Here is a 57,671-nt window from a genome sequence, read left to right as displayed (position 1 = left end):
CGCAATATCCCCGCCGCTCCTCGATCTCCATCTAATCCCTGTAGTGCTGGAAACAACGTCTTCGAGAACAAAGCCGGGGGCATAGCCGACCCATTACTGACGCTAGCGACATAATCTATCTCCGGAGATTGTTCAAACGTTTGTATTAGACGGTTCACTAATGCTGTAGTAATAAATGGCTGATCCGCAAGCGCCACAACTACTGCATCGGGCTGTAAAGGTAATACCGCATTAAGGCCGCAGCGCAATGAAAAAGACAATCCTAGATGTGCGGTTAAGCAAGTTTCGGTACGTCTGGAGCCTTGCGGCTCAATCGCGGGTGGCAGCCATTCCAAGTTGTCATCCGCACGCACTACCACGATTAGCGGTTCTAGATTGCAACGATCCAATTCACTAAGCGCGACGCTCCCGAGGGAGACCTCCTGCGACAATTTCAGCGAAACCTTGGACACGCCCATCCGCCTGCTCTGCCCCGCTGCCAAATATATTCCTGCTACCTTCAATACTATCCGCTCCTTTGGGCAGCTCTCGTGAGCCCACCCTTCTAATTTGAATAATTTCTGCTATAATACTGACCGCAATCTCCTCCGGACCTTCTCCTCCAATCGGCAACCCTACAGGTGCATGCAAAGATGCAGGAGCCTCAAACCCTTCCAGTAAAAGAGATATTCGCGCCTTCGAACCGATAATCCCTATATATAGAGGAGCAAGCGGAATCACACTCTCCAGGAACTGTCTATCCCGCCCAAGTTGATGACTGCAAATCAATACATAATCCTCTCGAGCTACGCCCAATCGCTGAACAACCTCCATGGGGGAACAAATTACTTGTTCAGCTCGAGGAAACTTATTGTGCAAGCTTCCTTCACGCCAATCCGCAACCGCTACCCGAAAGCCAACTCTGTCAGCAAGTTCCGCAATAGGAACCACATCACGTCCCCCGCCAAAAATCACAAGCCGCGGTTTAGGCACGAAAGACGTATGGAATGCTGTCAATTCTGCTGGAGCGGCCATAAAGCGACCTGTCGCCAGGCTTTCTTTTTCCGAGTGGGATAATTTCGGATGTTTCTTGCTCTGCGGCAGTACAAGGTCTGGATCCAGCTCCAGCTTATAGGCAAAACCGTTCTCCACTGCTTCGCGGAACAGAATTAGCTTCTCTCCCCTAGCCAATCTGTCACTCGCCTGCACTAAAAGCTTGTAGAGCTGACCCTGCACGGGTTCAAGCACTACTTTGATTTTGCCTCCACAGCCGACAACCTCACCCCAGGACAGATCATCCGGAGACAGCATGTTGTATTCCACAATTTCGGGCAGCCCTCGTTCCCAGATCTCAGAAGTTCGCAGCTGCAGATCGTTTTCCAGACAACCTGGACTCAGGCTCCCAATCGTACCTCCTCCAAAAAACAACATCACCGCTCCGGGTTTACGATACGAGTGTCCCTCCACCTCTATCAGCGTTGCCAGCACCGCAGGCGCCTGATGGGTTTGAATATGCATTGCGATCTCATGTGTATTCACGAGGTTCCCCTCCTCCGTGTTTGCATTTCAATCCAGAACTTAGAACTTAGAACTTAGACCTTAGACTTTAAACCTTAGACCTTAGAACTCAGACCTTAGTCCCGTCCGAGCATCCTCCGAAACATGAATACTAACTTCAACCTCATGAGATCATTTATTTTTTTAAAATCCACGTCCAGCAGCTCACTAAGCTTCTCAATCCGGTAGGTAGCCGTGTTTCGATGAATAAACAGTTTCTTAGCCGTCTCATTAACATGACCATCGTTCTCTAGATAAACTTCCAGCGTCCGCAGCATTTCCCTGACATACTCCGGTTCTCGGCTAAGCAACCCTCTTAGACTTCCATTACAATATTTCTCCATAACCTCTGCCGGAATTTGCCCGAGCAGCAGGTTAAGCTCAAGCTGCCGGTAATGCACAACATTCTCTTTTACTCCCCCGCCCTGAAGCATTCCCATACAATCCTTCACCTCCGCAAAAGCCTCCTTCAGCCCCTCCGGCTTCGCTTTACAACTGCTTATCGCAGCTCGCGGATAATATCCCTTATCAAACTTCATGTTGTCAAAACAAACCTGGATTAGATCCCGAAATTGTTCAGGACGCTGACGATCTCCCGGATATAAAGACAAAAGTCCTTGATCTATAATCACATGAATTCCCTTTACTTCCCGCAGCCCGGGATGTTCAAGATATTCTTCTTTTAGCCTGAGCAGCTCCCCTTGGCGTTCTTCCCCAGTCGCAGCTGTATCGGTCAATAAGAGACAAAATGGTGATTGAAGCAGCTCAATCTCCAAGTCGAGAGCAGCCTGCGCCAAATCTGTGTAAGATAAATTACCACTCAAACAACGTCTCAGCAACCCGCTAAACTCCCTGTGTTCTGCCTGTTCAAAATAATCTTCGTATCCTGAATGAATATGATATGAAATAAGTTCAGCTCCCTGAACGAACAAACTTTCTTCCATTGGGAGCAATAAAGGGTCGATGGCACAAAACAATAGATATCCGGAACACTTCTCTCCTTGCAAAAGTGGCGTACGGTAGCTCACATGATCTCCCACACGAAAGCGCTGATTCCGTTTCTGCCATGGCCACCCCTCCAGCAGCTCTGAAGGATGGTATTCAGAGTTGTTGTAGATCACATCCCCCCGTGCGCTAACCACCACAAGTGAATGGCCAATCACTTCAGACACCGAGTCAAATAATGGACGGCTGCGGACAGATCTTAAGGCGAATTGCATCAGCTTTTTCTGCTTCTCCATAATGCTCTGCAGAACGTGAGTGCTGCGGCTAAGCTCGGCGCGAAACAGACCATTCATCTGATCCGAAAAAGTAAACTCGAACGGCAGCTGGATTAGAGGGAAGTTAAGACTCTCCGCTTCTGCGACCAGTTGCTCTGGTACTTCATCCCAAAACCGCCCCAGCTTAATGCCCAAGGCCGAAGATCCCCGGCGATTTAAAGTCTGCAGCAAGGCAGAGGCTTCCTCCATATTGTCCTTTATCAAGTAGGCTGTCGTTAGCAGCATCTCGCCTTCTTTGATCCAATCCGAGATATCGGGGGCATCCATCACATTAATTGACTTCACAATTCGATGTTTCCCTTTAGATCCAGCGATAAGCTTCGCCTCGGACAAAGGATAAATGGACAACGCTTCTTCAACCGTAAGATGCATGCCACCCCTCCTTATTAGGATCAATAGAACCATTTCTGATTTATAATGTTATTTTATGTAACATTATAATTAAAATGAACCGTGTTGAATAGAGGAAAGTTAAAATTTCATGATTGTATGTAAATAAAATTAACACAAAATGAACATGGATGATGAATTATGAATGATGAATTATTGAACTTTAGCTCATATCGTTCATGTGAACTGTATAAGGGGATTGGAAAATAGTAGGTGGAGTTGAGGGAGGGCTTTCGAGTAAAAACAAGTTTTTACGGGTTCAACATGGGAGTTGATGGGAGGGTATTCTCGGGCCATTCGCATTGGCCATCGGATCGAAGTCGCAGGCACACCAGCTCTGCAAGACGGGGAATTGAGCGGTGTAGGAGATCCGTACGAGTAGAGATAATACCACCCCACTGTAGCTGTGGCGGAGGTACAAGCGCTTATAGATCTACTGCTGCTGGTAGAAGTGGAGGGCTTTTTTGCCCTTCTTTTTGGCTGTTTGGCCGAAATCGCCGAGATGAAGGGCACTGTTGCCCTTCTTTTTGGCTATTCGGCCGGAATTGCCGAGGTGTGAGGCATTTTTGCCCTTCTTTTCAGCTATTCGGCCGGAACTGTCGAGATGAAGGGCACTTTTGCCCTTTTTTTCAGCTATTCGGCCGGAATTGCCGAGGTGGAGGGCACTTTTGCCCTTTTTTTCAGCTTTCCAGCCGGAATTGCCGAGGTGAAGGGCACTTTTGCCCTTCTTTTTGCCTATTCAGCCGGAATTGCCGAGATGAAGGGCACTTTTGCCCTTTTTTTCAGCTATTCGGCCGGAATTGCCGAGGTGGAGGGCACTTTTGCCCTTTTTTTCAGCTTTCCAGCCGGAATTGCCGAGGTGAAGGGCACTTTTGCCCTTCTTTTTGCCTATTCAGCCGGAATTGCCGAGGTGGAGGGCACTTTTGCCCTTTTTTTGGCTACATAGGCGTCTTTGCCACATTCTACGGGATTTATACCGTTCTTTTCATTTACTCGAGCCAATTCCCCGACTTCTACGGGATTTATACCGTTCTTTTCATTTACTTGAGCCAATTCCCCGACTTCTGCGGGATTTATACCGTTCTTTTCAGTTACTTGAGCCAATTCCCCGACTTCTGCGGGATTTATACCGTTCTTTTTAGCTTCTTTAGCCATTTCTCCGATTTCTGCGGGATTTATACCGTTCTTTTCTCTCCAGCGACGTATTCACTTAATTCCACTGGTCTTACACCACACAATCGAGCGCTGAATTTATCTTTTTCACACTACTGCCCCACTATTGAGCTAACTCCAACTACCTTAGTATTAAAAGCAACTCCACTAGGCTCCCCGGTGTCAATAAAACTAAAAGCAGGAGGGAATAACATGTGCATTTCGTTAATTTGTGAATGAATAAGTGAGTGTGGCGTTAGAGTGTATTGCTAGAATGTAATCCAAGAGTGTATTCCTAGAGTGTATTCCTAAAGTGTATTCCAAGAGTGTACTCCAAGAGTGTATTCCTAGAGTGTATTCCAAGAGTGTACTCCAAGAGTGTACTCCAAGAGTGTACTCCAAGAGTATATTCTTAGAGTGTATTCCAAGAGTGTACTCCTAGAGTGTATTTCTAGAGTGTATTCCTAGAGGGTAATGGAGGAGTACCGGTTAACAGTAACTAGAAAAGTATCATCAAGATATGTTGTTCAGTACCTTCAGTCTGTTTAGTATCGCTTTTTCAAGGCCGCTATACCCAGCTTCTCAGGACTGCTGCCACACTTCATTTACCCAAGAGAGTAACCGGAGATCCTGACCATGTCCGGCAATAACGGATAATCCCAGTGGCAATCCACTTGTGGAGAGCATAGGTATTGTTACCTGAGGCAAACCCGCCAACCCTGCTATGCAACTCAACATCATCGCACCGCTACGATTCTCCTCCAATTGGCGCAAATCCCCTCCACGCAGCGGCGCTGGTCCCGGAACTGTCGGAATCACAAGACAATTGTCCTCACCTAGCAGCAAGCGCATCTGATTAGAAATCTCTTTTTGCTTACATTTCGCAACACTATGATCCTCTTCCGCCAAACTAGCAGCCCACGAGAATCGCGCTGCAATATCAGGTCCAAAGACTGGTTTCTCGTTCTCAATCCAAGCGCCATGAGTTTCCCAAATTTCATTCCCCTGCAATTCTCTAAAAACATCCATCCAGACCTTTAAACCCTCCAAAGCAATCTCTATCTCCATGAGATGATCTGCCCCGGATCGCAAACACCTTAATCCCTCCGATAATATAGCTGCATCCTCCAGATTAACCAAAGCCCAGCAGTCAGTAGCAACAAATAAAGTACCCATTTTGTTTTTGTCTTCTATTATCTTTTTTACCTTGTTCTCCGGGCCGATCTCTAAAATTTTATCCGTACTCTTCTCAATACGCTTCTCCAAAATCGTTTCTAAACTTTCTTTCTGGCTCATTTCTAAATTATTTTCATCAGTCTTCACCATGTCTACCTCTAGGTTGTTCTCTAAATTTTTAATTACATTCTTCTCTATGCTCTTCCCTACAGTTTCCTCTATACTACTTTCTAATTTCTTCGCCATCTTCACAGATGTACTCCCAGCCACAAGCAACACTTCCCCTACCTGCTGGAGCACATCCAAACGATCTGACATCCAGCCAATGGTATCAAAAGCCGGAGATAATGGAATAACACCTTGAAAATCCACAGCTCCATGCGTTGGTCGAAAGCCATATACTCCGCAATAGGAGGAAGGTACTCGAATTGAGCCACCGGTGTCCGTACCGAGCGCAAAATCAACACTACCAGAAGCTACCGCTACTGCCGAACCACTTGAAGATCCGCCCGGGATACGACCTACAGCACGCGGATTAATCGGCGTTCCAAAATGATGGTTCTCGCCGCCCAGACTATACATCAGCTCATCCGTATGGGCAGCACCACGAAGTGTAGCACCCGACAACAGTAAACGATGTACAGCCACCGCATGCTCCGTGGACGGATGGTGGCTATGCAGCCAATCAGGATTACCTGCAGAAGAGCTGTGTCCAGCTACAGCGAATACATCTTTTACTGCAAAGGTCAGTCCATCCAATATCCCGCTACCTAAACTCTCAACCGTAAGCTCAGGATCTATAAACGCACCATACCGATTATCCAAAACCATAATTACTCCTCCTCCCTTCACCATTACTATCACAATCCCTCTAACAGCCTTTCGAATCCGTCACCTTTTCTCCTACGATTCCTTCAGAGTTCTTCCGGCCGCTCCATCATTCCTATACCTACCACCCAATCGCCGCACCATCGCAGCGCGGGTCCGTTCCCCCACTCCGGTATCCATTGTCATCTATCGAAATCACGTGAGCGTGACCCATAACCCCATCATAGTCATCTACTTTCCGGACAATATGACCGGCTGCGGCCAATTCTGCCAGCACCTCATCAGCTACCCTACTCTCCACCTTCAGTTCTTGCGTAGGCTCTCCCCACGTTCTCCCCCACACAAAACGTGGCTCATTCACAGCTTTTTGTGGATTCATGCCATAATGCAGCATCCTTGTGAGCAGCAGAGTTTGAGTCTGTGGTTGACCTTCGCCACCTTGCGTCCCATACAAAATCACAGGTTTGCCCTCGCGGCAGGCCATCGCTGGCATCAGTGTGTGGAAGCTGCGCTTATGCGGCTCAAGCGTATTGATATGCCCGGGATCCAGCGAAAAAAACGAACCTCGATTCTGCAGCAAAATCCCCGTATCCCCAGCGATCACGCCCGAACCAAATTCAAAATACAGACTCTGAATAAAAGAGACCACATTCCCGTCTTCATCCACAACTGCAGCATAAGCTGTATCACTGCCGATAGGCTGACTTGTCAGTTGTGTAGCTTTTTGCATCGAAATCGCAGATGCTAATTGTCCTGCATAACGTTTTTCCAGCAGCTGCTCCAAAGGTATAGCACTAAAATCCGGATCCGTAAGCACCCTATCCCGATCGTGGAAGCTTAACTTCAACGCTTCAACAAGCAGGTGATAATATTCATACGATCCATGCTCGATTGCTTCAAAATTGAAATACTCCAACATATTAAGACTCATTAGTCCTGTGAAACCTTGAGAGTTAGGCGGCACTTGGTACACCGTATGCCCGTGATAATCCGTATGAAGCGGCTCGCCCCACTCGCCCTGATGATCCGCAAAGTCATCCCGAGTCAGATACCCGCCAGATGCCAGCATAAAGTCACAGATGTCCTCCGCAATCTTCCCCTTATAAAAAGCATCCCGCCCACCCGCCGCCAATGTCCGCAGGGTGGCCGCCAGCTGTTTTTGCTGGAATCGCGATCCAGCACAAGGAATCACGCCGCCTGGCGTGTAAATCGCTGCCGCCTCCGGCGACAGCGCAGAGCCCGCAACAGCCGTGTTATTCCGCTGATCCGGCGACAGCGGAAACCCCTCCAAAGCGTAACCAACGGCAGGCTCCAGTACTTCCGCCAGCGTAAAGCGGCCATACTTACTCAGTATGGCATCCCAACTGTCCGCCATCCCCGGCACCGTAATGGCGCTGCGAATCCCCCGCCGCGGGATGAAAGCTTCCCCGGCATAGCTGCTTCTGCCGACTCTGTACCCGGAGCGCCCGCTTCCGTTATAGGCCCGAACACGCGCCTCTTGCGTGTTATAGGTCAACCAAAAGGAATCTCCGCCTAGCCCCGTCATATGCGGATATACTACAGCTAATGTCGCACTGATCGCCACCGCTGCATCAAAGGCATTCCCCCCTTTTTCCAGCATACGTGCACCAGCAGCCGAAGCTAAATAATGGGGACTAACTACCATAGTTTTTGTGCCTATTACGGGTTTTTCCGCCATATCCCATCCCCCTATGTTTTACGGGTTTCACCGCCATGCCTATCCCTCTACGTTTTACGGGTTTCTCCCCTCCACCATGCCCATCCCCCTATGTTTTACGGGTTTTTCCGCCATGTCCCAACTCCTTATTTTTTGCGGCGGGATTCTTCAACATATTCAATCTCCTATATTCTGCGGCAGGTTCCTCTGCGAGCCCCCTATAACTTCTGGTTTAATTAGTGTCATTTAACATTACACGAAAATCCTTTGTCAATCGGTTACGCTGAAACGCAAAATAAACCTCTTCTTTTTGTGAGCTATGCACAAATAAGAGGTCATCTTTGTTTAACCTTGTAGATTCACGCCTACGAATATTATAAGATCATTTTAATTACAGGGAGCCGCATACTACCATGGCGTACTACCGTGACCTTTTGCCACCAAATCGCTACCTATCTCGAATATATATAGTCACCTTTTGCCACCAAATCGCTACCTATCTCGAATATGTCTAGTCACCTTTTGCCGCTATATAGCTACCTATCTCGGTTATGTATTGTGGCTCTGCCTATCTCAGATATGTCTAACTGCATCTAACCTTAGTAATCTTAGCCACTTTTACTTAGAGGGGGGCTTGTGCTTTGGAACACCGAATAAACAATTTATTTTAAAATATATTGCGATAACACGGCCTGCACCTCGTAAATATTTACGGATTTATTGAAGGTCTTCTTCACCGGAAGCGTGCTGCTGGAAATGTAGATACATAGCTCCGCATCCAGATCAAAATGCCCTGCCGTCTCCACGGAATAATGCGAGATGCTTTTGTAAGGGATCGAATGATATTCTGTTTTTTTGCCCGTCAGACCTTGTTTATCCACCAAAATAAGCCGCTTGTCCGTAAAAATGAACATATCTCTAATCAGCTTATAGGCGCGTTCAATTTTCTCCTGAGGGGCAAGAATTTGTGCGTATTCCCGCTGGACCTCCGTAAGATTCACTTGCGATGCATTGCCCATTAATCCGTCAAAAAGTGCCATATCTCTTCCTCTTTTCATCCGTTAAATTTAGCCACTTGCCCCCCACTACAGAACCATATTATTCTATTTTTCATATTCTATGCTGTGTAAAAATACTCTCTGACATCTTTTTACTTGCTTATTTTTTGATTTTTGATTACACTGTCATTAAATTTACTAAGAGAGGGGTGTGGAAGGAATGGATCACAATTGGACCAACAGTGTTATGAGTCGGCTACCTAAAGCGATAGCTGGCATTGCTCATGTAAATGGCGATAACGGGAGAAGTCTGTCCATTTGTATGAATTTAATAACACTACACAATTGTGAAATGCCTTTCCTGCCATCACCCGGACGGATCAGTTAACCGGAGAATGATAAGGCCGTGGGGAAATTTCCCTACGGTCTTTTTTTATGGTTTTTCACAGGATTTCGGAGCCATTTAGGGTACTGGCGGTGCGAAGGGCATTCTTAAAGGAGAATATATATGATCATCCAATGCCAAAATGTTCAAAAATACCACGGGGCACAACTCGTGCTGAATAGCATTACCTTCGATATCCGCCAAGGGGAAAAAATTGGCCTGATCGGCCGCAACGGTTGTGGCAAAACGACACTATTCCACCTGCTGAACGGGGAAGAACGTCCCGATGAAGGGCAAATCTCAATACGCAAAGGTAGCGTAGTAGGCCTGCTGGCTCAAATACAAGAAGTTAGCGAAAAAGAAACCGTATATGATGTTCTACAGCGCAGCTTTGCTGAACCTTTGCAATGGCAGCACCGCCTGCGGGAGCTTGAGCTGGAAATGTCCAGCTTTAACAGCGGAACGGATGAAACCCTCTGGAATCGGCTGTTAAAAGAATATGGCAGCTTGCAGGATAAGTTCGAGGCCGCCGGAGGTTACGAGATCGAATCCTCTATTCAGCGCGTAGCCTCGGGTCTCGGGATCGGAACCGGACAATACAGCCGACTGTTCGCCTCTCTTTCAGGAGGAGAAAAAACAAAAGTCGGACTTGCGGAGCTGCTACTGCGCCGTCCAGACATCCTTCTACTGGATGAACCAACCAATCATCTCGATATGAATGCCATCGAATGGTTGGAGCAATTTTTACAGAGTTATGATGGAACAGTGCTGGCGATCTCCCATGACCGCTACTTTCTGGACGCTGTAGTCAAGAAAGTCATCGAGATTGAAGATGGCGAGGCTTTTACCTTCCACACCAACTACAGCGGCTATCAAGTGGAGAAGGAAACACGACTTCTTCAACAATTTGCTGATTATCAAGAGCAGCAGAAAAAAATAAAACAAATGCAGGAAAGCATCAAACGTCTCATTGAATTTGGCAATCGCGGGACTCCTCCTAACCCTTCCTTTTACCGGAGAGCAGCATCCATGCAAAAAGCACTGGATCGTATGGTGAAGGTTAAACGTCCCATTCTGGAGCGCAAATCAATGGATTTGCAGCTACAGCAAAATGACCGTTCCGGTAATCAGGTTGTCATTTTGGAGGATATCGGAAAAGCATATGGTCAGCGAAGCCTTTTCACAGAGGCAAACGAAGTGCTTCGCTACGGAGAGACTACGGCACTCATCGGCGGTAACGGGGCAGGTAAAAGTACACTTTTAAGAATTATTTTAGGGCAGGAAACCCCGGACAGCGGAAGCTGTACACTCGGTTCAAGAACTGTGGTCGGCTACCTCGCACAAGAGGCTGTTCCGGAAAATAACAAACAGTCTGTACTCCGCTACTTTCGCGAAGAAGCTGGACTTGAAGAAGGTGAAGCTCGCGGGCAGCTTGCACGTTTCCTATTCTATGGTCCCGATGTATTCAAAGACATTACGAATCTGTCCGGTGGTGAATGGACCCGCCTGCGTTTCGCTGTACTAATGCATCGCAAGCCAAACCTGCTGATTCTCGATGAGCCGACCAATCATCTGGACATAGATTCTCGTGAAGCACTCGAAGAAGCATTAGAGGAGTTTCCAGGCACAGTTCTGGCGGTATCTCATGACCGTTATTTCATCAATCGTCTATTTCACAAACTATGGTCCATTGAAGACGGGCGGTTTGGAGTGTTCAACGGAAACTATGAATATTACAAGGAAAAACAAGCTGAAAAAGCATTATTAGCTCCCTCTTTTGCGGATCAAGCTAAACCTTTCTCTGCAGAACGAACAAGTTCAGGCTCTGATAAGCCTCAATCTAACAATTCAGGGAAAGAAACCAACGCTAAATCCTCCAGTTCCCGTAGGAAAAACACCACCTTCGACTGGGAAACGGCCATTGCAGAGGTAGAGAAACGCCTTGGCGTGATCGATGCCAAGATGTTAGAGCCCCTGATCAGCAGCGATGCAGTTGAACTTGCTGAACTGCAACAAGAACGTGATGCGATACAGGAACAGTTGGATGAGCTCTATACAGGATGGATGGAGACAACTGATCTATAAATTGATCTATAAGGAGATGAGCATATGAGCAACAAAGAGAAAATTAAGTTGTTATGGAAAGAATATACCCACCTTCATCCACAAACAGCGGATAAATATGACGCCTGGGCCTTTGGTGACAGTCCCCAGATGGCCGATAAACTGCTCGATCTGGTGATTCGTGGGATCAAGACAGGAACTGCTTCAAATTATGATATATTTGAAACTTGTGACGAGACGTTTCCGCAAGTTGGCAGGCACAGTATCGTGCTGGATGGTTCTGGTGATCCGCAGGCAATAATTATTACTGCAGAGGTACAAATTATACCTTTTGATGAGGTTAGCGCTGAGTTTGCCTATACTGAAGGAGAGGGTGACCGGACGCTTAAGTCATGGCGTCATGATCATGAGCAGTTCTTCACCCGAGAATCCTTAAAATTCTTAAACAAACCCTTTGATCCAAAGATGAAAGTTGTTTGTGAGAATTTTAAAGTGGTATATACAAAAGGCTAAGATCTTCAGAAAACGCAAAAGGCTGTCTCTTCCACAAGGAAGGGACAGCCTTTTGTGTATACTATAAATTCAACAGAATTAGATCCTCATTAATTTATGGTTTAGTGCCAAAATCCCAAAATCCAGCCAATAACAGAGATCCATAACGGAATGCTGATTAAGATACCCCAAACCAGCCCAGTGGCAATATTGCCTTCTGCAGGACGCACCACATTTTCCTGTTTCAATGGAATGCTCAATTCTTCTTGTTCCATGCGATCCCCTCCTAAAATATCTTATCGTCACAGTAGAGGAAAAAATGTAGACCGCTCGACCCAAAAAATTAAAATTTTGAATTTTGGTAGATATAAAGGCTCAGCGGCCAAACCGTTGTAAGTGCTTACATATTAGATATTAACCAAATTTTGAATAATTAAAAACTTAAATTTGCGGAAGTCATACAGTATATGCAGATTCTTAGTCCAATATTACTACTTTTTCCGGATTTCGTAAATATTCAAACATCGTCCGAATCTGCGCCTCTGTATTCCGCTCTGCTGAGAGCTCAGGCAGCTTATCTTCTGCAAAAAAAGAAACTTCGCTTGTCTCTACCCCTTCCATTGCCTCTCCGCCCACAATGCGGCATAAAATAAAGAACTTATACACGTGATAAGGCTCCGGTGGATGGTTATGAAATTTCTTATCTAATACAGCCAGTAAGCGAACTGCTTCTGCCTCAAAACCCGATTCCTCTTTGATTTCTTTCACAACAACCTCACTCGGGGACAGTCCAATGTCTCCCCAGCCACCAGGAAGCGCCCAATTCCCGTCCAACTTCTCGCGAACAAGTAGAATTTCATCCTCCCGGAATACAACACCACGGACATCAACTTTTGGAGTAGCATAACCCCCTTCACCCGCAAAGGAGAGTCTAATTCTCTCCTTGCTTTCGAAGGTATAATTAGCGAGGATATCTACACTGAGCTCCCGCAAAGCTTGATACCGTTCTATATCATAAACATCCTTAGCATAAGTTAATCCAGTCTGTGCGATGGCCTGAATTTCTTTGGCCCACGTTAACCATTTCTGCTCCATTGCTGCACCCCTTTTTCGGTACCTTGATTAGGATTACTGGCAAAGCATTAAATGACGCGAGAAGGCTCCTTTTTTAGCTTCACAACGGTCTATGATTGTAAATCCAGCTTCAGTGATCATCTCGTCCATCGGTTCAATCGCAACGATAACCACCCGATCTGCAATCCGGCGCGCATTCACTAGAATCGCGAACTGCTCCTCAGGTGTAATACTAGAATATAGATTATATGGCATATCTACAATGGCTACATCGTAATGATCAGTGATATCCGCAATATCCCCAAGCGTTACCTCACTGGTGAATCCAAAATGGGCAATATTTGTTCTCGCACCGGTAGCAATCATAGGGTTAATATCACGTCCAACCATGTCGATTCCCATTGACAAGGCTTCTACCATTACAGTTCCAATACCACAGCAAGGATCTATAGCACGTATACCTTCAGGATTCGGAATAGCCATATTAACCGCGGCACGGGCAACACGTGTACTAAGCGCGATAGAATAGCTGCGTGGCTTCTTCATTTGGCGGAACCAAGTTGCCTTGTTTTTATGATAAGATCCGAAGTACCAGCGTCCACCCAGCGTAACAATGCCGTATACCAGCTCCGGATGGTTAACATCCGCTTCTCCTTCAATCCGCAACCCAATTTCCCGCTCGATCACTCTGCGCTCATCATACTCTATTTTGTATGCAGGGCCCAGATCATTGGTCTTCACAAAAATAACCTTAAACGTCTTGCCGTCAAGCTCCACCTGCTCCGTTTGATCATAAATCTCAGGCAGACTATCCCCTTCATACATTACATCAATCCGCTCTTTAATGAAGGGACTGCGGCTGACATCCACTTCAACCTCACTCTTAAAAATAGCAGTCGGCACCTGCTCGCCAAAAAGACATCGCAGCTCCATCTGACACAGCGATAACTCGTCCTCTGAACAGGTGTAAGTATAAATAAATGTGTTTGTTCCACTTTCCTTATGCAATATAATCCATCCTCTATCCCAGTGAATTGTTCTGCTGTCTTGTTACTCCTGTGTGTCGTGCTGGTGGTCATAATCTATACGCGCTTTGGCGATCTTCCCATTGTTTTTGTTGACCCAGTCCACAAGCGAGGTTAAAGGTCCCAACAATGATTCTCCTATGCTCGTCAGACCATATTCCACAGTCAATGGGACTGTAGGCGTTGCTTTACGCCAAACTAACCCATCCCGTTCCAAATGGCGCAGGGTCTGGGTCAGCATCCGTTGTGATATCCCTCCAGAGCGCCTTTGCAACTCTTTGAACCGCAAAGCTTCAATACCTAAATTGACTATGATCAGCACACTCCATTTGTCTCCCACCCTGTCCAGAATCTGGCGGGTAATGGAGCAATCCTCCAGCATCGGCATGAACCGGGTGGGTTCTTCCTTTGAATGTTCCAACTGTGGTTACCTCCATGTAACTTAAGCATGTAATAGTGCCTTCTTGTCCCTCAAGCCTATTCAGCTTATCATGGTTACTGTTAGTAATCAACAACCGGAAAGGAACTAATAAATCATGAAAAAGACCATTGCCATCATGGGTGCCGGACCCGGCCTAGGACTCTCAATCGCCAAAAAATTCGGAGCCAACGAATTTCAAGTGGCATTAATCTCTCGAAATGAAGAGAAGCTGAACACCCTTGTTCAGGAACTGCAAGCACTGAATATCGAGGCTGCTGCTTTTCCTGCCGACGTATACAATAAAGAACAAGTAGCCACAGCCTTCGATAATATCAAGAAAAAATACGGCTTTATCGATGTGCTCGAATTCAGCCCGACAAGTGGAAATTACCCTCCTACTCCTGCTTCACAAGTAACCGAAGAAAATGCACAGGATGCCTTTCAGGCACTGGTTGTAGCCGCTATCCGCAGCGTAGCACAGGTATTGCCTGAGATGCTGGAGAAACGCAGCGGCGCACTGCTGTTCACAACCGGATTGTCCTCCATCTATCCCATGCAGATGATGGGTAATGTTGGCATTGCGCTTAGCGGATTAAGAAACTACGCACTTAACCTGCATGCAGATTTGGCTCCACAAGAAATCTATGTAGGTCATTTAGCACTTGGTGTATTCATTAAACCCGGCACCGCTACAGATCCAGGACTCATCGCTGATGTTTGGTATGAGATGTATATGGACAAAAGCAAAGCTGAGGATACTTTTCCCCAAGGTGTGACACCGGCTACAATCATCTGGTGAGAGGTTTGCCCCATCGCTTTTGATCCATAGTGAGTTCTCCAGTATAATGGTTCCTATAGAATGCTAAACAAGACGGTCACGCATGGCCAATAAGCTTATGCCCAGGCGCTTACAAAGCCGGTTTTGCGCAGCAAAACTTAAGGAGGTACATACTCACTATGTCATACGAAACTTATTTTTCAACCCACCGGGATGAACATCTCGAAGAACTAAAACAATGGCTCAGAATTCCAAGTATTTCTGCCTTATCTGAACATAAGGACGATGTACTGAAGGCAGCCCATTGGCTGACAGACACCCTGAAAAAAGCCGGACTTGAGAACATTGAGTTGCATCCGACAGCGGGACATCCCGTTATATATGCCGATTATCTTCATGCTCCAGGCAAACCAACCATTCTCGTGTATGGTCACTACGATGTACAACCAGTAGATCCATTAAACCTATGGACCACACCTCCATTTGAACCAGAGATTCGTGATGGCAAGCTTTATGCACGCGGAGCAACAGATGACAAAGGACAAGTATTCGTTCACCTCAAAGCCATTGAGGCGATCCTGAAACAAGAAGGTACTCTTCCTGTGAATCTCAAGCTTTGCATCGAAGGTGAAGAAGAAATCGGCAGTGTGAATCTGCCTCCGTTCCTTGAGGCCAATAAAGAAAAGCTCGCTGCGGATGCGGTGTTAGTCTCCGATACATCCCTATTGGAACGCGGTCGTCCTGCCATCTGCACTGGGCTACGTGGACTAGCTTCCCTTGAAGTTGATGTAACTACCGCTTTGACAGACCTGCACTCCGGTTCTTACGGCGGCGGTGTTCCGAATGCACTGCATGCCCTAGTATCTTTGCTAAGCTCGCTTCATGACGACAAAGGACGTGTATCTGTAGACGGATTCTATGATGGTGTTCCTGAACTTTCCCCAATGCTGCGGGAAGAATTCGTGAAGCAAGGTGTGAATGAAGATAAAATCCGCGAAGGTCTTGGATTGGAATCGTTATACGGGGAAGAAGGTTATTCCTTTGTAGAACGGATTGGCGCTCGTCCTACGCTTGAGCTTAACGGCGTATACGGCGGTTTCCAAGGGGAAGGCAGTAAGACGGTTATCCCTAAAGAAGCACATGCGAAGATTACCTGCCGCCTAGTTGGCGATCAGGATCCACAGCATATCCTCGATGCCGTTGAAGCACATCTGAAGGCTAATATTCAGACCGGAGCGAAAGTGCATGTTAAGCAAATGGAGAAGGCACGTGCCTTTAACATCGATCCGTCGAATCCTATTCTGCAAACTGCAGCAGACGCATATGGCAAAGTATATGGAACCCGTGCCCTCTTCACCAAAGACGGCGGCTCCATTCCGATCATGGAGAGCTTCTCCCGTGTACTGGAAGCACCTGTCGTTCTGATGGGCTTTGGTCTCGATGATGAGAACCTGCATGCACCGGATGAGCATTTCAACCTGGAGAACTTCGACAAGGGATTACTCACCATTGTTGAGTTCCTAAAGACTGTATAAGCTCCCTACAAACAATTAAAGCCAGGTTCCCTAAATTGGGAGCCTGGCTTTTTAGTATGCGGTCAAACAAAAGAGCATCATTGCTTAGTCCATTTATAAAACCACCATACCATTGCTATCACCATTATTATTAAAAGAAAAATCAGGCTTTTAACTGAGCTACTTATTATTAAAGGTCTTAAATAAGCGATCATTATCCGTCCCCCATATAGAATGAATATAAAAGAGATATAATCACCATATCACTTAATACAAAATATTGAAATAGCAGAGAAACTCTGTGCTTAATCACAATTATTATCCTTCATGTAATATCTCCAGCAACAAAAATAAGCAACGTTTCAATCGTCCCTGAGATATTCTCCACTTTGCCATGACCATAAGGATGAGCTTTATCCGCAGAGCGACTCGACCATCGGACCGAGAAAAAAGCAATCAACGAAGCAACTAAATCTAAGGAGGAGTGGATCGCTTCCGAGATAATTGCTACTGAACCTGTAAGTACTCCGACCATAAGCTTTAAAGAAACGATAAATGTATTGCTAAGTACAGATAGGAACGCAATCTTTGCACCATTCAAAAGTTTCACAACCTTTTCTTAAAAGTACGCTATATTAAAGTTTTTCCATTAGGCAAATAGTATAAACAAAAAAATCCCACCAACCATTAATAGGCTGATGGGATATAAAAAAACCCTTGCATCGCAAGGATTTGGAAGTTTGAATTATGGAGCGGGTGATGGGAATCGAACCCACGCTATCAGCTTGGAAGGCTGAAGTTCTACCATTGAACTACACCCGCACTAGAAAGTGAATACAAGAGTTATTGTATCATCTCTACAAGTAAAAATCAACATTTTTTTAGTTTACAGGGAAGCGCCGAGGGGTGCCTTTTTTAAAAATATCGCCTCAAACTCTGCTGGTTGAATAGGTTTGCTGAACAGAAATCCTTGAGCTTCATGACAATGCTGTTCACGCAAAAACTGCAGCTGCTCCTTGTTCTCAACACCCTCAGCCGTAACCTTCAGCTTCAAATGATGCGCCATAGAAGTGATTGTAGAGACTATAGCAGCATTGTTGCTGTCCTCCATAACCTCTGATACGAACGACCTGTCTATTTTCAATCTGTCGATTGGCATGTTCTTTAGATAATGCAGGGAGCTGTAGCCTGTACCAAAATCATCAATACTGATGAAGACACCAAGCTCTTTCAGACGTTTCAGCTGATCAAAGGCTGTTTCTTTATCCAAGGTCATACTCTCAGTAATCTCAAGGTCGACATAACACGGATCTAATCCAATGTCGGTTAAGATGGTATGAATCCTCCCTGCTAGATTAGGCTGAAGGAATTGCCGCATAGATAGGTTGATGGAGACGCAAATCGGCACATAGCCGGCCAGCTGCCATTTTTTATTCTGCAGACAAGCTGTTTTAAGTACCCATTCCCCAATCGGAACAATGAGTCCACTCTCCTCAGCTAACGGGATAAATTCCGCAGGAGAGACCAGACCACGTTTCGGATGATTCCAGCGGAGCAGAGCTTCCATTCCTACGATCTCTTCCGTCTCCAGCAAAACCTTTGGCTGATACACCAGAAAGAATTCATTGCGTTCAAGCGCTCTGCGGAGGTCATTTTCCAGCTTTAGACGTTCCTTTGCTTTCATCTGCATAGCTGGGATATACCGGCGAATCTCCACTCCCTGTTCCTTGGCATTATGTACAGCCGTATCAGCATTCTGAATTAGATGTTCCGCAGTTTCACCGTCACCGGGATAAATACTTAACCCCATACTAAGCGAAATATGGTACTCCCCCGACTCTAAGGCAATAGGTACCTCAAACAATCGATGCAGCTCCGTAGCTCGTACCAAACATTCTCCAAGACTTGCTCTCTCCATCATAAGAAAAGCGAACTCATCCGCCCCCATACTATAAAGCTCTTCAGTAGATTTGGCCTCATTCACAAGCCGCTCAGACACCAGCTTCAATAAATGGTCTCCGGCAAAATGGCCCAGGGAGTCATTAATATTCTTGAAATGATTAATATTCATAATAGCTAACGCTGAGAATTTATCGCTCGTTTTCTTCTCTCCAGCAATAATCATCTCTTCTACACGCTGCGTCAGACGACGTCTATTGGGAAGTCCCGTTAAATCATCATGATAGGCTAAATAATTGATCCGCTCCTCAGCCAACTGCTTTTCGTAAAAAGGTTCTTCAATCGTCAGACGATATACTCCAGTAAGCAGCAAGTAGTAAGCAACTCCGCTACACACCATTCCAAAAAGATCATCTATATTGCCACTACTGAATGGACTCATAAAAAAGGCTTGGCCCAAAGAGAAAAAGATAAGTGCTCGAATAATAATAAGCAGTGAGGCTGACTTTTCATTTTTTTCAGGAAATACAATAACCGCAACACCTGCCAAGTAAACAAAAAGAACTGCTAAATCAGCAATCTGCTTCAATGGATTCATCCAAGGCTTAGTTAATAACTGAGGCAATGCCGAGTGGCTGAAAATAAACAAAACAATGGAAAGCACAATCAACATGAAGGCTATTCTAAACAATTTTCTTTTTTCAGAGACAGACACGGGCTTATCTTCCCTGCTAAAAATAAACAACATTCCTAAACCGCTGATTAGTCGTGAGAGGGTTCGCAGCCACAACGATTCTTCAAAAGTTATGAATGATGAAATCAACGGGACGCCGACAAAACCCAATGTATGCAAGAAATCAAGAATACATATTCCACCAAAAAGAGCAGCGGCATATAATCTTCCTTTAGATAATCTGCTAGAGAAGAATAACCAGCCCTGTGCAAATATTGCAAATCCAAAAGCAACATTACAGCAGCCGACAATGAGATAGAGAGAAGAAATAATATCCCAATCGTCCAATCGGTTAAGCGATGTATGGAAAATTTGAATTAAAAGGAACAGCAAGGCGCCTACAGCAGCTGCTTGAATTGTCTTTTTCTCTTCTTGTCTCATAAGTCCCTCGCGTCTGAAAATAATATCTATTAATTAACATTCAAGTATAGTTATGTCCTATGTATAAATATCGGCGGGATAGGACTTTTAAGTTACATTTCTTTTATGGGCATTCAAAAGGAAGGCGCGTTTATAAGTTATATATTCATAAATCTTGCATAAATATAAACCATTTTCTGCTAGCAGGCAACCAAAAAAGCACTTCCCCCTACGAAAGGGTTCAGTGCTTCTAAGAAACTCAAGTTTATTTGTCACCAAAGGTTACTTCTGGTGTTGTAAGCTTATCAAAAAAATCAACGGATTTATCCTTGTCTGCAGATGCACGAAGTGCCATTGCTGAACGTGGATGCTCATCAAGTGTACCTGTGATCATATAAGGAATGATATAGCCCCACTCCTCTTTCTCACGCAAAGGAATCATCAGGCGTTCAATAATATCAAGCACAGGGCGCAAGGAGTAACGTGTATTCTTCAAATGAGTTACTAACAGCTCTGTAGGGCAATTTCCTGCAGCTCGTCCCATTCCATAACAAGAAGCATCCAGTAACTCTACACCATTCTCAGCAGCAATCAACGTGTTGGAGAACGCCAACTGAAGATTATTGTGAGTATGTACGCCTAGACGTTTGTTTGGCAGATGTGTCTTGAACTTCTCAACCAGATAATTCATGTCATTGTGATCCAAGCTGCCGTATGAATCTACAATATATACCACATCAACAACGCTCTCACGGATCATTTCAAAAGCTTCCAACAATTCATTCTCCATAACATTAGACAAAGCCATAATGTTGATCGTTGTCTCATAGCCTAGATCATGGAAAGTTTGTACCAATTGCAAGGCTTTCTCTACATCTTTGCTGTAGCATGCCACACGAATCAAATCCAGCATACTTTCGCTGCGAGGCAAAATATCATTCTCATCCACGCGGCCGATATCAACCAAAGCAGATAGCTTGGTGTGACCTTTTTGCGGAATCACTTTACGCAGGAAATCATCGTCCAGAAAACGCCATGGTCCGGCACCCTCTGCTCCTTTGAGCAATTTTGGTGAATTTTTATAACCGATTTCCATATAATCAACACCAGCTTCATTCAAGCCGGCATATAAGTTTTGTACAAATTCCACACTGAAATCCCAGTTGTTCACTAGGCCCCCATCTCGGATGGTGCAGTCAACAATCTTACATTGATTAGTCTTCATAATTATCTCCCTTCAACTATTGCAATCATTATAACCGCGAATATAGCTTTACTATGCAATTTATATCGTATAATCATACTTTAATGAAGAATAAAATGTAAAGGAATTTCATCTTCTTCTCTTTAATGCTATTACCACATCGTGTCAGCGACAATGATCACAGTAAATAAGCCCTAAAAATGCTACATTACAAGAAAATCATTGAGATTGATTATCAGTCTCTTTTGGAGGGATAAAAATGGCTTCTACCTCTTGCTCATTACTGCGACTACAACCGGGTTCGACCGGATATATTCATAAAATAGAAGGAATCAACCCCATCCTGCGTCGTCGTCTGGCTGATCTTGGAGTGTCCGAGGGTGTGAGCATTCGCCTGAAAGGAAAAGGACCTTTTTTAGGACCTATTACCTTGGAATGCAATGGACAACTGTTCGCCATCCGCCGGAAGGAAGCTTCATTGATTGAGGTGAACGTGTCTTGAGTTCAATAGCACTTGTAGGTAACCCCAATACAGGTAAAACCTCTCTCTTCAATACATTGACCTCCTCATACGAATATGTTGGTAACTGGTCAGGGGTAACGGTAGAAAAGAAGATCGGCAGCCTGAAGAACGGCGCTGGCAAGCTCATTGATTTGCCGGGCATCTATTCCTTGCACCCACTCTCACGTGATGAGGGAGTTGCTGCCCAGTATTTAATAGAAGAATCTCCTGAAGCCTTAATTAATATCGTGGATGCTTCACAGCTGGAACGAAATCTGCTGCTCACGCTTCAATTACTTGAGTATGGCAAACCTACCTTACTCGGACTGAATATGATTGACGTCGCCAATGCACGTGGAATTCGCATCAATCATGAAGTCTTACAATCACGACTGGGTATAACTGTCCTCCCGCTTGTTGCAAGAACGGGAAAAGGCTGCGCACAAGTCCTCAGTATTTTAGAGAAATCCTCTGCGATTCCCGCTGTAAAGTTCAAGTTGAACTATGGTGAGATTGTAGAGCATGCGATATCTTCTATAGAAAAGGAATTACTTCCTATCAAGGACTTACCCAATCACCGCTGGATTTCTCTACAGCTTATGGAGCAGAATCCGGTTATTCTTCATTTTCTAAAGACACGTATGGACACCTCTCGCCTGCTAAACATCTGTGAATCCTGTCAGAGTGAGCTACAGATCAAAAAGCTGGCCCTGACGCTCCCCCAATGGATTCGCTCACAGCGGATGGAATATATTCACTCCATTTGTGAGGTTGTACTTGATACAACAACGCAGAAGCCTCATAACTTAACAGAAAGATTAGATTCCATATTGACGCATCGTTTTCTAGGACTGCCCTTATTTATCTTCTTTATGTATGCTCTCTTTAAGACCACATTTGACTGGGTTGGCGGACCTCTATCAGATCTCCTCGATGGCCTGATCTCCGGACCGATTAGTGATGGAGCCAATTCCCTGCTACAGACGCTTGGAGCATCCAGCTTCACGCATGCCCTGATCGTCGATGGATTAATTAGCGGTGTAGGGGGCGTCCTCGTCTTTGTCCCGCAAATCTTCATTCTCTTCCTGATCATTTCCTTCTTGGAGGATTCAGGATACATGGCTCGGGTTTGCTTATTAATGGACAGCACGATGGAACGTATGGGACTAAACGGAAAAGCATTTATTCCATTCATCATTGGCTTCGGCTGCAATGTACCTGCCATAATGGCGGCGCGCAGCATCGAACAGCCCAAAGACCGAATGCTGACCACCTTGCTAATGCCACTGATGTCCTGTTCTGCGAGACTGCCTGTTTACGCTTTATTCGCAGCAGTATTTTTCCCGGCGCAAGAGGCCGTAGCAGTTCTGTCCATGTATGTGATGGGTATTGTGTTTGCGCTGATTCTTTGTAAGGTATTCTCTAAATATTTATTCAAAAATGAATCCTCAGTTTTCATGATCGAGCTTCCACCTTATCGTATGCCGCAGATCAAGACCTTATCGCGCAGCACTTGGGAAAAGGGCAAGGGGTTCCTGCGAAAAGCTGGAACTATTATTCTTGCAGGCTCAGCAATTATTTGGTTTATGTCTTATGCGGGTCCTGGCGGGTTTGATGTGGACATGGATCACAGCTTCCTGGCTAAGTTTGGAGGTATGATCGCACCGCTACTGGCACCGCTTGGTTTCGGAACATGGCAGGCTGGCTCTACATTGGTTCCGGGCTTTTTGGCAAAAGAGGTCGTAGTCTCTACCATGAATATCATCTATCATGCACCAGATGCTGCTGGTTTAGAAAATCAAATTTCTCAAGTCTTCACACCATTGAGTTCGATCAGCTTTATGGCCTTTATCCTGCTATATATTCCTTGTTTGGCTACTGTAGGGGTGATCAAAAAAGAAACAGCATCTTGGAAATGGACCTTCTTCTCCATGGGGTATTCTCTCGTTCTGGCGTATATCGTATCTTTAATTATTTTTCAAGGCGGACGGTTATTAGGATGGTCGTAGACTTGTAAATTATAAGATTCTCATGATGAAAGTGGGGTACCATTATGATAAATGTTGTGATTGTCGCCTTAATTTTCGGTTATTCTGGCTGGACCATCTATCGACATGTGCAAAAGGGGAAGCAGGGCGCTTGTGCAGGCTGTGATAAAGGAAAAAGCTGCTCGGCAGCATCGATGGATTCCCCTCTTTCTTGTTGTTCAACACCGGTTAACAACAAGAAGTAAGCTTGTAAAACGAGCAATAAATAGAGATTTATCGTTTAGCCTCCTTAACTAACGGGTATGTTTGTTATAAGCAACTACAGACAATACCAAGGAGGTAATTCCTATGAATACCAAAAAGACATTATTTACAACAGTCGCATTGGGAGCAGTATATTTACTGAAGAATAAGGGAACTCGCGATAAAATTATGAACGGCATTCAATCCTACACTTCCCAATCGAAGGCCAAAAAATCCAGTGGTACTGTTTAAGCTTCTGCTCTTGGATTTCAATAAAGGGGTGTTCCCTAAACCAGACTCTGGTTTAGGGAACACCCCTTGTTGTTTAGAACGGACAGCTCCCCGGATGTTTAGATCTCGCTTTCGCTCAGCAGCCACTGAATGATAGAACGAACCATGACACCTGTTGCTCCCTTAGGATTAACTCCACGTTCTTTAGATACATATGCAGTGCCAGCAATGTCTAGATGAATCCATGGCAAGCCCTCAGCAAACTCACCTACAAATAATCCGCCTGTAGTAGCTCCACCATATCTTCCAGCAGTGTTACGGATATCGGCAACCTCGCTCTTTAGCATCTCACGAAATTCCGGGTATGCCGGAAGCGGCCAGACCTTTTCCCCTGAATAGCTTGAAGCGGCCAGAAATCGCTCCAGAAACGCTTCATCATTAGTCACAGCACCTGTTGCTATATCTCCCAAAGTGGACAACACAGCGCCTGTCAGCGTAGCTACATCGATAATACGTTTCGCTCCCCATTCCCGAGCATAAGTCAGCGCATCTCCCAGGACAATTCTGCCTTCAGCGTCGGTATTCAACACCTCTATCGTTCGTCCGCTCATGGAGGTAATAACATCTCCAGGCTTAAAAGCATTGGCCGATGGCATATTCTCAGCAGATGGAATAACCATAACGACATTCATTCGTGGACGTAAGCGGCCAAGCGCATCCATTACTCCGAGTACAGCCGCTGCCCCTCCCATATCACTAATCAGCTCTTCCATGCCTGGTGCTCTTTTTAAGGAGATCCCGCCGGTGTCAAAGGTAACTCCCTTCCCTACAAGTCCCACTACGTTATCCCAATTCCCTGTCCCCTGATAACGGATGACGATCATTCGTGGAGGGTTTACACTTCCTTTTCCAACTGCGAGCAATCCGCCCATTCCTTTTTGCTCAATTTCCCGTTCATCCAGCACCTCAGAAGGAAAGCCATATCGCTCAGCAACCTCTATAGCGGCCACAGCAAGGTCTGAGGGGGTCAATAGATTACCAGGCATGTTGGTCAAGCTCCGCGCCAAATTCGTGGCCTCACCGAAAGCTAGCCCCTTCTGAATGCCTTGAGTCCAATCCCGCCCGGCAGTACCCTCTAATTTCTCTTTTATAGTGAAAACAACTGCTGTTGGGCCTGTATAAAAAGACTGCACCTGCTTATAGGTAGCCCGACGATAGGAACCAAGCATTAGCCCCTCCGTCAGCGCATAAGCAATAGAAGTCACATCCTTCTCTACGGTAAGCTCCTGTAATTTGTCCGGCACTTCAAATACCAGCTTGAGCGCCTTCAAACGAAGTGCTGCACGGGCTGTCTGAGCCCCCATTTGCCTTAGATCCTCAGTCGTGAGAAGTTGGTCCCCCCTGCCAACCAAAATAACAACAGGACAACCAGATGAATTCTCAGCAGGTAGTACATAAGTCTGATTAAGCTTGCCTTTAAATAAACCTGCCTTTCCCAATAGGCGAATTCTGTCATCCCAGCCCTCGGAAAAGCCTCCATTTTCGACCTCAGACTCAGAAATAATAAAGATAAGGGCATCACCCTGCACATTGTTGGCAACACCACTGTTGTATTCTATATTCATTGTGATTCCCTCCATTTGTTTCCCCAAACCAACACCCATTGTAACATAAGCAAAGGCTGATCTCCGCATCTGTATTATCCGCAGGGATCAGCCTCTTATTACTTATTCTAATGGATTAATGGCAAAGAGATCACAAAATGAGTACCCTCGTTAACTCTGCTGCTAACAGAAATGCATCCGCCATGATTTTTGATGATGCGGTCACTTACGGAAAGACCCAATCCTGTACCATTCTCTTTGGTAGTAAAGAAAGGATTAAATAACCTGTCCAGTGTACGAATATCCATTCCTTTACCGTTGTCAGATATGAACATACGGACCTCAGAGCCTTCTCTGCGGGCACCAACCTCGATTTTCCCCATCGAATCATCTTCTCGATCCGCTACAGCCTCCATTGCATTTCTAATCATATTAAGCACAACTTGCTTCATCTGTTTGACATCGCCAGAAATCACCATGTCCTCTTGAAGAGGATGAAGATTGATCTGGCAGCCCTTCATTAAAGCTTCGCTCTCTGTAAGGAGAACAACCTCCTTGAGCAATGCGGACACGGGTATCATCCCCACCTGCGGAACTGACGGCTTAGAGGAGGACAGAAATTCATGGATAATATCGTTCGCACGATCGATCTCGGCCAATATAATCTTGGCATATTCCTCTTTCCCCAGTTGATGCAAGTATGGATGAAGCAGTTGAATAAATCCCCGGATCGCGGTCAACGGATTCCGGATTTCATGGGCAATAGATGCGGATAATTTGCCTAGCATAGCCAAGCTATCGTTCTGGTAAGCCGTTTGTTCGATTAACTTATAATCCGAGATTTCCTTGACAGTGAACAAATAACAGCCTTTCATTTGCTCTCCGCAGCATAAAGTAACCTTCCAGTAACGGCCATACTCGTCTAGAAACTCATAATTTGATTTTCCTTTGTATACCATCTCTCTGTAGCTCTGCAGTACTTGTTTTTTCTTGGAACGGCTCAGTCGAACATTAGACAGCAGATGGGAAAATGTGCAGCCCACAAGAGAGTGACGGGTAAGCTCAAGCATCCCGTACATTTGCTTATTTACAAAACTTATAACTCCCTCTTCATCAAAAAGCATGATTCCGCTGTCAATATTCTCTAGAACATCCTCGTATGTAGTATCCACAGGTCCAGTTTGATAGGTTCTTCCCGGTAATAGAAGACTTTCTTGATATTGGCTAATCACGATACGAAGTTCCCCCTTTTACTGCATTTGACGAAGACGCTTAAGCGACATCAAATTACTATGTATTTGAGTGTATGACGAAGCCGCCAGAACATTCGGTAATCGTTGCACTTTTTCCAACCGGTTCAATTATATTCCAATCATATCCAAGAGAACTAGACAACGCAATCGGAGAAACTGTCGAATGGTAAAAAAATTCATAAAATGATTCCAAAGACATATGAAACATCACATCAAATTATATTTATCGCTATTTATTCGCCTAAATGATTTAAAAAAATCTAAAAAGGATCACGAAAAACTAAAAAGGATTATAAAAAGCTAAAAAGCCCCCGCGATTGCGGAGGCTTACATGGAAAAATGGGGCATGCCCAAAAAATTAGTAATAAACTTATGCCTTTTGTTGCAGGCGTAGACGGCGCTGACTCATCACAGCTAACCTTTTTTTCAATTCCCGTTCCCACTTGGTATCCTCAATCTGTTTGGCTACAGCTAGCAGGTCAAGCGCCATATCGATCTGATTGCGTACAACGGCTAGAGGATCTTCACTCTCGACGTTAATGACGTTCTCGAATATTGCAGTTTCGTCTTCCATGACATAGTCCTGAAAGTCCACGTCGGTAACACCATCTCCATGTGCATATTCCGCTAAGATCTCATATTCATTCTCGACCTTGTAGTGAACCTCCACACGATGACATACCGGACAAAAAAGCAGGGGAACATTATGGACTTGCGTGCGATAATGTTTTAGGGTCCCCTTTGTTCCTACCATACTCGCTCCACAGCAAAAGCTCATATTTGTTCGCCCTCCTTAGAAATAACCCTTTGATTGTTTATTATTGTATTACATTACCCCAATGGAGATTCCTCCACTCGAGGACATAATATAACTTTTCGCGCCTATTTTCAAATCTATTTAGATATACAAGATCTTTTGGAGCAAAAAACCCCCTTACAGAAAATTTTCTGCAAGGAGGTAGAAATCAGAATATCAAGGATCACTATGATAACGGTCTAAAATTTACAGATTCTTATCTCCCGGCTTCCAGTTCATTGGGCATAAACCACCAGATTGCAAGGCTTGCAGAACACGAAGTGTTTCTTCCACGCTGCGGCCTACATCATTGTGGTTAACGACTTGATATTTCAATTCGCCTTCAGGATCGATTATGAACAAACCACGCAATGCGATACCTTCTTCTTCAATCAGAATGCCATAGTCTTTAGAGACTTGTTTCGTAATATCAGCTGCAAGCGGGAAATTCAAACGACCCAGGCCATTAGAATCCTTAGGGGTATTGATCCAAGCTTTGTGGCTGTGGATCGAATCGATGCTTGCGCCAAGAATCGCTGTATCAAGTGCTTCAAACTGTGCTGCTGCGTCACTGAGAGCTGTGATTTCAGTTGGACATACAAATGTGAAATCAAGCGGATAGAAGAAGAATACAAGCCATTTGCCACGATAATCAGACAAGCTTACTTTACCAAAATCCTTACCATCACCTGATACGGTTTCCATAGTAAAATCGGGAGCCGGTCTACCTACTAAACGTTCCGCCATTGCTAGAATCCTCCCTCTGATTATGTAAGAAAAAGTACCATTTGTATCTCTCAATATACTGAAATATATTGAAATTTGCAGAAATCGATAATATCTTGTCTACTAAACAAATGGTATCATCGCACAAAATCAAAGTCAAGATTAGATCAATTATTTATTTATAATTATTATAAATAGAAGATTAGGCTTTGCGGATTGCTGCAACAATCAGGTCGCCCATTTCAGTTGTACTGATCGCTTTGCTCTTATCCACGGCGATATCACTTGTACGGTGCCCTGCATCCAATACTGCAGCAACTGCAGCTTCGATTGCAGCAGCAGCATCCTCATAACCAAAGGTTAAGCGGAACATAAGGGCCAGCGACAAGATTGTTGCGATCGGGTTCGCAAGCCCTTGTCCGGCAATATCAGGAGCAGAGCCGTGAACGGGCTCGTAGAGACCATAGTTGCCGTCACCCATCGAAGCCGAAGCAAGCATACCGATAGAACCTGTCAGCATAGCAGCCTCGTCGCTCAGGATATCACCAAACATGTTCTCAGTAACGATAACGTCAAAGCTAGATGGACGGCGCAGCAACTGCATTGCGCAGTTATCAACCAGTACATGCTCTACCTCTACCTCCGGATATTCTGGAGCGATCTTATTCACAACCTCACGCCACAAACGTGAAGTTTCAAGTACATTCGCTTTATCAACACTCGCCAGTTTATTGCGGCGCTTGCCGGCAATTTCAAAAGCTTGGCGGACAATTCGTTCTACTTCCATTACGTTATATACACAGGTGTCCACAGCTTCTTCACCATGTTCTCCTTGACGGCGCAATTTATCTCCGAAATAAATCCCGCCAGTCAGTTCGCGAACTACCATAAGATCTGTGCCTTCCAGGACTTCAGGCTTCAAAGTCGAAGCATCCTTAAGACAGTCAAATACGACAGCTGGACGCAGGTTGGAGAACAACCCCAGTGCTTTGCGAATTCCGAGCAGTCCGGTTTCAGGACGAAGTTCCTTTGGATTATTATCCCATTTCGGTCCACCAACAGCACCCAATAACACAGCATCTGCGCTACGACAGATTTCAAGTGTATCTTCCGGCAGCGGAGTGCCCTTCTCGTCTATAGCGATACCGCCAAATAATGCATGCTCTGTTTCAAAGGCATAACCGAATACTTCTTCTGTTACTTTCAATACTTTTTCCGCTTCTGCTACAACTTCTGGTCCAATACCGTCCCCTGCGATAACGGCGATTTTTTTAACTTCACTCATCTCAGTCACTCCTCAAGTTTTCTGCTCTAACAGACATAGTTCTTCTTTATATTGTTGTATCATACCCAGTCGTAAAGGACAAAGATATAGATTCTATTGAGCTGATAGGTATAGCCTATAAACAGTGAGAATCAGACCACCACCGTGAATGCTGAGCATATTTGCTCTTAGTTCTGAAGATGTTTACAATTACTATGAAGTCATCTATCAAAGGAGTGAATGCGAAGTGCATTATACAAAGCTTGGCAAATCCGGCATGAAGGTCAGTCGCCTATGTCTGGGAACGATGAATTTTGGCCCACAGACGGATGAAAAAGAAGCCTTCCGCATCATGGACGCTGCACTGGATGCAGGTGTTAATTTTTTTGATACCGCTAACATTTACGGCTGGGGCGAAAATTCTGGCCTGACTGAAACCATTATCGGACGCTGGTTTAAACAAGGCGGCGGGCGGCGGGAAAAGGTTGTACTAGCCACCAAAGTTTATGGAGCCATGAATGATAAGCTTGATGGTCCTAATGATGAAGAAGGATTATCCTCATATATCATTCGCCGCCATCTTGAAGGGTCCCTGCAGCGTCTTCAGACCGATCATATTGAATTGTACCAGATGCATCATATAGACCGCAGTACGTCCTGGGAAGAGCTCTGGGGGGCTTTCGAGCTGGCTGTGAGTCAAGGCAAGATTGGTTATGTCGGTTCCAGTAACTTTGCAGGCTGGGATATCGCCGTAGCTCAACAAGAAGCTAAGGCTCGTGGTTTTCTTGGACTAGTCTCAGAGCAGCATAAATACAGTCTGACCTGTCGGCTTCCTGAACTTGAAGTTTTGCCAGCCGCTCGCCATCTGGGGCTAGGTATTATTCCTTGGAGCCCACTCGATGGAGGTCTGCTCGGAAGAAATGCACTCAAAAAAATAGAGGGCAGCCGAAGTGGCGGAAATGCAGATCGTGTAGAGCAGCACAAGAGCCAGCTTGAGGCTTTTGCCAGCTTATGTATGGAGCTGGGAGAACCACAGGATAATGTCGCTCTTGCTTGGCTACTGGCTAATCCTGCTGTAACAGCTCCTATTATCGGCCCCCGCACACTGGAGCAATTTGAGAGTGCGCTGCGCAGTCTTGAGATTGTACTAGATGAAGCTGTGCTTAAACGACTAGATGAAATATTCCCTGGACCCGGCGGTGAAGCCCCTAAAGCCTATGCTTGGTAGGTAAGTTCTATCATAAAAGGAGCTGAGGCCTCAGCAGAATCCATTCGCTGAAGCCTCAGCTCCCTTTTACTCATACTTATTCAGCTGTGTCCACGGTCACACTTCCATTACTCGTGCTTAAATCCACAGTATACGTGGCTTTACCAAGCACAGCGGTACCATAGCTATCGCCGTCCCGATCCCAGGGTACATTCCCCTTCAGCGAGCCATTACTTGTATCTGCAATAATCTTCGCATCCGACACGGCCGGTAAGCCCACTATAATCTTTCCGTTACTGGATGTACATTTCCAGTTTCCGGTCACTGCTGAGTTTATAGTAATTTTGCCATTGCTGCTCTTGGCTGACAACGCCCCATCAATGTTATCCAATACTATGGCTCCATTAGAGCTCACAAGTTCAACTTCACCTTGGATATTCTGTACGGATAGTGACCCATTGCTGGTATGTGCATCCACTTCGCCGACAATATCATGAATATTTAATGCACCATTACTTGTCTCAACCTCTATACCTGACTTAAGATTCCAGGCTTCTATAGAGCCATCACTTGTCTCAACCTCAACAGCAAGGTTATTGGGTGCACTTATATTTAAATAAGGACTTTTGGTATTGAATCCAAACTGAATGTTAGAGAACCAATTATGATCGGTATCAAGCTCCATAATCAGTGTATCTCCTTCAGTACTAACCTTCCATTTCTTTTCTAATGCACTTTCAGCATCACTTTGCGATTTTCCAGGCAGCAGTAAACTTCCCTCATAATCCAAAGAGCTTCCAGCTACACCCTCAACCTTTACTTTTCCACTTGGAAGTACGATTTTGAGCGTCGTAATATTCTCTTTCACTTCCACATTCCCACTAAGCGGAGTTAGATGTGTATTACCGATCAGATTGCTGAGTGAACCTCCGGCCATTACTGTCTGAGCACCACTTGCTCCGATCAGCACAATAATTAACAGGATGGCCCAGCCGCTTACACGGCTTTTGACATCGGATTTAATAAAAAGTCTAATCAACATCTCAAGTCCGAATAAGACCAACAACGCCGGCCATAAAAAACCAAGCACCTCATAGCTGATCATATCATACTGAGCCATCACGATAATGACACCAAGGGCAATGCAGCCCAAGGCTGCTGTGAAACTTCCTATTTTCCATCTCCCCATAGTTAAATCCCCGTTTCTTATGCTCTCGTATTGTTCCTTAACATCTTCAGTCCGTACGCAATCAGACCCACTGATAATAAGATCGTGCCGATGTTGATCTCAGTCAGCATATCCCAAAGGGTAGGGAAAGCTGTGATTACCAACATAAGGAACCCAGCAACAACACAGCCGATTCCCACCCAAGCTGGATTGATCTCTTCATGTGGATATCCAGGCATAGAGGACATACCCATGGTCCAAGGGGCTCCGAAGCTGTCTGGATGAAACATCATTCGTTCGTGTTCAGCAGCAGTTATTTTCATCCAAGCCGCCTTCTGCAGGGCATCAAACAACTGATAAAACCACAGCGCCGCCAGGGCAAACGGGAAGATCAAGGGCTCGGACGGAATAAACATTATACATAAGGAGGCCCCGATCATAAACTGTAAACCCTGCTTTTTAAAGCCTAAGTACAAATGACCTACTCCAGGTATCATAGCCAGCATAAAAGTGAGCCAACGTCTCTTCTTAATCATAATACATCCTCCTAAAATTTGGGTAGCAAAACTTTAGCCAATTTAAACATCTATTGATGATCAATTATTTTATTACTATCTCCCAAAGCCACCAAACCACTGGGTTACTGAATTCGACATATGGCCGTTTATTTCGGTAATGCCATAGGCTAAATTCTCAAATACCCCAAACTGCAACAATAACAAACTGAGGCAAGCAGCCACTCCATAATGAATCCATGAGGTTTTTGGGGCAGAACGACGTCTTACATTGGTTGCCTTAGTCGCTCGTGATCTGCGCCCTGTTTCGAGCTGCTCAATATGTGTCATAACATCTGCTGCGAGATCCGGGAAGTCCATCTGCGCCTGCAACTGTTCTCTGTCAGCATCCATTTCCGACCACAGCTCCGACATTGCTTTGGCTTCCTCCAGCCACTCTGCGCAATCAGGACATGACTCTATGTGCAATCGGATACTCAGCTCCATCTCTGGAGACAGTAGGCCGTCTATATAATGTGGCATCCATTCCTTCACTATTGCACAATTCATCGCCATTCCTCCCTTTGTTTACGCATCATCTGTCTGGCTCGATAAAGCTGCGATTCGATTGTTTTCACGGAAACTCCCTTTTGCTCTGCAATCTCTTGATAGGAATTCCGCTGAAAATAGTACAGCTGGACGACCGACCGGTACGGTTCCGCCAGACTGTTCACATTCTCTCCTAATTCAGCTGATGTTTCCTGCTCAAGTACCTCATGCTCCGGAGTTTGAGACGTTACCCAATCATTTTCTGTGTAATCAGCTGCACTTCGGTACTTCCACTCCCTATCGTTGGCCCGTTTCCAGTCCAGACAGGTTCGGTAGGCAATCCGATACAGCCATGTCGAGAAGGAGGATTGTCCTCTGAAAGAGGGGAGCGCTTTATATGCTTTTATAAAAACCTCCTGGGCCATATCTTTGGCCGATTCGGCTTCTCCTGTGATTTTGACGCATACTCTGTATACCATGCCTTGGTAACGTGTCACCAAATGCCCAAAGGCTTGATGTTGACCGTTCAGCACAGCAGCAATCCATTCTGCCTCTTCCAGCTTTCTCCCCTCCTTCACCTTCATAACGTTAGACGCCAACCAATCGTTCTCCCCTGCAACCTATACATAAATTTTTTTGGTTTTTTTGAAATAGGCTGAAGAGAGGAATATATAGTTTGTTGTCGAATAATGTTTAACTACTATGACTAAAAGAAAACTCTTCTTAATTATCGCATTGTTTCTTATTATACTCACTGGATTCCGTATCCTATGGGTAAAGATTTCTCCGCACACCACACAACCACCACTGATCAATGGTCTGTTGGATTTACGGGATAAACAATGGAATCAGGACAAACTCCTTATTTTAAGTGGGCAGTGGGAGTTCTATCCGGGTATGCTGCTTCCTTCATTCAACGAACAATCTGTAACTGCTGCTCCTGCAAAATATATACAAGTCCCGGGGAACTGGAAAGATGCCCTTAGCGATAGCGATAAATCTGCTTATGGCTACGGCTCCTATCGGCTACGTGTCCTAACAGATAATCATAAGAAGCAATCCTATAGTCTTCTAATTTCCGGAGCTCGGTCCTCTTCAGAAGTGTATATCAACGGTGAACGGCTGGACAGCTCTGGCACTCCTGCTGAGAGTAAAGAACACTATATTCCGTACATACTGCCTTATTCAGTATCCTTTACAACCGATAAAAGTGAACTTGAAATTGTGATCCATGTAGCCAACTATTCCTTTTCCCAAACGGGAGGAATTTCTAAAACGATTGTATTTGGCAGCGAAAAAGCTTTAACACAGGAAAGACTGCTCTCTATTAGCCTACAGTTGCTATTATGTGTTGTTCTAATACTGCACGCTGTATATGCTGTTATTTTATATATAATTGGGCTGCGGCAAAAGATGTTGATCTATTTTTTTCTACTGGTAATATCCGCTATAACTACCGTACTCATAGATGATGACAGGCTTTTATTGCACGTATTTCCCTTGAACTATCAATGGAATTTCAAGCTATTTTTTATCTCTTATATTGCTGTATTTATTTTTATCCTGCAGACAAGCAAACATCTTTTGTTCACGGATTTAAAAATAAAAAGTATTCGTATCCTAACCATCCTGTCCGTAGTAGACATCCTGTTCATATTATTTGGACCCGTTGTTCACTATTATGAATTTCACACACTGATTTTCGGCATAAATTTATTAGTTTTAGCATTAGGTGTCGTAATTCTTTTTCTGAGATCTATTGTTAAAAATTACGAAGGCTCTATTTTCCTGTTGTTATCTATGTTTGCCATCGTTAACAGCACACTTTGGGGAATGTTCAAGAATTATAACTGGGTTAACGTTACCTATTATCCTTTTGATCTAATTATCGCCTTTTTGTGCTTTGCGACTTTTGGATTTAAGCGATATCACTGGAATACTAAGGAGACAGAAAAACTGGCGCACAGCCTGCAGAGAAGTGTTACGCAAAAGGATGTTTTTTTGGCTAACACCTCACATGAATTAAAAAATCCGCTGTACAGTATCATTAACATTGCCGAAACTGTCCTGGACAGCGAGCGTGACACTGTAACGCATCAAAATGCTGAGAATTTAAAACTGCTCATTACCGTTGGAAGACGTATGTCTCTTCTGGTTGACGATCTGCTGGATCAATCCCAGCTCCGTGAAAGCAATATACAATTGCAGCTCAGAGAACTTAAGATCCAATCCTTCGCAGTGGGTGTGCTTGATATGCTCAAATTCTTAACGGAAGGGAAATCTTTAACCTTAATCTCAGAAATACCAGATTCATTCCCTTCTATTGTGGCTGATGAAAAAAGACTCATTCAGATCTTGTTCAATCTGCTTCAAAATGCTGTTAAATATACGACTGTAGGCACGATAAGAATCCATGCAGATATTCATAAAAAATCGGCGCAGATTCATATTACGGATACGGGTCTTGGCATGAACGAGGAGACGTTGCTCAGAGCTTTCCAGCCCTATGAACAGGGCGATTCCAGCATGAACGAAGTTAGCGGTGGCATCGGGCTTGGATTAAGCACCAGCAAGCAGTTAGTTGAACTTCACGGCGGGAAAATAAGTGTAGTCTCTACACTTGGAGAAGGTACTACCTTTACATTCACAATGCCATTATACGATTCAACCAGCCGGGTATTGAGTTCAGAACTGCCCTCTATGACTGAATTCTCAGACACGCCATCTATGATCACTTTATCCAAATTAACCGCACCGGGTATCGTTTCATCAGCCCATGGAAGGAGACCCAAGCTTCTGGCTGTAGATGATGATCCGGTTAATCTAAAAATACTTACCAACGTACTTTCCATCAAGGACTATGAAATCGTTACGGTGACCAGCGGAAACGATGCTTTACTATTGCTGGATACCGTTCAGTGGGATTTAATTATTACAGATGTAATGATGCCACAAATGTCCGGGTATGAGCTGGCGCATAGAATTCGTGAACGTTACACCATTGCTGAGCTTCCCATTCTGCTTCTGACGGCACGAGGCCAAGCGGAAGATATTTATACCGGTTTTATTTCAGGTGCAAATGACTATGTAATGAAGCCTATGAATGCAATAGAGCTGAAGGCCCGTGTACGCTCCTTAACAGATCTAAAACAGTCCGTAAACGAACGGCTTCGTGTGGAAGCTGCCTATCTTCAAGCGCAAATACAACCACATTTCTTGTTCAACACATTAAATTCAATATCCGCGCTGGCTTCTTTTGATATTAATAGAATGAGTCACCTTGTGGATGCCTTCAGCTCTTATTTGCGTTTAAGCTTCAATTTCCTGAATGCTGAGCCTATGATACCGATTGAACGAGAGCTTGAGCTTGTTCATGCCTACCTCTACATAGAAAAGGAGCGCTTTGAAGATAGGATGACCATTCTTTGGGATTATGAGGAAAGCTTGCATTTTCAACTGCCGCCTCTGACTATACAGCCACTGGTTGAAAATGCTGTCCGGCACGGTATTTTGAGTCGCTCCCAAGGAGGAACGGTGTCCATAACCATCAAGGAACAAGCTGGCGATATTGAAATCACGATATCAGACAACGGCCAAGGCATGAAAAACGAACAACTCCAGCAGTTGCTCAGCAATCCGTCTAATGATGCAAGAGGAATCGGATTTTTAAATACACATAAACGGCTGTTGCGGGTCTACGGAAAAGGGCTGCAGATTAAAAGCTCCGAAGGGAAAGGAACTTCTGTGAGTTTTATTATTCCTTCTGACAAAAAAAATCCGCTTCGAAAACTTTCTGATTAACAGACAAACTATTGTGAACCGAAATATCAAGTAAGGATTCGACGTATTTTGGCTAAAATACTATATCTGAGTGGTGATTAATAATGATTCAGGCAATATTAGTTGACGATGAACGGCTTGCCCTTGTGAAATTAGAGTTTATGTTAAAAAAAATACCATCTTTACATATAGCCGCTTCCTATACGGACCCCTCACAGGCCATTCAAGAGGCTCCGTCTTATCATCCTGACGTTATTTTTATTGATATTGAAATGCCAGAAATTAATGGTCTTCAAGCTGCGGAGATGCTCCAAGAGGCCTGTCCAAATGCAAATATTATCTTCGTTACCGCGTATAACCATTATGCTGTGGAGGCTTTTGAGATCAATGCGCTCGATTATATTTTGAAGCCTGTGCGAAATGACCGACTATTGAAAGCTGTCCAGCGGTTAGAAGAAAGATTGTCACTTGCACCAAAACTCATAATTGCAAAAGAAGAGGTAACCATTCGTTGTCTTCAATCGCTTCGTTTTGAACGAGGCGGACAATCTCTGAATAATCTGCGTTGGAGAACCTCTAAGGCCCAAGAGTTATTTGCCTTTTTGCTCCATAATCGCAACCGCTTCGTAAGTAAAGACATGCTGATTGAACTGCTGTGGCCAGACTTCAATCTGAAAAAGGCCTCTACCCATCTCTATACAACAATTTATCAAGTCCGGCAATGCTTAAAGCAGAATGAAGTTGACCTGCATATCAGCAACCTTAGCGGGGGGGAAGGCTATACCCTTGAAACCGGATCAATGTTGATTGATGTAGATAAGTGGGAACAGGGTATCCTGGCTCTGGAAACCATCAGTGAAGTTAATTGTGCGGAGCATCAAGTTTTATTCGAGCTTTATTCTGGAGATTACTATGACGATTATGATTATTTATGGGCTGAAAGTGAGCGGCAACGTCTTCGTACCATTTGGTTGCACCATGCAATGGGCATAGCCCAATTTTATATAGAAAGCAACAGAATTGCCGAGGCCGTTACTGTCTATCAACGAGTAGTGCAGTTACAGCCTTATTTTGAACAAGGGCATTTAGGATTAATGAAGGTCTACGACAGCATTGGAGAACGTTCCGCTGTGGAAGAGCAGTACAAGCTGCTAAAGGGTTTATTCCATCAGGAGCTTAACATTAATCTTCCAGCCAGCGTTGAGCACTGGTACGAGCAATGGGAACAGCTTAACCATAGAGTGCGATGAGCTAAATACCCTATCAAGACATAATAAAGACACCCGGATAAAACCGGGTGTCTTTATTATTACCTTCCTAGTTATTACGTTTGAATCGTCTTGTTAATACAAACCCTAAAAGCACCAGACTTCCACCAGCCAAGTAGATCGGAAACGCGCTGTCTTCTCCTGTTTTCGGAAGCTGAGTCGGTTTATTGCTGTTATTTCCCGGCTCAGTAACTGTACCCTTTGGTACTTCCTCCACATCAATCTCTATGAGGATTTCTTCTTCATTACCATTCTCATCTGTAACAATAATGGTGAACTTATCTTTACCAATATAGCCCGGATCAGGTGTGTAGACCCATTTGCCATCCTTAGTAATAGTCACTTTACCATGTCCCGGCTCATCTCCCAAGCTTGGCACTCCCCCAAGTGGAATTTCACCTTCAATAGGAACATCTTCATTGGTAATCTCTTTCTGCACAGGTGGAGTTACCTGCGGAACAACAGGCGTACTAGTTGCCACAGGCTGGCTTGGAGTAGCTGTTGGCGTAACCGTTGGCGTTGCCGTCGACACTGGCGTTACCATCGGTGTTGGCGAAGGTGTTGCCACCACAACTGGTGTTGCTGTTGGTGTAGAAGTAACGACTACTTCCGGTGTCGGTGATGGTGTCCAGATAGGACCTGTCGGTTCCTCTGGCGTCGACGTTGGTGTTGCTGTCGGTGTCGACGTTGGCGTTGCTGTCGGCGTCGACGTTGGTGTTGCTGTCGGTGTCGACGTTGGCGTTGCTGTCGGCGTCGACGTTGGTGTTGCTGTTGGTGTCGATGTTGGTGTTGCTGTCGGCGTCGACGTTGGTGTTGCTGTCGGCGTCGACGTTGGTGTTGCTGTCGGCGTCGACGTTGGTGTTGCTGTCGGTGTCGACGTTGGCGTTGCTGTTGGCGCTGGCGTTGGTGTTGCTGTTGGCGCTGGCGTTGGTGTTACCGTTGGTGCGGGCGTTACGGTCGGTATAGGCGTTGCTGTTGGTGTCGGAACTTTGTTTTTTACCTCAAGGCTTATCCCTGTCGTCGAAGAAATAGTCACTTCATGTGGTGTTTGATCAAGAACATAACCAGCAGGCGCTGTTTTCTCAATTAATATATATTTCCCACCTGTCAGTTTGGTAAATTCAAGTATCCCGTTTGTATCCGTAGTGCCTTCCTTAATCCAGATCTTATCGGCATCAACTACCCGATACAGATCAAAAACGGCCCCACTTAACACCTTACTCGTATTCCCGTCTTCTACTTTGGTAATCGTCAACGGTCCTCTTACGCCGCTTCCTGTGCCGGAGCCGCTAGAGAGCTTAACGATAATTTCCTCGGTGCTTACACCTGGAACTACCTTGATGTTTTTACCATCGAAACTAACCTTATTGGTTACCTTATCATTGTTTTGTGCTGTGATCAGGGAGTCATATTTCAAAATATAAGCTTCGGAAATATCCTTCAGGAAACTAAGCTTAAAGCTTTCTTTTCCGTCATTATCCGTAGTGATTTCCAGCTTATAATCTGTACCACTCACCAATTCTTGGTTGGTCGATGTTACATCCCCATTACTTGCAACTTTCGTTTTGTAGACATGGAATGTATTGGACAGCAGGATTTGATTGTCGCTTGGAATATCCGTAATTACCGCTTCTTTTACAAAAGATTGGTTACGGTTGATGTAAACCGTCCAATGTATTTTATTGCCATCCTGCGCACCTTCTTTGTTAACGTATTCCCCGCCCTGAGGGATATTAACAGAAGCTTGCAGTTTAGCGGACTCTACTTTCGCACCGTCATATAACGTAGCTGTATTTTTAATTTCATTTGAATCAATCGCTTGATCCGCGAACGTTGTTTTGAAAGTGACGTAGAACGCATAATTAATCGTTTTATTAAATGTCACCTTAAGCTCACTGCCATCCAGCTCCACTTTATAGTCCGCGGAATTCACACTAGCTTGAGGAGAAGGATTTCCATCCTTTCCATACTCCCATTTATTCACTTTCACAGAATCCATATTTACAACTTGGCCAGCTGAAATGGTATCAACCAGTTGAGCTTGGTTTAACGTTTTCTGATTATAATTAGCCCCAATGTTCCAAGTGATTTCCTTAGTTACAGCATTGTAGGAACCACTCTTCTTCCCATTGTTTTTAACCTCATCTCTTGGATTAAAGGTTACGGTCGCTTCTTTATGCTTAGACTCCTGCACCCCATTAACCATTTCTTTCCAATCGAGTGCACCTGTATTAGTGAATTGAGTTTTGCCCGGAGCCAGCCAATCATAGTTAAAGCTTGTTGTATAAGTAATTGTGTAAGGCTCATTTATCGGCGCATTAAAAGTAATCACAAATCCATCGTTTACTGCAACCGGATCATGTGCATTGTAAACAACACTATGGACGGTAGCAGTTCCACCTTTAGTTGGTTGAACCTTTAATGTACCCGGGACAAGCTTTAATCCAGCATTGCCAAAAGTATCTGTCACCACTAGATTTTCCATAGTCTTGCTGTCATCGTTAATTTGGATAGTCCAATCGAGGGTCTTAGTCGCATAATTAACGTTGCTATAATTTTTATGGAGAATTTGCTGCTTGATATCACTGTAACCCGTTTCTGTTTTTCCATCATAAGTAATCTTGTTCGTAATCTTGCCATCATCAAATACTCTGCCATTTGCCTTTGTCTGATATTCAATACGGTAGGCAGAATTTATATCATTGTTAAATTTCAGATCAAAACCATTTAATCCCGTTGCAGTTGTTGGAGTTATTGTATATTCGCTTGAAGCGATTTCCGCGCCTTTAACCCCGTTGCCATTACTGTCGATCGTTACAGGATAAACTTTAACCGAGTTGAGAATTAGATCTTGAGTGTTATTGAATGTATCCTTCAAAATAGCATTTGCCGCTAAAATTGTTTTTTCATTGTAATTGAAATTAACAGCCCAGGAAATCACCTGATTCGCTGCATCGTAATTGGTGGACTCTTTCGATAGTGGTTTGCCACGTCCTACTGTAACTGTAGTGCTAGCCTTTTTAGAAAATCCGTTATCTCCTGTTAAGACTGCCTCATTCAAAAAGGTTTTCGCATCTACACCAGTACCAGTAATATCCGTAGAGAAGCCAATCCGGTAAGCTTTAGTAAGCGGGTTATCCGCAAATTTCAGCTTTAACTCTCCCAAAGTGGATCCTGTCACATCATACTTGCTGCTGTCCACTAGATTGCCAAGACTCACAGTCCCATCGACCTTCACATCAAGCTCATAAACAGCAATAGATACCGTATTCAGTGATAATCCCGCAGGGAGTGTGTCTGTGACCACTGCATTTTTTACGCTTTCCAGTGCCTTATTCACATCAACCGTCCAAGCGATGCTTGTTGGGTTATAATACTGCGGTTTAGGCGAACCGTCTTTTTCTATAGTAGAGCTAACCTTCGGCTTAAAATTAAGCTCAATGGTCTGAGTACCGCCTTGTATCGGGAAAATCAGGGTTTGCTTCGTGGAGCCTGTAATTTTCTTGGAGCTCAAAAGCGACCTAACGGAGAAAGTCCCTCCCACTTTATCGTGGGTTTCGATATAAGCATTAAATGTAAATACAACGCGGTTAGTATTTTTGTCGACGGTATAAGTCCCTACAGGCTCATCGTCAAAAATAAGATCACCATTCAGATCGTTATAAAGTTCAAACTGTGTTGGAAGATCAAAGGTATAGGTGGACCCATCCTTATATCCATGCCCATCTGGAAGTGACCATGTATAGTTCAATTCCGAATAGGAATCAAGTTCATATACGCTTTCTGTAACCGTATTTGTGTATTTATCATCAGTGTATACAGCAAGCGTAACACTAGTAATGAGGTCATCTCCAATTACAGTACCGTTGCCACTCGCATATGCCTGCGAATTGACTCCAAAGCCAAAGCTGTAAGCCCATTGCGTCACAAGCAAGAATACTACGAGCAATGCGCTAATTTTCTTTTTTGATAACATTATTAAAAATGCCTCCTTTATCACTCCGTTTATCGTGCTTTTCCTAAGCTTTATCCTTTGAATCCCGTACTCTACTCCCCCGCATTAACCTCCTTGACTCTTTCTCATGATATAAATTTGCAACCTAACAACTATTGTAAATAGTCCATCTATACATAATCTGAACAGCGTCCTATTGCAGTCTTGGAGATCTTTTTATTGCAAAAAAAAACAGGGATATGCGCAATAACTCGCATATCCCTGTCGTATTTACTACTTAGTGGAAAATAAAAATAACATTGTACATCTTATAGACTAGCGTGATCACGTTTGGTGTAAGTCTTACGCTTCTCCAGAAGCTTGTTCAGCGCATCAATATAAGCGCGGGCACTTGCTTCTAGAATATCGGTGCTAAGTCCACGGCCTTGTGCAGCTACTTCTCCCTGCGAAAGCACCACATGAACCTCACCCTGCGCATCTTTACCACGGGAGACCGATTTAATCGAATAATCTCCAAGGGTAACTTCCTCATTCGTGGCTTTATCAATAGCATTGTAGATGGCATCTACTGAACCATTACCTTCGGCCTCAGCTACAATCGGCTGGTCTTCCGGACCCGCAATAATAACCTTGGCGGTTGGAACAGCTTCATTACCATAAGTAACGAACATCGTTTGCAACTTAAAGACTTCTGGCGTATCAATTAATTTCTCTTCAATCAAAGCCAAAATGTCTTCATCTGATACTTCTTTTTTCTTATCTGCCAAATCCTTAAATCTAGAAAAAGCGGTGTTCAGCTCTTCTTCGGACAAATCATACCCAAGATCACTCAACTTATCGCGGAAAGCGTGCCGTCCAGAGTGTTTGCCGAGTACCAGCTTGCTCTCTTTAAGTCCAATAGTCTCCGGTGTCATGATCTCGTAGGTAGTTTTCTCTTTCAGCATCCCGTCCTGGTGAATACCCGATTCATGAGCAAATGCGTTAGCTCCTACAATCGCTTTATTCCCTGGAACCACCATACCTGTCAGCTTGCTGACCAGACGGCTTGTGCGAGAGATCTCGGATAACGTAAGCGATGTTTTTGCGCCAAAAAATTCAGCCCGTGTCTCAAGCGCTAGCGCAACTTCCTCAATCGCTGTGTTCCCGGCACGTTCACCGATACCGTTGATCGTTCCTTCGATCTGATCTGCACCATTCTGAATCGCAGCCAGCGTATTTGCTGTAGCCATACCAAGATCGTTATGACAATGGGCACTAAGCTGTACGCGTTCAATATCAGGCACATTCTCTTTTAGATATTTAAAGATAGCTCCGTACTCCGAAGGATTCAAATAACCTACAGTATCCGGGATATTAACAACATTAGCGCCTTCCCGGATAGCCATGCCGACCATTTCAGCCATGAAATCATACTCCGTACGTCCCGCGTCTTCTAATGAAAACTCGAGCTTAGGGAAATATTTTTTAGCGTATCGGATAGCAGACTGTGCAGTTTCCAGCACCTGAGCCTTATCCATCCGTAGCTTATGCTGGCGGTGAATAGGAGATGTAGCCAGAAAAATATGAATACAAGGGTCCTGCGCTCCCTGTAGTGCTTCTTTTACAGCATCAATATCTGTCTCTCTAGAACGAGAAAGGCCGATTACCGTGACGTTCTTCACAGCTCTTGCCACCGCATTAACAGAAGCTAGATCACCTGGAGAAGCTGCAGGAAAACCCGCTTCCATGCGATCAATTCCCAGCTTCTCTAACTGGTAAGCGATCTCCACTTTCTCACGCGTGTTGAGGTTCACACCTGGTGACTGCTCTCCATCTCGCAGTGTCGTATCGAACACATAAATTTTCCGCATGCTAAGCACCTCCCAAAAATTGTGCTGAAACTCTCAAATGCGGCTCGCAAAGTCACGGCCGCATTTGAAGGTAATACTATTTAATCATAAGTATGATTATGATTATTTCTTAATCCAGTGCATCATTTCACGCAATTGGCTACCTACAACTTCTACTGGGTGAGCAGCTTCGTTGCGGCGAGTAGCGGTAAGGAAAGCACGTCCGGATTGGTTCTCAAGGATAAAGTCACGAGCGAATTTACCTTCTTGAATATCTGTCAGAACAGCTTTCATAGCTTTTTTAGTATCTTCAGTTACAATGCGTGGTCCAGTTACATAGTCACCGTACTCAGCAGTGTTACTGATGGAATCGCGCATGCTGGACAATCCGCCTTCGTATACCATGTCAACGATCAGCTTCAATTCGTGCAGACATTCGAAGTAAGCCATCTCAGGAGCATATCCTGCTTCAGTCAATGTTTCGAAGCCAGCTTTGATCAGTGCGGATACACCACCGCAAAGTACAGCTTGTTCACCGAACAAGTCAGTTTCGGTTTCTTCACGGAAGGAAGTTTCGATAACCCCTGCGCGTGTACAGCCGATACCTTTTGCATAAGCAAGACCGATTTCTTTAGCTTTTCCAGTTGCATCTTGTTCGATAGCAATCAAGCCAGGAACGCCAAAGCCTTCAACATAAGTACGACGAACCATGTGACCTGGAGATTTTGGTGCTACAAGCAGCACGTCTGCATCTTTAGGAGCAACGATTTGTCCAAAGTGTACGTTAAAGCCGTGGGAGAACATCAAAGCTGCGCCTTTTTTGAGGTTTGGTTCTACTTCATTTTTATATACCGAAGCCTGTGTTTCATCTGGCATTAGGATTTGCACAACATCTGCACGGGATACTGCTTCAGCTACTGGCAATACTTCAAAACCGTCATTTTTCGCAGTTTCAAAAGATTTACCTTCACGAAGACCGATGACAACTTGAAGACCACTGTCACGCAGGTTTTGTGCTTGGGCATGTCCTTGGCTACCGTACCCGATTACCGCAATTGTCTTTCCTTTTAATACACTAAGTTCTGCATCCTGTTCATAGTACGTTGTAACTGCCATTGTCAATATCCTCCTTTAATTTGAGACCCATCATAAAGAGCGGGTGCTTCAAGAGAACTGGAATCATAGAAGATCTAGCTGCTCCTCAAGCTCCCGCTCTTTAGCGGGAAGTTCATTCATATCATATCAGATTAATGCAATCAAGCAGTAATCCGTTAAAGTCGCAAAATAAAATATTTAAGAGTTACCGCGTACCATAGCCGTAATACCCGTGCGAGACAGTTCTCTGATTCCATAAGGTTTCAAAAGCTCGATCATCGCATCAATCTTCACTGTATCTCCAACTACCTGTACTAACAATGTAGTGCTACCAATATCAACAACTGAAGCCCGGAAGGTTTCTACAACGCCCATAATTTCCGGACGCTCACTTGGATCAGCATTCACTTTAATCAGAGCCAGCTCACGAGCAACCATGGGCTTAGATCCAAGATCAACGACTTTAATTACATCAATTAACTTGTAGAGCTGCTTCTCGATTTGTTCAAGCGTATGCTGGTCTCCAAGAGTAACGATAACCATCCGGGACAATCCAACCTCTTCAGACTGGCCAACCGTTATACTCTCAATATTAAATCCGCGGCGACCGAACAAACCCGACACCCGTTGAAGCACACCCGGCTGGTCATTTACGAGTACAGAAATCGTATGTCTTGTCACTGTTATTCATCCCCCATCAGCATATGATCGATGGTTGAACCTTGAGTTACCATCGGATAGACATTCTCGTCTTTTGGAACAACGAATTCTACCAATACTGGACCCGGTGTTTCCAGTGCTTTCTGCCATGCATCACGTGCTTCTTCCTTATTCGTCGCCCGTAGACCTTTTACACCATAGGCCTCAGCCAGCTTAACGAAGTCCGGACTGCCTGCGAGGTCTGTAAAGCTGTAACGTTTATCATAGATAAGATTCTGCCATTGGCGAACCATGCCAAGCACCTGATTGTTAATTACTACAATTTTGACTGGTATATTGTTAATCGCACATATCGCTAGCTCTTGGGAACACATTTGCATGCCGCCATCACCATTAATGGATACTACCAGCCGTTCAGGATGTGCCATCTGTGCACCGATAGCTGACGGGAATCCGAAGCCCATCGTTCCAAGACCGCCTGAAGTAATCCATGAACGCGGATGATTGAACTTATAGTATTGTGCAGCCCACATTTGATGCTGACCAACATCCGTTGTAACAATCGCTTCACCTTTAGTGGTGTCATTGATCATTTCAATCACCCATTGTGGTTTAAGCTCTGTTTCTGAATCCTTATACCGAAGCGGCTGATCTAGCTTCCACTGAGCAATCTGTGTTCTCCAAGCATCAGCATTAGATGCGCGGCCAACCTCAGGATTCAGCATTTCCAATACAGTTTTTACATCGCCTACAATCGGAATATCAGGCGATACATTTTTCCCGATTTCTGCAGGATCGATATCGATATGCACGATTTTGGCTTTTGGCGCGAAGCCGTCCAGTCTGCCAGTAACACGGTCATCAAAACGTGCACCGATATTAATGAGCAAATCGCACTGTTGGATCGCATTATTCGCGGTATACGTACCATGCATACCCGGCATTCCCATCCAAAGTTCTTCTGCACTAGGGAAAGCTCCGAGACCCAGCAAGGTTGTAGTAATTGGAATCTCTGTCCGTTTCACGAATTCGAACATAGCTTCATGTGCTCCGGAGTAAATAACTCCACCACCTGCAATGATGATCGGACGTTCAGCAACCGCAATCGCACGAACCAATTTATCAAGCTGCAGTTTGTTTGGAACTGTACAAGGATTGTAGCCCCGAAGATTCACTGTTTTCACTGGTGTGAACAACGTCTTCGCTGCTGACACGTCTTTCGGAATATCGATCAACACTGGACCTTTACGACCGGTATTCGCCACATGAAAAGCTTCATGTATAACACGCGGGAGATCCTCAACATCTCTTACAAAGTAGCTATGCTTAGTGATTGGCATCGTTATCCCGGTAATGTCTGCTTCCTGGAAAGCATCTGTACCGATCAGGCTGGAGAATACGTTACCTGTGATTACAACCAATGGAGTGGAGTCCATATATGCTGTAGCAATACCTGTTACAAGATTCGTTGCTCCGGGACCTGAGGTAGCTATACATACCCCTGGTTTGCCACTTGCTCTAGCGTAACCGTCAGCTGCATGAATAGCACCTTGCTCATGACGTGTTAACACGTGATTGAAATCCGTAAAACCGTACAATGCATCATAGATGTACAGTACAGCTCCACCCGGATATCCGAATACAGTGTCTACACCTTCTAATACAAGGCTGCGGAGTAATATCTCGGAACCGGAAATGACCTCCGGCTCCATCCATTTTTCTTTTAACTGCTCAGTAGACCGTAATTCCGGTATTTGCGCGCTCATCAGTATTCCTCCTCCGATATTTAACATTCATTATGCAAATGACGGACCGTCCTTTATACATCAGCAAATGGTTCCTTATAAAACAAAAAAACCTTTCGCCTCCCACGCACAGTATTAGCGCGTGAGGGACGAAAGGTTGATCTTCCGTGGTACCACCCATGTTTGCATTACATCTCGCGATGCAACGCCTTATCAGGTATACAAAAATCCATCGATGTAGGCAAGGGCCCTAATCTCTGTAACCTGAAGTCCCTAACGCGGACTAAACGATTTCCCCTAATAATTCCACCACTCTAGCCAGTGGACCTTTCAGGAAAACAGCTCCGAGGTGAGCTCGTATATAAGGGATTTCGGTGGAGGTTGCAGCAGATCCTCACACTCTCTGAGCAAAAGAGCCCTTAAAACTTCGTCCTCATCATTGCCGATACATGTATGTTCGATAAAATGTTTAGACACATTATATGATTCCTAACATGGATAAGTCAATACCCTTATTTTTAATATTGTCACAACTCCTACTTCTACGTGCTGGGAACCCCCACCATGCTCCCGACATATGATGTACGACAATGCGTAGAAAGGGGGCGCTCTATGATCCGTTATCGTCGACCCAAGCAGGATGACGTCATTATCCTTGATTTAATCGAGCGACAGCTTGTACCATTATCTCATTTGCCAAAGACTGAAATTGCCAAAATCAAAAAAGATATCCCCCGTCGTCTGGGACACGGTATCACCTTAGTCGCCTGTCCCGACTATGAGAGTGATCCAATGGGGTTTGTCCATTTCCTGCTGCATGGTGATTTACTTTATATCGATATGTTAGCCATAGCACCCGCAGCACGGCGCAAACACTTGGGGAATATGCTCATGGATCGAGCAGAACGATTTGCACTATCACGCGGATGTCATCGGGCTAAGGTATCCGTCGATTTAGGAAACACAGCAGCTCTTGCCTTTTATCAAAAATTGGGCTACAGCGTAGCCCGTTATCAATCCCTAAGCTTCTGTTACGAATTGGAGAAAAGGTTCATCTAGTTAAATCAAATTTCAACTGAACTTAAAAGAATCCGAAAGGTGGATAGGGTGTGCCTCCGTACCCGTAACCTCCATAAGGATTGCCATAGCCAGGACCTCCGCCATAAGGCGCTCCACCGCCATAGCCACCACCAAAAGCATAAGGTGCTGTACCAATAGCTAGCAAATCAAACAACACTAAAGGAATGATTGCTTTGGTTTGTACTTTTTTACCACTTACGCGTTGTAATATCAGACGATTTCCGGATACACGAAGCAGTTTCCCTGACACCTGAGTACCGTCCTTTTTTACTGCAATGATCTGCTTACCTACGAGTCTCATAACCTGCTTCTTCGTAACTGGCTTAGTCATATGATCCCCTCCTAAATGTTTTGTACGCCTCTCATTTGCATCATCTACAAAACAGTCTATTCGATGGAAAGGACCTTCGCCTGTACACTTGCCCTCCTGCCTCAATGTTTATCCTTGCTGATCCTAATAAAAAAGCCGTATTTCCGGGAAAAGACCGGAAATACGGCTTTGAATAGTTACATGTCTATCGCTTACCAGGATCGTATGGCTGTCCTAATGCCTTAGGAGCAGAGGAACGGCCTACAGCCCCTACCAGCACGATGATAGTCAGTACATAAGGGATCATAAAGATAAACTCTTGAGGAATATTTTGTGACCACTCATACAATTGAACATAGTTGCGAATCGCTTGGGAGAATCCGAAGAATACCGCTGCACCAAAGGCACCAAGTGGATTCCATTTCCCAAAGATCATCGCTGCAATGGCGATAAAACCTTGACCAGAGATTGTATTATGTCCAAAGGTTCCGGTTGTTGTTAAAGTGATTGTAGCTCCACCAATACCCGCCATCAATCCACTCAACATTACACCGATATATCTCATCCGATTAACTTTTACACCCAGTGTATCTGCAGCACTTGGATGCTCACCTACTGCACGCAAACGCAATCCAAATGGCGTCTTAAACAGAACCAAATAAATAACGATGACCAGTATTATGGCCAGATAAGTTGTAGGATAGGAATTAAAAATCCCTTCACCAATCACTGGGATTTTGGAGAGCCCAGGAATTGCAACCTTGCTAAACCCATCAATGATCGGAGTTTCAGCAGATCCATCAAACAGGAGCTTTACCATATAGAGCGTGCTTCCTGCAGCTAAAAAGTTAATAACCGTACCACTAATCGTCTGATCAGATTTAAAGGTTATAGATGCAACCGCATGAATTAGTGAGCCTAGCACACCAACAGCTATAGCACAGAGTACACCAACCCAAGGAGCCCATTCGCCCATTCCAGCGTCCTGAGCATAATAACCGCCTACTGCTGCCGCAAAGGCACCAAACATCATCAAACCTTCAAGTCCAATGTTTACGACACCGGAACGTTCAGAGAAGATGCCGCCAAGTGAGGCAAAAATGAGCGCTGTGGAAAAAACAAGCGTTGTATTAAGCAGTTGACCTAACGTCTGCAGATCCATCTATAACACCTTCTCTTTCTTGCGCTTGAAGTAAAAGGGCTTAAGCACCCAGCGCACAATCCCTTGTGCCGCAATAAAGAATATGATTGAACCAATAACGATACGAATAAGCTCTGGTGGAACATCTGCAGCAAAACTCATACCCGCAGAACCATAAGTCAGCGTACCGTAGAGAATCGCAGCCAGAATAACACCAAGTGGATGTGTTAAACCAAGAAGAGCAACAGCGATACCATCAAATCCATATCCTGGCGATGCCGCGAAAATAGCTTGATAATGGAATACACCAAGCACCTCTCCTGCTCCGGCCAGACCGGCGAATACACCACTTATGAACATTGCCTTCATAACGTTACGTCCAACATTCATCCCTGCATATTCGGCAGCATGTGGATTGTAACCAACTGCACGCATTTCGTAGCCCTGCTTGGTCTTCCATAAGTACACATAGAAGAATACCGCTGCAGCAAGAGCAATAGCTGTACCCCAGTGTAGACGTGCATTATCAAATATCGAATTCAAAAAGGTCATGGAAAGCGAGGCCGGAATATCCTCGGAACGATTTTGTCCTGGAAGCAACAAAAAGTTTCTAACGATATAATTCGACAGGTAAAGAGCAATCCAGTTTAACATGATTGTGGTAATAACTTCGTTAATTCCACGTTTTGCTTTCAAATAGCCAGCGATCCCTGCCCATAAACCACCGCAGACACCCGCAATAATTACAGCAAGCGGGACAAGCAGGAAGGATGGCAGACCTGCCATCTTAATACCCACCACTGTTGCCGCTGTCATACCAATCATTACTTGGCCATCTGCCCCGATATTAAACATCCCTGAACGGAATGCGAAAGCTACGGCTAGCCCGGTGAGCATTAATGGTGTCATTTCGCGCACAGCTTCACCAAAGTTATACAAATTACCAAACACCCGTTTGAACAGTGCGGAGTAAGCAGTTATCGGATCATAACCGCCCAGAAGCATAACTATTGCTCCCACAAGAAAACCAAGCACGATGGCAACCAGAGGAACGATGTAGCTGTCAGTTGTGAAGATTTTTTTGAACTTATTCAACTGCCTTACCTCCCCGCTGCAAGCTGCCTGCCATCATAAGACCCAGTTCCTGATCATTCGTATCTTGCGGGAACACTTCACCGACAATTTTCCCTTCATAGATAACAGCGATTCTGTCAGAGACGTTCATAATCTCGTCCAATTCAAAGGAAATAAGTAGAACAGCCTTTCCTTGATCACGCTGAGCTATGAGTTGCTTCTGAACAAATTCGATAGCCCCAACATCTAAACCGCGCGTAGGTTGTGCGGCAATTAACAATGTCGGATTTTTATCTATTTCCCGCGCAATAATCGCTTTCTGTTGATTTCCGCCGGATAAAGAACGGGCTTTGGTCTCTATTGAAGGTGTACGTACATCAAATTGCTCTATAAGCTTCGCTGCGTACTTATCAATGACATCATTTTGCAAAAAGCCATTTTTGTTGTAAGGACTCTTATAATAGGTTTCCAAAACCATATTCTCACTCATGGTGAAATCAAGCACTAATCCATGCTTGTGACGGTCCTCAGGAATATGAGAGACATTCATCTCTGAAACCTTCCGCGGTGATAAATTAGCAATTTCATTGCCAGAAACGGTTATCGAACCCGAATCAATTTTGCGCAGACCTGTAATGGCCTGGATCAACTCACTTTGTCCATTGCCATCTACGCCAGCAATCCCGAGAATTTCCCCTGCTTTAACTTCAAAGCTAAGACCATCCAGTACGGAGACCCCGTCTTTACTCTTACTGCTGACATCCTTCAGTTTGAGTACAGATTGGCCAACCTCAGGAGCTTTCTTGTCCACTTTAAAAGTTACGCCACGCCCAACCATTTTTTCAGCTAGCTCATTAGGATTGGTCTCTGCGGTATTCACAGTATCAATTACTTTCCCACGTCTAATAATGGTGACCCGATCAGATATTTGCATGATTTCTTTAAGCTTATGCGTGATCAAAATAATGGATTTTCCCTCTGCAACAAGCCGCTTCATAATCGCCATGAGTTCCGTAATTTCTTGAGGCGTAAGTACTGCGGTCGGCTCATCAAATATGAGAATATCCGCTCCACGGTACAGGGTCTTCATAATTTCTACCCTTTGCTGCATACCTACCGAAATGTCATGAATAACGGCATTTGGATTCACTTGCAGGCCATATTGCTCCGATAGCTTCCGAACCTGTTCCGCAGCGGATTTATAGTCAATTTTAAGACCTTTTTTTGGCTCCATCCCAAGAACAATATTCTCGGTCACCGTAAAAGGCTCCACAAGCTTGAAATGCTGATGAACCATACCAATACCAAGCTCAATAGCTTTATTGGGGTTATCAATAATAACCGGTTTCCCGTCGATTTCAATACTGCCTTCATCCGGTTGATACAATCCAAATACAATGTTCATTAAAGTGGACTTGCCTGCACCATTCTCACCAAGCAATGCAAGGATTTCACCCTTTTTAAGCGTCAAACTAATGGAATCGTTAGCAACAATACCGGGAAAGCGTTTTGTGATTTGCTTCAACTCTACGACAGGAGCCGCAGCACTCATGGAATCACCCTCATCACAGAATATATAACTACCTTATAGACACGGATGTACCGCCCTTTGTAAGGCGGTATATCTATGTTCCTCTTATCATAACCAGTGCTTTAACAAGGAATAAGGCCAGCACAACACCGGCCTTATTCTTTGATCCTTATTGTAATGCAATAAATGGAGACTAACTATTACTCGGAAGGAACAGTGATTGTTCCATCAATGATTTGTTTTTTGTATTCTTCAACTTTAGCCAGGATCTCTTCAGAAACGTTGTCCTTAGTATCAGAAATACCTACACCATTATCTTTCAGACCAAGAACGGTTGTAGTACCACCCTTGAACGTACCGTCAATTACTTCTTTAGAAACTTTAAGAACAGCTTCGTCTACACGTTTGATCATGGAAGTCAAAGTAACGTCAGTACCAAACTCGATGGATTGGTCTTTATCTACACCAATAACCCATACTTTAGTACCGCCTGCTTTGTTACGAGCTTTAGCTTCGTTGAATACGCCATTTCCTGTTTGTCCAGCAGCAGGGAAGATAATGTCGTTTCCGTCGTTATACAATGTAGCCGCAAGAGATTTACCAACGTCTGGTTTGTCATAACCACCAGCATAAGTAGGTGTTACTTTAGCTGAAGGGTTAACTGCTGCTACACCAGCTTTAAAGCCAGCTTCAAAACGTTTGATTACAGGGCTTTCCAGACCACCGATGAATGCAACTTTGTTAGTTTTTGTAGTCAGACCAGCAACCACACCAACCAAGAAGGAACCTTCATTTTCGGAGAAAGTAACGGAAGCTACGTTAGGAGCTTCAACTACGCTATCAATGATAGCCAAGTTAGCATTTGGGTTCTCAGTAGCTACTTTTTTAATTGCGTCGCCAAGATCAAAACCAATACCCCAAGTCAAATTGTATCCATCTTTAACGAAGGAGTTAAGGTTTGGCTCATAGTCAGCATTTGATTTACTTTGCAAGTACTTAACGCCACTACCTGTTTCTTTTTCAAGAGCTTGCAATGCTTCCCATGCGGATTGGTTAAACGATTTATCGTTTACGCCACCAATGTCAGTAACCATACCAAATTTGAAATCGGATTTAGGTGCGTTTGTTCCTGCATTAGTTTCACCTTTAGCGGCGTTGTTATTGTTGTTTCCACAGCCTGTCAAAACGACTGTAAGAGACAGCAACATTGCAAGAGATAGCTTTAAACCTTTTTTCATTGAATGTAATCCCCCTTAAAATATTGGATGTCTTCTGTGTTCTGCTTGGACATTCCATTAGTTCAAATTATAACTGCAATAAAATCTAAAATCCAGTGCATAAATGACCTCAGGTCAATAATAATTTGCACTTTTTAGCAAGTAACCGCTTTCCATGACATAGCATGTTACAGTTATGTCTGGTTAATGTCAGAAACCCTGATTTTACTCTGTATAGTATTCCAACACATTACAAATATTATTGCACACTTAAGTGTTTTCTATTATTATGATTCCTTAGTAATTGCACTGAAAGGAAGTTATCAGATCATGACCGAAGAAATAAATCCACAAACAACACCGGCCTTCAAATATTGCCGTGAATCCCGTGTCTTCAAAACCGGACGCGTTTTCCCTAATGATGTCAATAATCACAAAACATTATTCGGTGGCAAGCTTATGAGCGGCATTGATGAAGTAGCCTCCATTTCAGCTATGCGCCATTGTCGAACTAACGTCGTCACAGCCTCTACAGACTCTGTAGACTTCTTGAGACCCATTCGCCCTACTGACTCCGTATGCTTTGAATCCTTCGTCTCCTGGACCGGACGGACAAGCATAGAGGTGTTTGTGAAGATCATTTCAGAAAATCTATATACTGGAGAGCGCGCTGTCGCTGCTACTTCATTCCTAACCTTTGTCGCAGTCGAAGAGGATGGCACGCCTACTCCGGTCCCAGCTATCATCCCAGAGACAGACGAAGAGAAGCTGATCAACGAATCTGCTAATGAACGTTCCGAGCTACGAAAAGTTCGCCGCAATATCAGCAAAAAACTCGCCGCTCAATTAAACACCATAAAGTACTGGGAATAGCTCTGCAGATGCAGAGCTTTTTCTTTTATGTAGGGAATGTCAACGCTGCTTCATCCCTATCTTACCGCACAAAAAAGCACCGCTGCATGGGCAACCCGCAGGCGGTGCTTTTCGGTTATATTACAACACTTACGCGTTGATTTTCTCTTTAGCAATACCAGCCAAGGAGTTGAATGCGTTAAGATCATTCACAGCCAGATCAGCCAGCATTTTACGGTTAACTTCTACACCAGCCAATTTCAGGCCGTATACAAGCTTGCTGTAAGAAAGACCGTTCAAACGAGCTGCTGCATTAATACGAACGATCCACAGTCTGCGGAAGTTACGTTTAGTTTGACGACGGTCGCGGTAAGCGTAAACCATCGATTTCATTACTTGTTCTTTAGCTGTTTTAAAAATACGGTGTTTAGAACCGAAATAACCTTTTGCCAATTTCAACACTTTTTTATGTTTACGACGAACTACAAATCCGCCCTTAACTCTTGCCATATTAATAAACCTCCCAAAAATGTGTAATAAACTATTTCAAGTTAGCCAATCCTTGTTTCAAACGTCTTACATCCCCAGGGGCCATTACTGGATTTCCGTTCAGAACGCGCTTAGCGCGTTTAGATTTGTGGGACAGCAAGTGGTTTTTGTGAGCTTTGTAACGTGTTACTTTACCAGTTCCGGTAATTTTGAAGCGGCCTTTCAGGCTGCTGTGTGTTTTCATCTTAGGCATGGTGTTTCCTCCTTGAATATTATGCGGCGCCAAATTGCAGATAAGCAAGTGACTCCAGATTTATTGAGCTTTAGGAGCCAAAATCATAATCATGCTGCGGCCTTCCAGCTTTGGCTGGCGCTCAACAACAGATATATCAGCCACTTCGTTCTTCACTCGTTCGAGGATTTTTTGGCCGATATTCGCGTGTGTAATCTCACGTCCGCGGAAACGTACGGAGCACTTCACTTTATCGCCCTCACCCAAGAACTTGATCACATTGCGGAACTTAGTTTGATAATCATGTTCCTCAATGTTAGCACGGAACCAGACTTCCTTGATATCAACGACCTTCTGGTTTTTACGCGCTTCCTTCTCTTTCTTCTGCGTTTCATAACGGAACTTGCCGTAATCCATGATGCGGCATACCGGCGGCTTAGCCTGTGGTGCTACATTGACTAGATCCAGATTAAGATCGATCGCCATTTGCAGCGCTTCGCGGATCGGTTTAATTCCGATTTGCTCACCTTCCGCACCAACCAACCGTACCTCTTTGGCCCGAATTTCATCATTGATCATATGTTCCTTACTGATAACTCTCCACCTCCGGATCTTTTTAACAACTATTCTCACGTAACTCCATAAAAAAGGGGTGCCGGTAACACCCGACACCCCGTGTTTGATCAACGTTCATGAACATTAACATTCATAAAGCATTGAGATCAAAACCAGCCGGCGAATATGCCAGTCAGGTGAGAAGCAGGTGCTTCTTCTTGCAATCCCTATGATTTGCGTACTTGAATACTATACACCACACTATTTGGGGTGTCAATCCTTTTATGCAGAAATTTCGTGAATTTTATACCTGCTTACTTTGTACTTCTTCAAGTCGTACTACGCGAGTATGCTTGGTATGGCTCCATTGCTTATTGTTCTGCGTGAAGAACGCATAGAACGTAATCGGATACCACGAGATCAAGTAGATCGGGAAGAATACAAGATAAGCATATACTTTCTTGAACGTAACCTTCTCTAATGCCATCGCAATACCAAAAGTCACCAGATTGGCGCCAATAGCCAGGAAGCTGAGCCAGATCGGCAAGCTGCCGTAAATGTTAGCGATATTCGGTCCGTTAAAGAACGCCATATCCACCCACATTACCGCCGTCATTAAAAAAGTGAGCAATACAATATATACATTCGCTCCATAAAGCGCGAGGTCAAACTTCGTTAAGCTGCGTTCTTTAATACTTTGCCAAAGCAATGGGAAAAAATAACGGCGAGCAACAGTGAAGTGCCCCTGCATCCAACGCAGACGCTGTCTTGAGGAGGCCTTGAAGGTTAACGGCTTCTCATCAAATACCTTTGCATCATAATTGAACTTAGGATATACACCATGTGCTGCACTACGCATCGTAAACTCCAAGTCCTCGACCAAACTTGTAGCTCCCCAGCCCATTTCTTTAAGAAGTGTGGTCTCAAAACACATTCCGGTTCCGCCAAGGAAGTTAGCCATATTTAAATTATGGCGTGAAAGTTGCCACAAACGGTTAATATACCAGTACGAAATACCATAAGCAGCTGTAATCCAGGAATCCTCTGGATTCTTGGTGTCGATATAACCTTGGATTACCCGTGCACCTGAACAAAGATCATTATTCATCTCCATCAGGAACTCAGTATGCGCCAAGTTATCGGCATCGAACATGACAACAGCATCATATTGCCGGGGCATAGCCCACAGCTCTTTAAGCATCCATTCTATTGCGTAGCCTTTACCTCTCAGATTTGCATTGGTGCGGACACAGGCGTTCATGCCGTGTTCTCTAACGATGCGAGCTGTACCGTCTGTACAATTGTCACAAATTACAAATACATCGTACAGTTCTGATGGATAATTAAGCTGCTTCAGATTCTCCATTAATGCGCCGACAACTTCTTCCTCGTTATGTGCGGCAACAAGTACGGCAAAAGATTTTTCCGGCTTATACTGCGTTTTTTTCTTTTTCCTGTGCAGTCCGAATAATGAAAACGTAAACTGATAGACTGCGATTGCTGCCAAGATCACTTGGAGCGTAACAAACAGTGCGTCTGTCATGACCTTTTGATGCCCCCTTTTTTCACTCTTGGTGTTCTTTTTTTCTCTCTAGCTTGCTTGACGTTCTTTCTGACCCTTTTGTTGCATCCCTTAACAATAGACCAAGAGTATTCTTATTCTCGGCAGACTTCACAATTTTTATATATGCTGTTTAAAAGAATTCTATGGATTCCTTTTTTTGAATCCTTATTTATCTCTTACCCTTTTAAACAGGTTTAGTCTGCTTGAATCATTGTAAAGCGTAATAGTGCTCTAAGTCAAAACTGGCAAATTTCGTGTAAACCTGAGCTTTTCCTTGAAATG

52 protein-coding genes, 1 tRNA gene, 1 pseudogene and 1 other annotated feature (1 of these 55 only partly in view) are annotated in these 57,671 nt (G+C 44.5%); of the genes and pseudogenes, 16 read left to right on the top strand and 38 right to left on the bottom strand.

Features of this window, described 5'->3' with window-relative positions; genetic code table 11:
• The 3 genes from NST94_RS06580 to NST94_RS06570 form a co-directional block, all read right to left on the bottom strand.
• Positions 1-458: the 5' portion of an NTP transferase domain-containing protein gene (locus tag NST94_RS06580; RefSeq protein WP_339281797.1), read on the bottom strand. Its footprint begins 121 nt before the window's first position; only the first 458 of its 579 coding nucleotides appear in the window; the start codon lies at positions 456-458; its stop codon lies off the left edge, out of view.
• Positions 394-1,518, bottom strand: coding sequence for an XdhC family protein (locus NST94_RS06575; protein WP_339281796.1), 1,125 nt, complete (start codon positions 1,516-1,518; stop codon positions 394-396). The genes NST94_RS06580 and NST94_RS06575 overlap by 65 nt, the downstream gene beginning before the upstream one ends.
• Before the next feature lie 95 nt (positions 1,519-1,613).
• Positions 1,614-3,188: a PucR family transcriptional regulator gene (locus tag NST94_RS06570; protein ID WP_339281795.1), complete on the bottom strand. Its 1,575-nt coding sequence runs from the start codon at positions 3,186-3,188 to the stop codon at positions 1,614-1,616.
• A 424-nt stretch (positions 3,189-3,612) separates the two neighbouring features.
• Between NST94_RS06570 and NST94_RS06565 the strand changes: the two genes are divergently transcribed.
• Together NST94_RS06565 and NST94_RS06560 are read left to right on the top strand one after the other, a co-directional pair.
• Complete coding sequence (locus NST94_RS06565; protein ID WP_339281794.1) at positions 3,613-3,765, top strand: hypothetical protein; 153 nt, start codon at positions 3,613-3,615, stop codon at positions 3,763-3,765.
• A 45-nt stretch (positions 3,766-3,810) separates the two neighbouring features.
• Positions 3,811-4,152, top strand: coding sequence for a hypothetical protein (locus tag NST94_RS06560; protein ID WP_339281793.1), 342 nt, complete (start codon positions 3,811-3,813; stop codon positions 4,150-4,152).
• Here the strand turns inward: NST94_RS06560 and NST94_RS06555 are convergent.
• The 4 genes from NST94_RS06555 to NST94_RS06540 form a co-directional block, all read right to left on the bottom strand.
• Positions 4,095-4,361, bottom strand: a complete 267-nt coding sequence (locus NST94_RS06555) for a hypothetical protein (protein WP_339247106.1) — start codon at positions 4,359-4,361, stop codon at positions 4,095-4,097. The genes NST94_RS06560 and NST94_RS06555 overlap by 58 nt on opposite strands.
• Before the next feature lie 579 nt (positions 4,362-4,940).
• Positions 4,941-6,359: an amidase family protein gene (locus NST94_RS06550; protein ID WP_339282129.1), complete on the bottom strand. Its 1,419-nt coding sequence runs from the start codon at positions 6,357-6,359 to the stop codon at positions 4,941-4,943.
• Between the two features lie 124 nt (positions 6,360-6,483).
• Positions 6,484-8,061, bottom strand: a complete 1,578-nt coding sequence (gene ggt, locus NST94_RS06545) for a gamma-glutamyltransferase (RefSeq protein ID WP_076302173.1) — start codon at positions 8,059-8,061, stop codon at positions 6,484-6,486.
• A gap of 641 nt (positions 8,062-8,702) precedes the next feature.
• A complete protein-coding gene (locus NST94_RS06540; protein WP_036680049.1) occupies positions 8,703-9,080 on the bottom strand; it encodes a PH domain-containing protein in 378 nt (125 codons plus the stop codon).
• Positions 9,081-9,258: 178 nt separating this feature from the next.
• Here NST94_RS06540 and NST94_RS06535 point away from each other — a divergent pair, with 178 nt between their 5' ends.
• The 3 genes from NST94_RS06535 to NST94_RS06525 all read left to right on the top strand — a co-directional run bounded on the left by NST94_RS06535 (position 9,259) and on the right by NST94_RS06525 (position 12,000).
• A complete protein-coding gene (locus NST94_RS06535; protein WP_162636617.1) occupies positions 9,259-9,426 on the top strand; it encodes a hypothetical protein in 168 nt (55 codons plus the stop codon).
• 120 nt (positions 9,427-9,546) lie between these two features.
• Positions 9,547-11,508 (top strand): ABC-F family ATP-binding cassette domain-containing protein, encoded by a 1,962-nt coding sequence (locus NST94_RS06530; RefSeq protein ID WP_076125458.1) that lies wholly within the window; start codon positions 9,547-9,549, stop codon positions 11,506-11,508.
• Positions 11,509-11,532: 24 nt separating this feature from the next.
• The gene (locus NST94_RS06525; RefSeq protein ID WP_339281792.1) at positions 11,533-12,000 is read left to right on the top strand and encodes an ASCH domain-containing protein; all 468 of its coding nucleotides are present in this window, start codon (positions 11,533-11,535) and stop codon (positions 11,998-12,000) included.
• Positions 12,001-12,101: 101 nt separating this feature from the next.
• On the opposite strand, the gene NST94_RS06520 is transcribed toward NST94_RS06525, so the two are convergent.
• The 4 genes from NST94_RS06520 to NST94_RS06505 all read right to left on the bottom strand — a co-directional run bounded on the left by NST94_RS06520 (position 12,102) and on the right by NST94_RS06505 (position 14,499).
• A complete protein-coding gene (locus tag NST94_RS06520) occupies positions 12,102-12,254 on the bottom strand; it encodes a hypothetical protein (RefSeq protein WP_155288093.1) in 153 nt (50 codons plus the stop codon).
• Positions 12,255-12,456: 202 nt separating this feature from the next.
• Positions 12,457-13,074 carry an NUDIX hydrolase gene (locus NST94_RS06515; RefSeq protein ID WP_076125462.1) on the bottom strand — a complete coding sequence of 206 codons (618 nt, stop codon included), beginning with the start codon at positions 13,072-13,074 and terminating at the stop codon, positions 12,457-12,459.
• A gap of 33 nt (positions 13,075-13,107) precedes the next feature.
• Positions 13,108-14,061 (bottom strand): RNA methyltransferase, encoded by a 954-nt coding sequence (locus NST94_RS06510; RefSeq protein ID WP_339281791.1) that lies wholly within the window; start codon positions 14,059-14,061, stop codon positions 13,108-13,110.
• 42 nt (positions 14,062-14,103) lie between these two features.
• Positions 14,104-14,499, bottom strand: a complete 396-nt coding sequence (locus NST94_RS06505; RefSeq protein ID WP_256721018.1) for a helix-turn-helix domain-containing protein — start codon at positions 14,497-14,499, stop codon at positions 14,104-14,106.
• A gap of 115 nt (positions 14,500-14,614) precedes the next feature.
• Between NST94_RS06505 and NST94_RS06500 the strand changes: the two genes are divergently transcribed.
• Positions 14,615-15,298 (top strand): SDR family NAD(P)-dependent oxidoreductase, encoded by a 684-nt coding sequence (locus NST94_RS06500; protein ID WP_339281790.1) that lies wholly within the window; start codon positions 14,615-14,617, stop codon positions 15,296-15,298.
• A gap of 158 nt (positions 15,299-15,456) precedes the next feature.
• Positions 15,457-16,812 carry a dipeptidase gene (locus tag NST94_RS06495; RefSeq protein WP_036680069.1) on the top strand — a complete coding sequence of 452 codons (1,356 nt, stop codon included), beginning with the start codon at positions 15,457-15,459 and terminating at the stop codon, positions 16,810-16,812.
• A gap of 316 nt (positions 16,813-17,128) precedes the next feature.
• On the opposite strand, the pseudogene NST94_RS06490 reads toward NST94_RS06495, so the two are convergent.
• The 4 genes and pseudogenes from NST94_RS06490 to NST94_RS06475 form a co-directional block, all read right to left on the bottom strand.
• Positions 17,129-17,392 (bottom strand): annotated as a pseudogene (locus NST94_RS06490) (cation diffusion facilitator family transporter); the annotation flags it as partial.
• A gap of 147 nt (positions 17,393-17,539) precedes the next feature.
• A tRNA-Gly gene (locus NST94_RS06485) sits at positions 17,540-17,613 on the bottom strand.
• A 64-nt stretch (positions 17,614-17,677) separates the two neighbouring features.
• Positions 17,678-19,804, bottom strand: coding sequence for an EAL domain-containing protein (locus NST94_RS06480; RefSeq protein ID WP_076185411.1), 2,127 nt, complete (start codon positions 19,802-19,804; stop codon positions 17,678-17,680).
• A 244-nt stretch (positions 19,805-20,048) separates the two neighbouring features.
• Positions 20,049-21,008: an aldolase catalytic domain-containing protein gene (locus NST94_RS06475; RefSeq protein ID WP_170914180.1), complete on the bottom strand. Its 960-nt coding sequence runs from the start codon at positions 21,006-21,008 to the stop codon at positions 20,049-20,051.
• Positions 21,009-21,246: 238 nt separating this feature from the next.
• Here NST94_RS06475 and NST94_RS06470 point away from each other — a divergent pair, with 238 nt between their 5' ends.
• The 4 genes from NST94_RS06470 (at position 21,247) to NST94_RS06455 (ending at position 23,972) form a co-directional block, all read left to right on the top strand.
• Positions 21,247-21,489 (top strand): FeoA family protein, encoded by a 243-nt coding sequence (locus NST94_RS06470; RefSeq protein ID WP_036680093.1) that lies wholly within the window; start codon positions 21,247-21,249, stop codon positions 21,487-21,489.
• On the top strand, positions 21,486-23,498 hold the full coding sequence (gene feoB, locus NST94_RS06465) for a ferrous iron transport protein B (protein WP_076302178.1): 2,013 nt from the start codon (positions 21,486-21,488) through the stop codon (positions 23,496-23,498). The genes NST94_RS06470 and feoB overlap by 4 nt, the downstream gene beginning before the upstream one ends.
• Before the next feature lie 44 nt (positions 23,499-23,542).
• Positions 23,543-23,722, top strand: coding sequence for a FeoB-associated Cys-rich membrane protein (locus tag NST94_RS06460; protein ID WP_038569228.1), 180 nt, complete (start codon positions 23,543-23,545; stop codon positions 23,720-23,722).
• A 103-nt stretch (positions 23,723-23,825) separates the two neighbouring features.
• The gene (locus NST94_RS06455) at positions 23,826-23,972 is read left to right on the top strand and encodes a hypothetical protein (RefSeq protein ID WP_172628785.1); all 147 of its coding nucleotides are present in this window, start codon (positions 23,826-23,828) and stop codon (positions 23,970-23,972) included.
• A 98-nt stretch (positions 23,973-24,070) separates the two neighbouring features.
• On the opposite strand, the gene NST94_RS06450 is transcribed toward NST94_RS06455, so the two are convergent.
• The 5 genes from NST94_RS06450 to leuB form a co-directional block, all read right to left on the bottom strand.
• On the bottom strand, positions 24,071-25,576 hold the full coding sequence (locus NST94_RS06450; RefSeq protein WP_143766442.1) for a leucyl aminopeptidase: 1,506 nt from the start codon (positions 25,574-25,576) through the stop codon (positions 24,071-24,073).
• A 107-nt stretch (positions 25,577-25,683) separates the two neighbouring features.
• Positions 25,684-26,787, bottom strand: a complete 1,104-nt coding sequence (locus NST94_RS06445; RefSeq protein WP_036680098.1) for an ATP-binding protein — start codon at positions 26,785-26,787, stop codon at positions 25,684-25,686.
• A 391-nt stretch (positions 26,788-27,178) separates the two neighbouring features.
• On the bottom strand, positions 27,179-27,586 hold the full coding sequence (locus NST94_RS06440) for a hypothetical protein (RefSeq protein WP_036680100.1): 408 nt from the start codon (positions 27,584-27,586) through the stop codon (positions 27,179-27,181).
• Between the two features lie 225 nt (positions 27,587-27,811).
• On the bottom strand, positions 27,812-28,351 hold the full coding sequence (locus NST94_RS06435; protein WP_036680102.1) for a peroxiredoxin: 540 nt from the start codon (positions 28,349-28,351) through the stop codon (positions 27,812-27,814).
• A gap of 181 nt (positions 28,352-28,532) precedes the next feature.
• Positions 28,533-29,615 carry a 3-isopropylmalate dehydrogenase gene (leuB, locus tag NST94_RS06430; RefSeq protein WP_036680106.1) on the bottom strand — a complete coding sequence of 361 codons (1,083 nt, stop codon included), beginning with the start codon at positions 29,613-29,615 and terminating at the stop codon, positions 28,533-28,535.
• Between the two features lie 226 nt (positions 29,616-29,841).
• On the opposite strand from leuB, the gene NST94_RS06425 reads away from it, so the two are divergent.
• A complete protein-coding gene (locus NST94_RS06425) occupies positions 29,842-30,822 on the top strand; it encodes an aldo/keto reductase (protein ID WP_076185414.1) in 981 nt (326 codons plus the stop codon).
• Positions 30,823-30,898: 76 nt separating this feature from the next.
• Here NST94_RS06425 and NST94_RS06420 read toward each other — a convergent pair whose 3' ends face one another.
• The 4 genes from NST94_RS06420 to NST94_RS06405 all read right to left on the bottom strand — a co-directional run bounded on the left by NST94_RS06420 (position 30,899) and on the right by NST94_RS06405 (position 33,611).
• Entirely contained in the window at positions 30,899-31,990 is a 1,092-nt protein-coding gene (locus tag NST94_RS06420; protein ID WP_076125478.1) for a DUF5668 domain-containing protein, read from the bottom strand.
• A 17-nt stretch (positions 31,991-32,007) separates the two neighbouring features.
• Complete coding sequence (locus tag NST94_RS06415; protein WP_076125480.1) at positions 32,008-32,505, bottom strand: hypothetical protein; 498 nt, start codon at positions 32,503-32,505, stop codon at positions 32,008-32,010.
• Positions 32,506-32,580: 75 nt separating this feature from the next.
• The gene (locus NST94_RS06410) at positions 32,581-33,033 is read right to left on the bottom strand and encodes a zf-HC2 domain-containing protein (protein ID WP_038569222.1); all 453 of its coding nucleotides are present in this window, start codon (positions 33,031-33,033) and stop codon (positions 32,581-32,583) included.
• On the bottom strand, positions 33,030-33,611 hold the full coding sequence (locus NST94_RS06405) for an RNA polymerase sigma factor (protein WP_076125482.1): 582 nt from the start codon (positions 33,609-33,611) through the stop codon (positions 33,030-33,032). Before NST94_RS06405 ends, NST94_RS06410 begins: the two co-directional genes overlap by 4 nt.
• A gap of 103 nt (positions 33,612-33,714) precedes the next feature.
• Here NST94_RS06405 and NST94_RS06400 point away from each other — a divergent pair, with 103 nt between their 5' ends.
• Entirely contained in the window at positions 33,715-36,813 is a 3,099-nt protein-coding gene (locus tag NST94_RS06400; RefSeq protein WP_339281789.1) for an ATP-binding protein, read from the top strand.
• 83 nt (positions 36,814-36,896) lie between these two features.
• Positions 36,897-38,042: a response regulator gene (locus tag NST94_RS06395; RefSeq protein WP_076302180.1), complete on the top strand. Its 1,146-nt coding sequence runs from the start codon at positions 36,897-36,899 to the stop codon at positions 38,040-38,042.
• A 67-nt stretch (positions 38,043-38,109) separates the two neighbouring features.
• On the opposite strand, the gene NST94_RS06390 is transcribed toward NST94_RS06395, so the two are convergent.
• The 5 genes from NST94_RS06390 to ilvB all read right to left on the bottom strand — a co-directional run bounded on the left by NST94_RS06390 (position 38,110) and on the right by ilvB (position 47,365).
• Positions 38,110-42,036, bottom strand: coding sequence for a collagen binding domain-containing protein (locus NST94_RS06390; RefSeq protein ID WP_339281788.1), 3,927 nt, complete (start codon positions 42,034-42,036; stop codon positions 38,110-38,112).
• A 287-nt stretch (positions 42,037-42,323) separates the two neighbouring features.
• Positions 42,324-43,865, bottom strand: coding sequence for a 2-isopropylmalate synthase (locus NST94_RS06385; RefSeq protein WP_038569217.1), 1,542 nt, complete (start codon positions 43,863-43,865; stop codon positions 42,324-42,326).
• A gap of 102 nt (positions 43,866-43,967) precedes the next feature.
• Positions 43,968-44,960, bottom strand: a complete 993-nt coding sequence (ilvC, locus tag NST94_RS06380; protein ID WP_036679485.1) for a ketol-acid reductoisomerase — start codon at positions 44,958-44,960, stop codon at positions 43,968-43,970.
• A 177-nt stretch (positions 44,961-45,137) separates the two neighbouring features.
• Positions 45,138-45,626, bottom strand: a complete 489-nt coding sequence (ilvN, locus tag NST94_RS06375; RefSeq protein ID WP_170914191.1) for an acetolactate synthase small subunit — start codon at positions 45,624-45,626, stop codon at positions 45,138-45,140.
• Positions 45,623-47,365: a biosynthetic-type acetolactate synthase large subunit gene (gene ilvB, locus NST94_RS06370; RefSeq protein WP_036679490.1), complete on the bottom strand. Its 1,743-nt coding sequence runs from the start codon at positions 47,363-47,365 to the stop codon at positions 45,623-45,625. The genes ilvN and ilvB overlap by 4 nt, the downstream gene beginning before the upstream one ends.
• A 591-nt stretch (positions 47,366-47,956) precedes the next feature.
• On the opposite strand from ilvB, the gene NST94_RS06365 reads away from it, so the two are divergent.
• Positions 47,957-48,403, top strand: a complete 447-nt coding sequence (locus tag NST94_RS06365; RefSeq protein ID WP_036679492.1) for a GNAT family N-acetyltransferase — start codon at positions 47,957-47,959, stop codon at positions 48,401-48,403.
• A gap of 22 nt (positions 48,404-48,425) precedes the next feature.
• Here NST94_RS06365 and NST94_RS06360 read toward each other — a convergent pair whose 3' ends face one another.
• The 5 genes from NST94_RS06360 to NST94_RS06340 all read right to left on the bottom strand — a co-directional run bounded on the left by NST94_RS06360 (position 48,426) and on the right by NST94_RS06340 (position 53,718).
• On the bottom strand, positions 48,426-48,755 hold the full coding sequence (locus NST94_RS06360; protein ID WP_076302182.1) for a hypothetical protein: 330 nt from the start codon (positions 48,753-48,755) through the stop codon (positions 48,426-48,428).
• Between the two features lie 184 nt (positions 48,756-48,939).
• On the bottom strand, positions 48,940-49,896 hold the full coding sequence (locus NST94_RS06355) for an ABC transporter permease (RefSeq protein WP_036679496.1): 957 nt from the start codon (positions 49,894-49,896) through the stop codon (positions 48,940-48,942).
• The gene (locus NST94_RS06350) at positions 49,897-50,970 is read right to left on the bottom strand and encodes an ABC transporter permease (protein ID WP_076107269.1); all 1,074 of its coding nucleotides are present in this window, start codon (positions 50,968-50,970) and stop codon (positions 49,897-49,899) included.
• Complete coding sequence (locus NST94_RS06345) at positions 50,963-52,501, bottom strand: ABC transporter ATP-binding protein (RefSeq protein ID WP_036679500.1); 1,539 nt, start codon at positions 52,499-52,501, stop codon at positions 50,963-50,965. The genes NST94_RS06350 and NST94_RS06345 overlap by 8 nt, the downstream gene beginning before the upstream one ends.
• 179 nt (positions 52,502-52,680) lie before the next feature.
• Positions 52,681-53,718: a BMP family ABC transporter substrate-binding protein gene (locus NST94_RS06340; RefSeq protein ID WP_339281787.1), complete on the bottom strand. Its 1,038-nt coding sequence runs from the start codon at positions 53,716-53,718 to the stop codon at positions 52,681-52,683.
• A gap of 309 nt (positions 53,719-54,027) precedes the next feature.
• Between NST94_RS06340 and NST94_RS06335 the strand changes: the two genes are divergently transcribed.
• A complete protein-coding gene (locus tag NST94_RS06335) occupies positions 54,028-54,570 on the top strand; it encodes an acyl-CoA thioesterase (RefSeq protein ID WP_051491073.1) in 543 nt (180 codons plus the stop codon).
• A gap of 129 nt (positions 54,571-54,699) precedes the next feature.
• On the opposite strand, the gene rplT is transcribed toward NST94_RS06335, so the two are convergent.
• From rplT to NST94_RS06315, 4 genes are all read right to left on the bottom strand, one after another.
• Positions 54,700-55,059, bottom strand: a complete 360-nt coding sequence (rplT, locus tag NST94_RS06330; protein ID WP_036679505.1) for a 50S ribosomal protein L20 — start codon at positions 55,057-55,059, stop codon at positions 54,700-54,702.
• A 31-nt stretch (positions 55,060-55,090) separates the two neighbouring features.
• Positions 55,091-55,291, bottom strand: a complete 201-nt coding sequence (rpmI, locus tag NST94_RS06325; protein WP_036679507.1) for a 50S ribosomal protein L35 — start codon at positions 55,289-55,291, stop codon at positions 55,091-55,093.
• 60 nt (positions 55,292-55,351) lie between these two features.
• A complete protein-coding gene (gene infC, locus NST94_RS06320) occupies positions 55,352-55,849 on the bottom strand; it encodes a translation initiation factor IF-3 (protein WP_036679510.1) in 498 nt (165 codons plus the stop codon).
• A gap of 57 nt (positions 55,850-55,906) precedes the next feature.
• Positions 55,907-56,051, bottom strand: a sequence feature (ribosomal protein L20 leader region).
• A 78-nt stretch (positions 56,052-56,129) separates the two neighbouring features.
• Positions 56,130-57,368 carry a glycosyltransferase family 2 protein gene (locus NST94_RS06315; protein ID WP_036679513.1) on the bottom strand — a complete coding sequence of 413 codons (1,239 nt, stop codon included), beginning with the start codon at positions 57,366-57,368 and terminating at the stop codon, positions 56,130-56,132.
• Positions 57,369-57,671: the final 303 nt, after the last annotated feature.

This window comes from Paenibacillus sp. FSL H8-0282 (genome assembly GCF_037963825.1).
Lineage (GTDB): Bacteria > Bacillota > Bacilli > Paenibacillales > Paenibacillaceae > Paenibacillus_AQ > Paenibacillus_AQ odorifer.
This window is presented reverse-complemented; position numbering and strand designations above follow the sequence as displayed.

Coding starts and splice junctions, on each gene's coding strand:
- NST94_RS06570 (WP_339281795.1), bottom strand. CDS start 3,188: ATGCATCTTACGGTTGAAGAAGCGTTGTCCATTTATCCTTTGTCCGAG.
- NST94_RS06560 (WP_339281793.1), top strand. CDS start 3,811: ATGAAGGGCACTTTTGCCCTTTTTTTCAGCTATTCGGCCGGAATTGCC.
- NST94_RS06555 (WP_339247106.1), bottom strand. CDS start 4,361: ATGGCTAAAGAAGCTAAAAAGAACGGTATAAATCCCGCAGAAGTCGGG.
- ggt (WP_076302173.1), bottom strand. CDS start 8,061: ATGGCGGAAAAACCCGTAATAGGCACAAAAACTATGGTAGTTAGTCCC.
- NST94_RS06540 (WP_036680049.1), bottom strand. CDS start 9,080: ATGGCACTTTTTGACGGATTAATGGGCAATGCATCGCAAGTGAATCTT.
- NST94_RS06535 (WP_162636617.1), top strand. CDS start 9,259: ATGGATCACAATTGGACCAACAGTGTTATGAGTCGGCTACCTAAAGCG.
- NST94_RS06530 (WP_076125458.1), top strand. CDS start 9,547: ATGATCATCCAATGCCAAAATGTTCAAAAATACCACGGGGCACAACTC.
- NST94_RS06525 (WP_339281792.1), top strand. CDS start 11,533: ATGAGCAACAAAGAGAAAATTAAGTTGTTATGGAAAGAATATACCCAC.
- NST94_RS06520 (WP_155288093.1), bottom strand. CDS start 12,254: ATGGAACAAGAAGAATTGAGCATTCCATTGAAACAGGAAAATGTGGTG.
- NST94_RS06515 (WP_076125462.1), bottom strand. CDS start 13,074: ATGGAGCAGAAATGGTTAACGTGGGCCAAAGAAATTCAGGCCATCGCA.
- NST94_RS06500 (WP_339281790.1), top strand. CDS start 14,615: ATGAAAAAGACCATTGCCATCATGGGTGCCGGACCCGGCCTAGGACTC.
- NST94_RS06495 (WP_036680069.1), top strand. CDS start 15,457: ATGTCATACGAAACTTATTTTTCAACCCACCGGGATGAACATCTCGAA.
- NST94_RS06480 (WP_076185411.1), bottom strand. CDS start 19,804: ATGAGACAAGAAGAGAAAAAGACAATTCAAGCAGCTGCTGTAGGCGCC.
- NST94_RS06475 (WP_170914180.1), bottom strand. CDS start 21,008: ATGAAGACTAATCAATGTAAGATTGTTGACTGCACCATCCGAGATGGG.
- NST94_RS06470 (WP_036680093.1), top strand. CDS start 21,247: ATGGCTTCTACCTCTTGCTCATTACTGCGACTACAACCGGGTTCGACC.
- NST94_RS06460 (WP_038569228.1), top strand. CDS start 23,543: ATGATAAATGTTGTGATTGTCGCCTTAATTTTCGGTTATTCTGGCTGG.
- NST94_RS06455 (WP_172628785.1), top strand. CDS start 23,826: ATGAATACCAAAAAGACATTATTTACAACAGTCGCATTGGGAGCAGTA.
- NST94_RS06450 (WP_143766442.1), bottom strand. CDS start 25,576: ATGAATATAGAATACAACAGTGGTGTTGCCAACAATGTGCAGGGTGAT.
- NST94_RS06440 (WP_036680100.1), bottom strand. CDS start 27,586: ATGAGCTTTTGCTGTGGAGCGAGTATGGTAGGAACAAAGGGGACCCTA.
- NST94_RS06435 (WP_036680102.1), bottom strand. CDS start 28,351: ATGGCGGAACGTTTAGTAGGTAGACCGGCTCCCGATTTTACTATGGAA.
- leuB (WP_036680106.1), bottom strand. CDS start 29,615: ATGAGTGAAGTTAAAAAAATCGCCGTTATCGCAGGGGACGGTATTGGA.
- NST94_RS06420 (WP_076125478.1), bottom strand. CDS start 31,990: ATGGGGAGATGGAAAATAGGAAGTTTCACAGCAGCCTTGGGCTGCATT.
- NST94_RS06415 (WP_076125480.1), bottom strand. CDS start 32,505: ATGATTAAGAAGAGACGTTGGCTCACTTTTATGCTGGCTATGATACCT.
- NST94_RS06410 (WP_038569222.1), bottom strand. CDS start 33,033: ATGAATTGTGCAATAGTGAAGGAATGGATGCCACATTATATAGACGGC.
- NST94_RS06400 (WP_339281789.1), top strand. CDS start 33,715: ATGACTAAAAGAAAACTCTTCTTAATTATCGCATTGTTTCTTATTATA.
- NST94_RS06395 (WP_076302180.1), top strand. CDS start 36,897: ATGATTCAGGCAATATTAGTTGACGATGAACGGCTTGCCCTTGTGAAA.
- NST94_RS06390 (WP_339281788.1), bottom strand. CDS start 42,036: ATGTTATCAAAAAAGAAAATTAGCGCATTGCTCGTAGTATTCTTGCTT.
- NST94_RS06385 (WP_038569217.1), bottom strand. CDS start 43,865: ATGCGGAAAATTTATGTGTTCGATACGACACTGCGAGATGGAGAGCAG.
- ilvC (WP_036679485.1), bottom strand. CDS start 44,960: ATGGCAGTTACAACGTACTATGAACAGGATGCAGAACTTAGTGTATTA.
- ilvB (WP_036679490.1), bottom strand. CDS start 47,365: ATGAGCGCGCAAATACCGGAATTACGGTCTACTGAGCAGTTAAAAGAA.
- NST94_RS06365 (WP_036679492.1), top strand. CDS start 47,957: ATGATCCGTTATCGTCGACCCAAGCAGGATGACGTCATTATCCTTGAT.
- NST94_RS06360 (WP_076302182.1), bottom strand. CDS start 48,755: ATGACTAAGCCAGTTACGAAGAAGCAGGTTATGAGACTCGTAGGTAAG.
- NST94_RS06355 (WP_036679496.1), bottom strand. CDS start 49,896: ATGGATCTGCAGACGTTAGGTCAACTGCTTAATACAACGCTTGTTTTT.
- NST94_RS06345 (WP_036679500.1), bottom strand. CDS start 52,501: ATGAGTGCTGCGGCTCCTGTCGTAGAGTTGAAGCAAATCACAAAACGC.
- NST94_RS06340 (WP_339281787.1), bottom strand. CDS start 53,718: ATGAAAAAAGGTTTAAAGCTATCTCTTGCAATGTTGCTGTCTCTTACA.
- NST94_RS06335 (WP_051491073.1), top strand. CDS start 54,028: ATGACCGAAGAAATAAATCCACAAACAACACCGGCCTTCAAATATTGC.
- rplT (WP_036679505.1), bottom strand. CDS start 55,059: ATGGCAAGAGTTAAGGGCGGATTTGTAGTTCGTCGTAAACATAAAAAA.
- rpmI (WP_036679507.1), bottom strand. CDS start 55,291: ATGCCTAAGATGAAAACACACAGCAGCCTGAAAGGCCGCTTCAAAATT.
- infC (WP_036679510.1), bottom strand. CDS start 55,849: ATGATCAATGATGAAATTCGGGCCAAAGAGGTACGGTTGGTTGGTGCG.
- NST94_RS06315 (WP_036679513.1), bottom strand. CDS start 57,368: ATGACAGACGCACTGTTTGTTACGCTCCAAGTGATCTTGGCAGCAATC.